The organism is Neptunomonas sp. (assembly GCF_016744175.1).
Classification (GTDB): Bacteria; Pseudomonadota; Gammaproteobacteria; order Pseudomonadales; family Balneatricaceae; genus Neptunomonas.
Genome location: NZ_JADGEV010000022.1, coordinates 1 through 57,671, shown reverse-complemented (window position 1 = coordinate 57,671; position 57,671 = coordinate 1). Strand labels below are relative to the sequence as shown.

Here is a 57,671-nt window from a genome sequence, read left to right as displayed (position 1 = left end):
TATAGAATGGTCATCAAGTTTTGATTCAGATAATAGCAATGAAGTAAGAGAGTTTTGCAATCCAATCTATGCAGGTCTTTTAGACTCTTTAAACGCTTATTTAACTTAGGCAACCAATATTTCAGTAAAGATTCAGCCACTCCACGCAACACTACCTCCACAATCAAGGAGGTTGTTATGAAAAAGTATATTGCGGAATCTTTTGGAACATTTTGGCTAGTATTGGGTGGTTGCGGCAGCGCGGTACTGGCTGCTGCTTTTCCTGATGTAGGTATAGGCCTACTTGGCGTGTCATTCGCTTTTGGTTTAACTGTGTTAACGATGGCTTTTGCTATCGGACATATTTCTGGCTGTCACCTTAATCCAGCGGTCTCTATAGGATTATGGGCAGGTGGGCGCTTTCCCGCAAATCAATTACTTCCCTATATCGTAGCTCAAGTCATTGGCGGTTTAATTGCCGGCGGGGTTTTATTCTTGATTGCTAGCGGACAAGCGGGATTTGATGTCAGCGCAGGGTTCGCCTCTAATGGCTACGCTGAACACTCACCCGGAGGTTACTCGTTATTGTCTGCTTTTATTACTGAAGTGGTAATGACGATGATGTTCTTACTCGTCATCATGGGAGCAACAGATGAACGCGCACCTAAAGGTTTAGCGCCTATCGCCATTGGGTTATGCCTAACATTAATCCACCTCATCAGTATTCCTGTCACCAATACGTCTGTAAACCCTGCACGTAGTACCGGTGTTGCTCTGTATGTTGGTGGCTGGGCTGTTTCTCAGTTATGGCTATTCTGGATAGCGCCAGTAATTGGTGCCATCCTAGGTGCGGGTATCTACCGCTACATCGGCAGCGAAGATAAGTAATGCCAATGACTTAGCAAGCGATGCTGGCCTTAAGGGTACAGACTATAAGTCTAGCCTGTACCTTTCATTTAGAACAGTTATTAAGTACTCATGACTCTGGTGGTAGCAACTGAGTAACAACCTGAAGATTATTGTGCAATGTTTTATGTACTGGGCACTTATCCGCTATCTCTAGCAAACGCTGCCTCTGCTCTTCTGTTAAGTCACCCACCAAGGTTAGTTTTCGTTCGATAACTTCCATCGACTGAGGCGTTACATCACACCCTTCACAATCACGGTGGTAATCACGACTATGGCTTAACTCCACACGCACATGCTGTAACGCTAGTTTTTTTCGGCTTGCATACATTCGAACTGTCATAGAGGTACAAGCACCTAACCCAGCTAACAAATGCTCATATGGATCAGGCCCCGTGTTTGCCCCACCCACCGCTATGGGCTCATCGGCTAACCAATAATGGCTATCACTGCTTACATGCTGAGTGAAAACATGATTTTTCTCTTCTACAATGACGTGTCCTTTTGTAACCGAAACCTTATGTTGCTCTACTTTAGGGATATATCGGCTAGCCCAGCCAGCAATTGTCTCGGCTACGTACTCTGAGTCTGCTCGCTTAGTCAGCAGATGATCAGCGCTGTCTAAACTAACAAAACTCTTTGGATGTTTGGCGTTACGATAAATTTTTTCAGCCTCCGAAATAGGTACCGTAGCATCCGTCGGCGAGTGCATCACTAACAAGGCCTTTTTTAGCTTACCTATATCATGATCAACATGTGAATCAATATCATCTAAAAATTGTTTCTTGATAAGAAATTTTCGAGAACCTAAACACACTTCTGCTTCACCATTTTCAATAATTTCATCAATGGAAGCTGAGAAATTATGCACGACATGTTTAGCATGATGTGGAGCACCAATAGTCACCACCGCTTGAACCTCTTTTACCTGTGCAGCCATAGCCAAAACAGCCGCACCTCCCAAACTATGTCCAATCAATATGGTTGGTGCTTGATACTCTTGGCGTAAAAAATCTGCAGCAGCCAGTAGATCTTGAATATTTGATGAGAAATGTGTGTTTGCAAAATCCCCATCACTATTTCCTAATCCCGTAAAATCGAATCGAAGTACAGCAATACCTTTTGCTATGAGCGCCCGCGCAATATGAGAAGCTGCCGCAATATCTTTCCCACATGTGAAGCAATGAGCAAACAGCGCATAACAACGAATGTCTGTTTCAGGCGTCTCAAGCATACCTGCCAGCATTTGCCCGCCACTCTCAAACTGAACCTTTGCGCGCATAAAACCCTCTCCTGATCATTTCAAATATCATGCTAATGCGGCCTAAAAACATGCCGAATAAAACTCATTTAAAGAGCCTTATGCGCTCCGTCACACATGGGGGAATTCGCTGTTTTCTTACAGCCACATAAATAAATTGTTTCTGTTTTTTCGGCGGTGAAGGACACCGGTTTAAAGTCAGTACCTTTGTGCGAGCCATCACATAAAGGCTGCCTGTTGCTCAGGCCACAAGCGCACCAACGATAACGTTCACCGGCCACTACATCAGTTGCATACGGTGCTTTTTGTGCAATAACAGCTTTATCACTCATGAGTTTTTTTCCTTATAATTAATGAAGACAGCTATTCGTTATCATTCATTAATACCATACGCATGTGTGTGCTGCTAATGTGTGGACCGCTAAAAAACACTATACATTCTATTTAGTAGACATAAAAAACCGAATCACATGGATTCGGCTTAGGTCTTTAGGAGAATCAAAAGTAGCTATCTACATCAAGATTTAAGAGAGCACCTGCGTCCCTTCTTTCAACATGCCTAAAGCATGTGTTAGCCCCTCCTGCTCAGCGCTGTCACCAAACCACGCTAACTGCTCTTGCAACGCAACAACTTCACCTACAATAATGAGTGCGGGTGCAACCAACTTAGCGCCCTCTTGCTTAGTAGCAATATCAGCTAGCGTTCCGGTAAGCACCTTCTGGTCAGGTGATGTTCCTTTAGACACAATAGCAACAGGTGTATCCGCTGGCTTCCCGTGTTCTATTAAGCCTTCGGCAAGGGCGGGCAAAGTATGTAAGCCCATATAAAACACAACTGTTTGATTTGGACACACTAGCTCAGCAAAATTCAGCTTATCTTTGCGGTTTTTAAGCTGGCCTGTTACAAATTTAACTGACTGAGCATAACCTCGATGTGTCAGTGGGATACCCGCATAGGTTGAACAAGCACTTGCTGCGGTTATTCCTGGGACTACTTGAAAGGGTATACCATGCGACTTCAATGTTTCGAGCTCTTCGCCGCCTCGACCAAAAATAAACGGATCTCCGCCTTTTAATCGAACAACACGTTTACCTTGTTCTGCATGTTGTACTAACAGGGCATTAATGCCTTCTTGAGGAACAGCATGATCGTCGCGCTTTTTACCGACATAGACAAGGTCTGCGTCACGTCGGCATAGATCCAACACTTCGGCTGATACCAAGTTGTCATAAAAGACAATATCCGCTTGCTGCATCAAGCGAAGCGCCTTAAATGTTAATAACTCAGGGTCACCGGGCCCGGCTCCTACCAAGTAAACTTCGCCTACCTGATGACCATTTTCGCTTTTTTCAATAGCTGCTTTTAATAATGCTTCAGCTTCATCATTACGACCTGAAAACACTTTTTCGGCAATCTGTCCTTCTAGTACACGCTCCCAAAAACGACGACGCTCATTAACCGAACCAAATGCCGCTTTTACCTGACTCCGAAAACGCCCTACTAACGCACCTAAGTGACTATAGCCATTAGGGATCAGCGTTTCTAAACGCGCTCTTAACAACCTAGCAAGAACCGGTGATTCACCACCTGAGGAGATACCAATAACAATAGGCGAGCGATCAACAATTGCGGGGAAAATAAATGTACATAAAGAAGGAGTATCAACAACATTCACAGGGATGTTTAATGCTACTGCATCATAGTGCACACGCTCGTGAAGACTCTTATCATCAGTAGCCGCTACCACCAGTGTTTTGTCTTCTAATAAAGCCGCATGGTACTCACCAATCACTATTTGATCGTTGGAGTTGACTAACAATGCTTTGAGTTCATCATCCACGGTATGAGATACCACCGTGAGATAAACTCCAGCACGTTTCAGTAAACGAGCTTTGCGTAAAGCGATATCACCGCCACCTATTAGCAATACATGGCGTGATTTAAGATTAAAGAAAAGAGGTAAAAAATTCACAATGAGCCCTCAGTTAGTTCGTGAGCCCAGATTAACATAAACTGGTCAAAAACCACTGATTAGATAAGGCCCATTGATTGATTTGAAGCAATCTATAGCTGCGTATGCAGCCCACACTCACGAGTTTCTAACGCTTTTGTTGGATCAAAATAGTCATGTTCATTTGGCAAACCATGCTCAACTAGATAAGCGTCAAGATCAACTTCACTCCAGTTAAACAACGGCGCCACCTTTATAATGCCATCTTTACTTGCAGATACAATTTCCAAGGACTGGCGAAACTCAGTTTGATCTTTACGAATAGCGTTCAACCATAGATCAGGACTCATTTGAGCCAATGCACGTTGAAACGGCTCTAATTTAACCTGACGTGTAAACTCGTCATGCAAAGGATCATCAATATCAGGAATACCTTTCATCAACACATTTCGACGAGCAGATGTCTGTTGAGGAATATAAGTTTCTACGTTGAGGTTGAAGTCCTGAATCATTTTTTCTGCAAATCGATAAGTAGCAGACGTGTTATAACCTGAATCAACCCATAAGACTTTAATGTCCGGCTTAGCTTGCACTGCCATATGTAAAATGACAGATTCGTAAGGACGAAAATTAGTCGTCACTAGAGGGTTTTCAGACTGAGCAATAGCCCATGCAATTATCTCCTGTGGTGACTTACCTTCTAGCGCCTTATTAGCTGCAACCAAATCAATACTCATCTTTTTTCTCTCTCCTTTGAAAGCTAAAACCCGCAGATTTTAGCTCCAACAATAGAATTAGCGGCGAAAAATAGGCCGGGGGTCAGCTGCCGTTCCCTGATAATTCACGCTCACTTCAGTAAACGCACTTAAATCTTCTTCAGAATAACGGTCTTCAGGGATTAAAAATGCATTAAAACCTGAACTTTGCATCAATGCTAAACGATCTCTTGCGACATCGCCTATCGCTCGAATTTCACCGTTAAAGCCCGTTCTCACGAGATGCTTAGCAATACTAAAACCACGCCCATCACGAAAGATTGGAAACTCAACAGCAACCAAAGCAATGTTATCCTGCTCAGCATACAAAGCCTGAAGATCATCATCTCCATTTACTTGTATACCTAACTGGCCGTCGCGGCTCTGAAGATCATCACGGTTCTCAAGGTAAAACGATAACGGCACGATGATATCGCCACTAGGAAGCGCCTGCTCTAAGTTTTCAGCATCAATCGATTGCCAGCTATCGTTAGCAATGATTTTTTTATTAATGAGCAAGGGCATAAACATTCTCCTTAAACGGGTCAATACCGATACGTTTGAATGTATCGCGGAACAATTCTTCTTCCTGACGAAGATCGACAAACACTTCTAAAATTTTCTCGAGTGTATTAGCAACATCATCAGCAGCAACAGACTTGCCTAATACTTTGCCTAACGCAGCATCTTCACGAGAAGAGCCACCCAAGGTTATTTGATACCAATCTTCACCTTTCTTATCGACACCTAAAATACCGATATCTGCAACATGATGATGGCCGCAAGCATTAATACAACCCGACATATTCAACTGAATATCACCCAAATCGTATAGATGATCTAGATCGTCAAAGCGCTCATTAATTTGATCCGCAATGTTCAGTGTTTTTGCATTTGCTAAGGCACAAAAATCAAAACCTGGACAAACAATCATATCAGCCAGTGTACCTATATTTGGGCGAGCAAGACCGCTAGCTTCCAGTCCTTGCCATACACTATATAAGTCCGATTTTTTCACATCAGCCAGTACCAAGTTCTGATCATGAGTGGAGCGAATTTCACCAAAGCTGTATTTTTCAGCCAGATCAGCCACAAGATCCATTTGTGCATCCGTGATATCGCCAGCCGGTTTTAGATGCGGCTTTAAAGATACAATCGCAATACGATACCCTTCAACACGATGGTCGACTGTATTACGCTCATACCAGGTTTTAAAGGCACGATCTTCAGCAAGTTTTTGATCAAACGACGTATCTGCGGCTGCATTCACATCATAATCAAACGGTGTAAAGAAACCTTTAGCACGTTCAATTTCAGCAGTGGTTAACGTTAGCTCACCGTCGCGAGAGTATTCCCACTCCTCTTCAACCAAACGGCTGAACTCTTCCACACCCAAAGCGTTAACTAAAATTTTGATACGCGCTTTGTATTTATTGTCTCGACGGCCGTTAAGGTTATAAACACGTAAGATCGCATCTAAATACGACAACAAATGCTCTTTAGGCAAGAAGTCACGAACCACCTTACCAATAACAGGTGTACGACCTAAACCACCGCCAACAAGTACTTCAAAACCAATCTCGCCGGCATCGTTCTGCACTAAATGCAAACCAATATCATGCACCTGAGATGCGGCACGGTCTTCAGTACTACCGGTTACTGCGATTTTGAATTTACGAGGTAAGTAAGCAAACTCAGGATGCAGTGTTGACCATTGACGGATGATTTCACAGTACGCACGCGGATCTTCTAATTCATTCGCATAGACACCGGAATATGGATCCGTTGTGGTGTTACGAATACAGTTACCCGACGTCTGAATAGCGTGCATTTGCACTTGAGCCAATTCAGCCAAAATATCAGGTACTTCTTCAAGCTTCGGCCAGTTAAACTGAAGGTTTGTACGGGTTGTAAAATGCCCATAGCCTTTATCATATGTACGAGCAATATGAGCTAATTTGCGCAACTGTTCCGATGACATCAAACCATAAGGAATCGCCACACGCAGCATCGGTGCAAACCGTTGAATATAAAGACCATTCATCAATCGCAATACAAGAAATTCATCCTCTGGCAGATCTCCTGCCAAGTAGCGACGTGTCTGATCACGGTATTGTTCGACGCGCTCGTCAACCAGGGTTTGGTCGACTTCATTATACTGATACATGTTTCACCCGTTTAGCAGCTCAACTGCTCTTTTACGATTCTAGAAAAATTAAAATTGTTCGTTAATAATTATTATTTCAGCCAGCTAATACAAAACGCACACCGATAACCAGTAGTATTGAACCCATTATCGGCTGCATCACTTTAGGTGACAGTTTTGCACCTATATGACTACCTATAAACACACCAGGTAGTGACCCCAACAGTAAATAAGCCAGTAAAGACAAATCAACACTGCCCATCCCATAATGCCCGGCTCCAGCAATCCCGGTTAGCACCACGGCATGCACAAGATCAGTACCAACGATCGATGGCATACTCATACGCGGATATAGCGTAATTAGCATTGCTGTACCTAGCGCACCCGCACCAACAGAGGACAGCGTGACTAAGCCGCCCAGTACAATACCGGTTAACAAGGTAACTGCAGGGCGAACTTTTTTTGCTTTCGCCACCCAAGCTCGTCCTTCTACTTTAAGGGCGAACTCACGAATTTTATTACGACCAAATACAGCTACCGAGGTCAATATCAATGAAATACCTAACGTCAGATTCATTAGATGTTCAATATCATCTAAAGCAGCGAGACCTTTGAGGTATTCCAACGTCAACAAGCTGCCGGGGATACTACCAGACAACAATAAAATAACGATTCGCCATTCAATCAATTTTTTACGTGCATACGCAAAAACTCCACCGAACTTGGTAACTGAGGCGTAAAGCAGATCAGTACTCACAGCTACAATTGGGGGGATACCAAAAACCACAATCAAAATCGGCGTCATTAATGCACCGCCACCAATGCCGGTCAGCCCTACAATAAACCCTACAACTAGCCCAGCGAAGCTGTAAGCAAATTCCATACAATTAGTACCCATCACCCTAAACGAATCAGAACGCCATCATACTCATTTTTTTATATAACAGAAAATAATAATTTATCACTTTCTTATTCTTTTTTGAAATATAGAGAAAATGCGGCTTATTCTTAAAAGTAATAACAGAATTTCTATTTATTACTTTTAATAACAAAAGCTCTCTGTAATAATGCACCGCAACATATGACAGATGGGCAAGCACAAGCTGCCTGTCTGCTTAACCAAGCTATAAATCGAGTAGGCATACACAGATGACATCTATACCAGAGCGCCGTCTTACCCATTTAAAACAGCTGGAAGCTGAAAGCATCCAGATAATTCGCGAAGTGGCTGCTGAGTTTGATAACCCAGTAATGCTTTATTCCATTGGGAAGGACTCCGCCGTGATGCTTCACCTGGCTCGTAAAGCTTTCTACCCGGGCAAACCGCCTTTCCCCTTGATGCATGTAGACACCACATGGAAGTTCAAGGAGATGATCTCTTTTCGTGACAAAATGGCAGAAGAAGCCGGCATGGACTTGATTGTACATGTCAACAAAGAAGGCGTAGACATGGGTGTTGGGCCATTTACACACGGCTCTTCCAAGCATACTGATGTAATGAAAACTCAGGGGCTTAAACAAGCCTTAAACAAATATAAATTTGATGCTGCTTTTGGTGGAGCACGTCGTGACGAAGAAAAATCACGTGCAAAAGAGCGCGTATTTTCGTTCCGTGACAAATTTCACCGTTGGGATCCAAAAAATCAACGCCCGGAGCTATGGAATATTTTTAATACCCGTGTTGATCAAGGCGAGAGTATTCGTGTATTTCCATTATCCAACTGGACTGAGTTAGATATCTGGCAGTACATCTATTTAGAAAGCATCCCAATTGTACCTCTATACCTAGCACAAGAGCGCCCAGTTGTTGAGCGTAATGGCATGATGATCATGGTTGACGATGAGCGTTTACCACTGGAAGAAGGCGAGCACCCTGTCATGCGTAAAGTTCGCTTTAGAACATTAGGCTGCTACCCGTTAACGGGAGCGGTGGAATCGGAAGCAAGCTCTTTACAGGAAATTATTCAGGAAATGTTGCTAACCACAACATCTGAGCGCCAGGGTCGAGCCATCGATCACGATTCTTCTGGCTCAATGGAGAAAAAGAAAATGGAAGGTTACTTCTAACATCTATTTTCTAACCATTTTCTGATACTGAATTGAGAGACTAATACCATGAGCCACCAATCTGAACTGATTTCGACCGACATTGAAGCGTACCTTCATCAGCATGAAAACAAAGAGCTACTACGTTTTTTGACGTGTGGCAGCGTTGATGACGGAAAGTCCACCCTGATCGGACGCTTACTGCACGATTCGAAAATGATATATGAAGATCAGCTTGCCGCTATTCAAAGTGAAAACGCACGCGTAGGTAACGCGGGTGAAGAACTCGACCTTGCATTGCTAGTTGATGGCTTACAAGCAGAACGCGAACAAGGTATTACCATTGATGTAGCTTACCGCTACTTCTCTACTGCTGAGCGTAAATTTATTATTGCTGATACCCCGGGGCATGAGCAGTACACACGAAACATGGCAACAGGTGCATCAACGTGTGATCTTGCGATCATCCTGATTGACGCTCGCCATGGCGTGCAAGTACAAACTAAACGACATAGCTTTATTGTGTCGTTATTAGGACTTAAGCACACGATTGTCGCCATCAATAAAATGGACTTGGTAGACTTCAGCGAAGAGCGTTATGAACAGATCAAAACTGATTACTTAACATTTACAGCAGACTTAAACCTGCCTGACATTCAGTTCGTACCATTGTCTGCACTGAAGGGTGACAATGTTGTAAACCCTTCTGAGCATATGCCTTGGTACACAGGCCTTCCTTTAATGGAGACGCTGAATACCGTTAAAATTGCACGCGACAAAAATTTCGACGAACTACGCTTCCCAGTGCAGTACGTCAACCGCCCTAATCTCGACTTTCGAGGATATTGCGGTACGCTAACATCTGGAATCGTCAGACCCGGCGATGCGGTTACGGTGTTACCTTCTGGTAAGTCTTCACGCGTTAAATCTATTGTCACTTTTGATGGCGAGCTTCAAGAGGCATTTCCTCCAATGTCCATCACACTGACATTGGAAGATGAGATTGATATTTCTCGTGGCGACATCATCGTTCATAGTAACAACATCCCCAAGGCAACCAACCGCTTTGATGCAACGCTGGTTTGGATGGATGAACAACCACTAACACAAGGTAAAACATACGACATTAAACTGTTAACAAGCCGTACTGCCGGATCTGTTACCGCCATTCGCCATCAAATTGATGTCAATACGCTTGAAAAATCAGATTCGACCACACTTGAACTCAATGAGATTGGCCAGTGCGAAATCACACTAGAACGCCCTATTCTTGCGGATAATTACACGGCATTTCGTGGCACAGGTTCGTTTATTGTTGTTGATCGCTTAAGCAATGCGACGGTTGCTGCCGGTATGATCATAGATACCGAAACAGATACCAGTCAAACGCTGTCCCACTCACCGCAAGTGAGCGCAGAACAAAAAGCACGCCGCTTTGGCCAACAACCTGCCATCGTTAAAGTGGAAGGTGCTGCTGACTCTGCTCAGACACTAATCTTTTCTCTAGAACAAGCACTGTTTAAAGCAGGGCGTAACGTAGCAACGCTCACAAAAAATGCGTTACCCGCCGCCTTACTACAAAACTCAAGCGCTGTTGCCGGGCTGTTAAAACAGAATGGTTTGTTGGTACTTACCGATACCGACCTTGAAACTGCTGACCTTACTATTCAAACGGATAAATTGCCGCAAGATAGCGAACAGATCTCTGTGGTAATGCAGCAATTGCAGGAACTGAAGCTAATATAATGCGAACCAACGAGAACGGTCGCTAAGACGCCCCTCTCATTGAGTTAAATCAAGCCTTAAACTGTGCCTAACATCGCAGTTTAAGGTACACTTCAGCTTTTGTTAATTTCGAAGATCTATCAGGGAAACCTAGATGGATTTTCGCATTTTGATACAGTGATTATGACAGATTTTCTTCTCATTTTAATTAGCACCGTGCTGGTGAATAACTTTGTACTGGTTCAGTTTCTTGGTCTTTGTCCGTTTATGGGCGTTTCCAACAAACTCGAAACAGCTATGGGCATGTCACTAGCGACTACTTTTGTACTGACTTTATCTTCAGTATGTAGCTATTTGGTTTACACCTACCTGCTCTTACCCTTTGAGCTGGGCTACTTAAGGACTATCTCATTTATCTTAGTGATTGCTGTTGTTGTACAGTTCACTGAAATGGTCGTTAAGAAAACGAGCCCCTTACTGCATAAAGTCTTAGGGATATTTCTTCCCCTTATCACTACAAATTGCGCGGTACTCGGTGTTGCTCTGTTAAATATCAAAAAACAGAACGGCTTTATGGAGTCAATTTTCTATGGTTTTGGTGGCGCTGTCGGATTCTCGTTGGCACTGATACTCTTTTCGGCCATCCGAGAACGTGTCGCTGTTGCTGATGTTCCAACACCCTTTCGTGGTGCTGCAATAGGCATGGTTACTGCTGGCCTTATGTCTCTCGCTTTTATGGGCTTCACTGGCCTGGTTAAATTTTGAGCAGGTTGTATTAATGAGCGCTGTATTAATTGCCATTCTAGTTCTTCTTAGCTTAGCCGTTGTTTTTGGTCTAGTGCTTGGTTTTGCTGCTGTAAAATTCAAAGTTGAAGGCAACCCCATTGTTGACCAAATAGATGACCTTTTACCACAGACACAGTGTGGCCAATGCGGCCACCCTGGTTGTCGCCCCTATGCAGAGGCCATTGCCAATGGAGAGCAGATCAATAAATGCCCTCCTGGTGGCCAAAGCACTATTGAAGCCCTTGCCGATCTTTTAGATGTTGAAGCGGTTCCGCTTGATGCTGAACATGGTGAAGAAAGCATTAAAACAGTGGCATATATCCGAGAAGATGAATGCATTGGTTGCACCAAATGCATTCAAGCTTGCCCGGTAGATGCCATTCTTGGTGCTGCAAAACAGATGCATACCGTCATTGTTTCTGAGTGCACCGGGTGTGATCTTTGTGTTGAACCCTGCCCCGTTGATTGTATAGATATGCTACCCATTGAAACCACATTGAATAACTGGAAGTGGACGCCACCTGTGCCTGGTGTAGAACTGATCGCTACCGATACTGGCCGCTCTGTTGCACACGCATCAAGCAAAGAAGGAGCGTCATCATGAGTAAAATTTTTGCTTTTCATGGTGGCATTCACCCACCTGAGAATAAAAAACAATCAACACGTGCACCTATTCGCCTAGCCCCCGTACCTGAACAGCTGACTATCCCTATTCAGCAGCATATTGGCGCGCCCGCCAAGCCATGCGTCCATGTAGGAGAACAGGTATTAAAAGGTCAAATGATTGCTGAAGCACAAGGTAGAATCAGTGTTTCTATACATGCATCAAGCTCAGGCACCATTACAGACATCAGCCCACAATCGGTACCTCACCCATCTGGTTTAGAAGCACCTTGTATCAGTATAAAAACTGACGGCCAAGATCAGTGGATACCACATCAAGGGCTGGCAGACTATCGCTCTCTTCCCCCATTGGAGTTGATCAACTACATTCGCAACCACGGTATTGCAGGTATGGGCGGTGCCGGCTTCCCTACAGATGTTAAGTTACACCTAGGCGATGACCATATTGTTAACACCTTGATTATCAATGCCGCAGAGTGCGAGCCCTACATTACAGCTGACGACATGCTCATTCGAGAACGTGCTGAGCAAATTGTAGGGGGTATTGAGGTTATCAACTACTTGCTCAACCCAACCCATATTTTAATTGGCATCGAAGACAACAAGGCGCATGCCATTCGTGTGCTTGAAGATGCATTACGCCACACAAAATTAAATATAGATATTGTAGTCGTACCCACTAAATACCCCTCAGGTGGTGAAAAGCAGCTGGTGCGCTTATTAACAGGCGTGGAAGTCCCCAGCGGTCGTATCCCTGCGGATGTCGGCATTGTGTGCCAAAACATTGGAACAGTAGCTGCTATTAACCAAGCAGTACATCACGGCACTCCTCTGATATCTCGTATCGTTACCGTCACAGGAGGCGCCGTCGGGAAACCACAAAATCTTGAAGCGCTTATTGGTACTCCAATTAACGACTTACTTGAAACGGCTCAAGTTAACCACAACACACTCAGTAGACTAGTTATGGGCGGCCCAATGATGGGCTTCACGATTGAAGATGATGCGATTCCTATCATCAAAACATCAAACTGCATTATTGCCGCTGTTAAAGAAGAAATGCCACCAGCGCCACCGTCACAAGCCTGCATCCGCTGCGGTTTATGCGAACAAGCATGCCCCGCAGAATTACTCCCTCAGCAACTTTTTTGGTTCTCTAAAAGTCGTGAGTTTGAAAAAGCAAAACATCACAACTTATTTGATTGCATCGAGTGCGGCGCATGCTCCTACGTGTGCCCCAGCAATATACCACTTGTTCAATACTATCGTTTTGCCAAAAATGAAATAAGAGATGAGGAAGCAGAGCAACGAAAATCAGATCAAGCTCGACAGCGTTTTGAGGCAAGACAAGCACGTTTAGAACAAGCGGTTCTTGATAAAGAAATACGTCGCAAAGAGCGTGCAGCGCAGGCAGCAAAAACTCAAGCAGCTAAGAAAGCAAGCAGTGAAACTGCAGCACAAACACCTGAAGATAATATAAAGCAACTGAAAACAGCAGCAGCAATTACACGCACAAAACTAAAAAAAGCACTATCAGCATTGGAAGCGGCTAAAGCAGACAGTAGCGATAATATTGCTCAGCTCGACCTTCAGTATAAACAGGCCGAACATGCAGCAGAAGAGGCGCAGAAAGCCCTTGAACTAGCGGAATCAGGCATACAAGCACCGGCAACCTCTGTCGCTCCAGATATCAAACAGCTAAAAACTCAAGCAGCTGTGGCCAGAACCAAATTAAAGAAAGCACAACAGGCATTAAAAATAGCCGAAGACAAAGGCCACGATGGCGCCGACACTTTACGCGCGACCGTGGCACAGCTAGAAGAGAAGTCTGTCGCAGCACAGCTGGTCTTTGCTAATGCAGAAACCGATGCTGCCAGTTCAAGTTCTAGCAACCCTCTTCCTGCCTTAAAAGAATCTACTGATAAAGCGCTAGGGACATTTAAAAAAGCTGAAGCTGCACTTGAAACTGCCATTGCTAATAGCAGCCCCGCCGCTGAAAAGATGAAAGCAGGTGTAGAAAAACTTAAAGCAAAATACACAGAAGCGCTTGCCGCTCAAGAAGCAGCTGAAACATTAAGCGCTCCTAAAGCAACGGAGGCTCCTGCACAAAGCTTCGAACCGCAGCCAACTGCACGTACACCCGCTGACTTAAAAGCACTGAAGCAAAATGTCTCAATCATGCGTACCAAGCTTAAAAAAACGGAAACCTTGCTCGCCTCAGCCGAAGCGGATTCAGAGCAAGCCGGTGAGCTACAGCAAGAAATAGTTCGACTGACGCAGCTTCATAAAGATGCAAAAGCACAATTAGATGCCGAAGAAGAAGGAAAAATTAAGGCGGCTGCAGCTCAAGGCATTGACCTTAAAAAATTAAAAATAGATGCAGCCCTCGCTCGCGCAGCAGTGACTAAGCTTGAACGTAGCATTAAAAAAGCCCAAGAAGCCGAACCTGCTGAACTTAATGCGTTACAGACCGAACTACTAGCTGCGCAACAGCAAGCAACCCAATTTAACAATACTCTTAGCCAATTTGAATAGGATATGCGATAGATTATGGCACTGATTCGCATCACATCGCCCCACGTACATAAGCCAACAAGCACTGCTGGCATTATGCGTCTGGTTATTTTAGCCACACTGCCCGGCATACTGGCGATGACCTTTTTCTTTGGCTGGGGGACCTTGATTAATATTGTTTGGGCGTCTGCTTTAGCCATTACTTTTGAAGCACTTTGTATCCGAGCACGTAACCGACCACTCTCTTTTTACTTGAGAGATAACAGCGCTATTTTGACAGCAGTTTTGATAGCTTTAGCACTTCCACCTTTTGCGCCCTGGTGGTTAACCGCCGTTGCCGTATTTGTTGCTATTGTTATCGCCAAACAACTCTATGGCGGCATTGGGCAAAATCCTTTCAACCCTGCCATGGTTGCTTATGCCTTGGTATTGATATCATTTCCAGTTGAAATGACCCGCTGGACAGCGCCTTTTATGCTGTATGGCGAAGGCTGGAATATATTAGCCTTCACTGACACATTCTCACTGATTTTTGGCAGTTGGGTAGAACATGCCGACGCTTTTACTTCCGCTACACCACTTGATGAAATGCGCCATCGCGGCGGACTGACAACTGAAGAAGCCTGGAGAGCATCAGATGTACTTGCCAATGTTGGCGCATGGCATGCTGTTAGTGCGGCCTATGCGATGGGCGGTGTTTTGCTACTTTACAAAAAGATTTTTTCCTGGCATACCCCTGCAGCTTTTTTATTATCTTTAGGCGGTATAGCGACCTTCTTTTATATCATCTCACCTGACACCTATGCTGACCCGTTCTTCCACTTAACTGTAGGCGGAACTATGCTTGGAGCATTCTTTATAGCAACTGACCCCGTATCCTCTGCTACAAGTAACAAAGGGAAAATATGGTTCGGCATTGGTATTGGCAGCTTAATCTATATTATTCGTACTTGGGGCAACTACCCAGACGCAGTAGCGTTTAGCATTTTGTTAATGAATCTTGCCGCACCTTTTATTGACCAATACACACAACCACGCGCTTATGGCCATAAAGCATCTAAACGTGGCATGAAGGAGAAGATTTAATGGAACTCCTGACTTCGCTACGGGAAAATACGGTAGGCATCTCTATCTTTGCCATTGTGACGGCAGGGCTTATTGCTATTACTCAAGTATCCACTAAGGATCAAATTATTGAGAACGAGCGAGCACAACAAGCAAAAGCATTATATGAAATAATTTCGCGCGACAGTATTGATAACGACCTTTTACAAGATGTTATCAGCATTGAAGCACCGGAGCTGGGATACCCGCTTGCTAAAATCTATCAAGCCAAACGTGACAACAAAGTGAAAGCCGTTATTGTTCCTGTAATGTCACCTGACGGCTATTCTGGCGATATATCATTAATTGTTGGCATTAATGCAGACAACTCCGTTGCCGGAGTTCGCGTGTTATCACATAAGGAAACACCGGGGTTAGGTGATAAAATCGATCTTAGAAAGTCTGATTGGATCATGAGTTTTAACGAAAAAAGCATGATAAGTTCAAACGATTCTAGCTGGGCGGTCAAAAAAGATGGTGGTCAATTTGATCAATTCACTGGAGCCACCATCACGCCACGTGCTGTCGTTAATGCTGTCGGCCAAGCACTACGCTTTTTCAAGAAAAACCGTGATCTACTGTTAAGCCCAAAGCCGATGAAGGAGGCTTCATGAGCATCGATTATCGTAAAATAACGCTAGATGGGCTTTGGCATAACAACCCTGCTTTAGTGCAATTGTTAGGTTTATGCCCTCTACTGGCGGTAACAGCGTCCGTTGTTAACTCAATCAGCTTAGGTATCGCCAGCACTTTAGTATTAATAGGCTCCAACCTAACTATTTCTACATTTAGGAAGTTTGTACCCGATGCAGTACGACTGCCTATTTTTGTAATGATCATTGCTTCTTTTGTTACTTGTATTGAGCTGCTAATGCAGGCTGTCACTTACGAGCTATATCAAATACTGGGTATATTCATTCCATTAATCGTAACTAATTGCGTCATCATGGGACGAGCCGATGCTTTTGCATCAAAAAACCCTGTTTCAGCATCTTTACTAGATGGCGCAATGATGGGCGTCGGTTTCACCATCGTGCTTGTGATTTTAGGAGGCCTACGCGAAGCTCTTGGTTCAGGAACTTTATTTGCTGATATGCATTTACTGTTTGGTCCAATGGCTAATAACTGGACTATCGTTCTTATAGACGACTACAAAGGGTTTCTATTCGCCATTTTACCCCCCGGAGCATTTGTTGGATTAGGGCTACTCATAGCACTGAAAAACATTATAGACAAACGTCTTAAAGACCGCCTGCTCGCGAACGCCCCCACACAAAGCGAGATCCCCATTAACAAGCGTGTCAGAGTTACGGGCCACATAAGTTAAACCAATCTAGATAAGGCATTGTATTTTTTGAAATAACTGGCAGAATTAAGGTTATATAAACCATACTAGGGCGACATATTGAACACCTCCTTCCCGGTGATTATTTGTGACGATTCAAGCCTTGCCAGAAAACAAATGGCCCGCGCCTTACAAGGCTGGAATGTAAGCATCACCTTTGCTGAGCATGGAGCAGAGGCACTTGATGCCATTCACCAAGGAAAAGGAGATTTACTTTTTCTTGATTTAAATATGCCTTTTATGGATGGCTACCAATTATTAGAGTGTATTAAGAGAGAAGATTTACCAACAATGGTAATCGTTGTTTCGGGTGACATCCAACCCGATGCCTATAAACGTGTTAAAAACATGGGGGCTCTCGACTTCATAAAAAAGCCAATCAATGCCAATCATGTTAATGATGTTTTACATCAATACGGTCTCGCAAGTGAAATTGGCGAAATAGAACTGGCCGAACAGTTACCCACTGATATGACCTCTGACCTACAAGGCTACTATCAGGAGCTGTCCAATGTTGCCATGGGGCAAGCTGCAGATCGCCTAGCCCGGCTTCTCAAAGTCTTTGTCAAACAACCTATCCCTCGTGTAGCCCTCATTAGCGCGAATGAGCTCAACATGATATTACTTAGTCATTCAAATGATGATAACGGCGCGATTGTTAGCCAAGGCTTTATAAGCTCTGGAATTGCCGGCGAAGTACTTCTAATGTTCAGTGAATCTTGCATTCACGACATGGCTAAACTTTTAAAGTATGAAGACGCCATTAACAATGAAGCCGAAAAGGAAATACTTGTTGATCTAGCAAATGTGCTCAGCGGTGCATTTCTTAACAGTTTTGCCAACCAACTAGATATAAATTTTAGCCAAAACGCACCTGCGATACTAAGCCTTTCTGAAGCAATGAATGAAGATAACGACACACAACAGCGCTGGGATAAAACATTGTCAATAGAGATTGGCTACCACATTGAAGAGTTTTCCATAAAGTGCGATCTCCTTTTGTTATTTACAGAAGATTCACTAGATGCGTTAAATGAACGGGCGCAGTATTTCGAATGAGCACACAAGAAACTGATCAAAGCATAGAAGATCTGCATCTGCAGCTAGGCTTATTACAAACGCTCGACGTAGGTTTGATTATTCTTGATAAATCCTACCGAATAACGCAGTGGAACACCTTTATGGAAAACCATTCAGGTGTCTTACATGCAGAACTATATAACAAGGTTCTCTTTGGAGCTTTTCCTGAACTGTCATCATCATGGCTTAAACACAAAATTGACTCAGTGTTTCTTCTTAACAATCGCTCATTTATTACTTGGGAACAAAAGCCTTACCTTTTGAAATTTAAAAGCTACCGGCCGTTAACCAGTGATGCTCCTTACATGTATCAGAATATCACTCTCATCCCGCTTTCTTCTCCCTCCGGAAAAATAGAGCACATAGGTATTCTGGTTTACGACGTTACTGATGCAGCAATGGGTCGACAAGCTCTTGAGGTGGCTAATACAAGGCTTAAGCAGCTAAGCCAAACAGATTTACTAACAGGCCTTTATAATCGAGGTTTTTGGGAAAACTGCTTACAAGAGGAATTTCAACGATTTACTCGCGTAGATTTAACATCCTCACTCCTAATGATTGACATTGATCACTTCAAAAAAGTAAATGATACCTATGGGCATCCTGCGGGTGATGAAGTTCTCCGTCAATTAGCTAAAACCCTTAAAGATGTTACACGCCTCACCGACAGAGTAGGACGCTATGGCGGTGAGGAGTTTGCAATACTACTGCTAGGCACTAACGCAACCAAAGCCACACACGTCGTTAAAAGGCTGCAAGAAAGAATAAACAGCCTCACTGTGACACATTACGAACATAACATTAATTTCACGCTCAGCATGGGGTTAACCGAAATTAGTAGTAAGTTCGAAAATCATGAGCAATGGATTCACATGGCAGACCAAGCACTCTATAAGTCCAAGCTAAATGGCCGAAATCAGGTAACTACTCTCAAAGCATAGAGACAACGCCACCTTCACATTAGCTAAGAATATGCGCTCTTTTATAACGAGGGATGATGCTATATGAATCAACAAATTCGACATGAAATATTTACTCGCTGGCGAGATAACAACCCCAACCCAACTACCGAGCTTGAATACAGCACCCCCTTCGAATTACTGATTGCTGTTCTACTATCAGCGCAATCAACGGATGTCGGTGTTAATAAAGCAACTCGCAAACTTTACCCAATAGCCAACACACCGCAAGCAATCCTTGATTTAGGGTTAGAGACTCTTAAAACCTACGTAAAAACTATTGGGCTGTACAATACCAAAGCCGCAAATATCATTAAAACCTGCCGCATTCTAGTTGAACAACATCAGTCAATCATCCCTGACAATAGAGAAGCATTAGAGGCATTACCTGGGGTAGGAAGAAAAACGGCGAATGTTGTCCTTAATACTGCTTTTGGCCAGCCAACTATGGCTGTAGACACACATATTTTTAGAGTGGGTAATCGCACAAAAATTGCCCCAGGAAAAAATGTTATCGACGTTGAAAAAAAGCTACTAAAAGTTATCCCGAAGGAGTTTTTAGTGGACTCTCATCACTGGATGATTCTTCATGGCAGATATGTATGTGTTGCACGTAAACCAAAGTGTGGAAGCTGTCTCATTGAGGATCTTTGTGAGTACAAAGATAAAACAGAAATTGATAGCTATTGACGACAAAAGCTACAACTTATCAGATGGAAAAGTTACCCACAGATTCTGTGGATAGTTCTGTGGAAATGTTTTGAGTAGATGCCTGCAACGCCCGCCATTAGTCACTCTTTGTTAAATTGTCCGAATTTCACACAGAAAGAAAATAGCTAATTAAATCAACATCTTAAATATTACAATAGGTAAATATCAATTTTGACTATTGTTTTTTCAATTAGTATTAGCTTAATAATTCACTTTGTGGATGACGCAAAAAATAACACTAATAATTTAATTATTTATAGGGCTCTTGGTGAAAAGCGATTGCGCAGTGAATAAAATCATGAAAGCCCCTCTCTTTAGCAAAAAAAGCATTTACAGAAAGAAAAAGGCATTTAAAAGATGGGAGCAGTGAGAATCTGTTAAGACTCTGGAATTTCTATCTCTATATGAGTTTTAGGCACACAACAACACGTCAGTATTTCACCCTCATCCATATCCAGTAGTGTTTCCTGGACATATTCAACTTCACCATCAATTAAGCGAACCTTACAACATCCACAATATCCACCACGACAATTATAGGGTGCTGGAATTTCTTGGACTTCCAGCGCATCGAGTAACGTCGATTCATACTGATAATAGAAAGTATGGTGGTGGTTCACTTTGATTCTAGGAATGGCCATCTTTTATTCCTTACAGGTCGAAATCATCAAAGTCAGACTCATCAACTTGGTTATCTATTTGACCAACCAGATAAGAACTAATTTCAGACTCCTGGGGTGCTACCTGAACGTTATCACTACTCAACCAAGCATTCATCCATGGTAATGGGTTTTGTGTCGCAGGAAACATGTCATCAAAGCCAAGAGCACGCATACGTACGTTGGTAATGTACTCTACATAATCACTTAGAATTTTTGCATTCAAACCAATCATTGAGCCATCACGGAATAAGTAAGTTGACCACTCTTTCTCTTGCTGTGCAGCTTCAGCAAAAATAGCAATAGCTTCATCTTTGCATTCAACGGCTATCTCTTTAAATTCAGGGTCATCAGCACCTGAAGCCAAAATATTCAAAATATGCTGTGTACCTGTCAGGTGTAATGCCTCATCACGCGCAATCAGCTTAATGATCTTGGCATTACCTTCCATAATTGCACGCTCAGCAAAGGCAAATGAGCAGGCAAAGCTAACATAGAAACGAATAGCTTCCAGCACATTGACTGAAACCATGGTTAAGTACAGCTTCTTCTTCAAATTGCGCATGCTGACATCATAGGCTTTTCCAGCAATGACGTGCTGTCCGACACCATGAACAGAGAAAACGCTTGTCAACTCGATCAACTCATCATACAAACGTGTAACCGATGCTGCTCTTTTTACAATTTCCTCATTTGTTACGATCTCATCAAACACTTCAGAAGGCTCAGTAATGATGTTTCTGATAATGTGAGTGTATGAGCGGCTATGAATGGTCTCACTAAAAGCCCAGGTTTCGAACCACGTCTCTAGCTCAGGTAAAGAGACAATTGGCAAGAAGGCAACATTAGGAGAGCGCCCTTGGACAGAGTCCAATAATGTTTGATATTTAAGATTGCTTAAAAAGATATGCTGCTCATGCTCAGGCATATTCATAAAATCTTTTCGATCAGTCGATAAATCAACTTCTTCTGGACGCCAAAAAAAAGACAACTGTTTTTCAATTAGCTTTTCAAAAATAGGATATTTCTGTTTGTCGTAACGCGCTACATTGACACTGCGGCCAAAAAACATAGGTTCCAGCGTCGCATCGTGGTCACTTGGATTAAAAGTAGAATAAGACATTCGTTAATAATCTGCTAATTCATTCAACAAGAGGTTCAGCAGATGCCAGTAGCTACAATACTCGACACCTGCACTCAGAGATCTATTTTATAATTTGCAGGCGCCGCTTTCGCAACCGTCATCGTCCTGCTGATCTTTAGCACCATCACGTGTATTGTGGTAATACAGTGTCTTCACACCATATTTATAAGCCGTGAGTAGGTCTTTTAACAATTGCTTCATTGGCACTTTATCACCTGGGTAATTACTCGGGTCATAATTGGTGTTCGCAGAAATAGACTGGTCGACAAACTTTTGCATGATGCCAACCAGTTGCAAATAACCTTCGTTATTGGGGATATCCCAAAGTAATTCATAGCTATCTTTAAGCTGAGTATAATCAGGCACCACCTGCTTCATAATACCGTCTTTACTTGCTTTAACTGACACATAGCCACGTGGGGGTTCTATACCATTCGTAGAATTCGTTATTTGTGATGATGTCTCACAAGGCATCAACGCGGTTAACGTACTATTTCGTAGTCCAAATTCACGAATGTCTTCACGCAATGTTTCCCAGAAGTAATGCAATGGCTCTTCGCAAAATTCATCAACTTCACGCTTATAAGTATCAATGGGTAAAATGCCTTTAGCATAAGTGGTCTCTTGAAACTTCAGGCAAGGCCCTTTCTCTTTTGCTAATTGATTTGAGGCTTTAAGCATATAATACTGAATAGCCTCAAATGTGCGATGCACTAAGCCATTAGCCGAACCATCAGAATAACGCGTCTGATTCTTAGCCAAATAGTAAGCAAAATTTGTTACACCAACGCCTAACGTGCGACGATTATCTGTCGCATTTTGCGCCGCTATAATCGGGTAGTCCTGATAATCCAATAAATTATCGAGAGCTCTGACGATTAAATCGGAGAGTTCTTCAAGCTCATCAATATCATTCAAAGCACCCAAGTTGAACGCAGATAATGTACAAAGAGCAATTTCACCTTCTTCATCCTTAATATCGTTCATTGCTTTAGTCGGTAGCGCAATCTCCAAACAAAGATTGGATTGCTTTATAGGAGCAACAGACGGGTCAAAAGGGCTATGCGTATTGCAGTGATCAACATTTTGTATGTAAATACGACCCGTTGAAGCACGCTCTGATGCTAAAAGCCCAAACAGTTCAACTGCCTTGATAGTTGTTTTACGAATAGCAGGGTCCTGCTCGTACATTTCATATAGACGTTCGAACTCGTCTTGATCCGCAAAGAATGCATCATATAAGCCAGGTACTTCGTGTGGACTGAACAATGTTATGTTCCCACCTTTAATAAGACGCTGGTACATCAGTTTGTTCAACTGAACACCATAATCCAAGTGTCTAACTCTGTTCTCTTCCACTCCACGGTTATTTTTCAATACCAGCAACGATTCAACTTCTAGGTGCCATATTGGATAAAATAACGTTGCTGCACCTCCTCTCACTCCACCTTGAGAGCATGACTTAACGGCTGTCTGGAAATGCTTATAAAAAGGAATACAACCTGTATGGAAAGCTTCACCATTGCGAATGGGGCTGCCAATTGCACGAATACGGCCCGCATTAATACCAATACCTGCACGCTGTGAGACATACTTAACAATAGAGCTAGCCGTGGCATTAATAGAATCAAGACTATCGCCACACTCAATGAGCACACACGAGCTAAACTGGCGCGTAGGCGTGCGTACACCCGCCATAATGGGTGTAGGCAAAGATAGCTTAAACAATGAGGTCGCATCATAGAAACGCTTCACATACCCCAGACGAGTCTCTGTCGGGTATGACGCAAATAAACAAGCGGCCACTAGCATGTACAAAATTTGAGGGCTTTCGTATATTTCGCCCGTGACACGGTTTTGTACTAAATACTTGCCTTCTAATTGCTTAACAGCTGCGTAACTGAAGTTCATATCACGCGAATGATCGATAGCATCATTCAACTGGTTAAGTTCTTCGCGACTATAATCATCGATTAAATGTCGATCATAACGCCCCATTTCGACCATGCTAGTAACATGATCAAATAAATGAGGCGCATCAAAACTATCGAAAGCACGCTTACGCAGATGAAAAATAGCTAGTCGAGCTGCCAAATACTGATAGTCAGGTGCATTTTCTGATATTAAATCAGCAGCAGACTTAATCAGCGTTTCATGTATATCAGAAGTTTTGATGCCGTCGTAAAATTGTATATGGGCTTTTAGCTCTACCTCAGAAGGCGAAACTTGGTCTAATCCGTTTGCTGCCCAAATCACAACCCTATGAATTTTTTCCAGATCAATTTTCTCACGACGCCCGTCACGTTTAGTGACCATCAAATCTTGCTGCATAAGAGGCTCTTTTGTTCCGACAGATATAATAATTATTAAAGACGAATTTTTTATAGCTTTTTGTACGTAACTAAATTAACAGTAGTCGCAAAAAACACACAACATCTTGTACATCATTTGCTAACTGACACTAAATATAGCCATATCAGTCTTTATTTCAAGCTTATTTCTGTCTTGATTTTCCTTACCTATTGTGCCGAGTTTTGTTATACCAGACGCAAATACAGGCCTCATGCGGCAGCGCTAAAAATCAACCCTCAAAAAAAATAATTTCAATAATATTTCAGAGATGAAATATATCTTCCATGTGAAAAAAACATGCCATTAAGTGGCATTTAATCGTTTACAAATTCTTTTTATAAGTCTATTATTCGCCTCCCTTCTGGTGAGGTTCCCGAGTGGCTAAAGGGATCAGACTGTAAATCTGACGCGCGAGCTTCGGTGGTTCGAATCCACCCCTCACCACCATTTTTATCTACTCTTATACACCTGAAAAAAACTGCAGCGGCTCTACGTTTACATCAGCCCAACCTCTCAGATTCAGCACTAAGAATTCTTGCATCACTCATATCACACTCAAAATAAGCATCATCCTTTATAAACACATGGGTTTTAGCTACACTTCTTTACATACTTAGTTTCCACGCACGCATATTTAGCCATTTTTTTGAGCATTTTTACTAAAGCTTAATTTAACAAGACTAACTGCCGCTGGTATCTTCTTATAAACTTAGCGCTTTCTACTCTTTCTTAGGAATCGTCAAGTAACGAAATTCTATTTTCAGATCATTTGAGGCGTCAATGTCCGACGATTCATTAGCAAATAAAGCAACATCGAATCTTGAAAAGATTACGCGTAATATTGATCAACTTCCCATGTTGCCTGGGGTTTTATTTCAGCTGATGAAGTTAAATTCTGATGATGACGAATTCTATGATCAGGTACATAGCCTTGCTAAAACAGATCCTCCTTTAGCAAGCTTTATACTTAGCTATGCGAATTCGGCAGCCTCCTCACCGAATAATGCAATCACCAGTCTACAAGCAGCGCTTACCCGTGTTGGCTCACAAACAATCGTTAACCTGATAACAACATTGTCTGTATCAAAAGTTTTTGTTCCATCACATCCTGAGCACAAGTTGATTTGGAAGCACTCAATAGAAACAGCGATGATAGCTTCGTTCATAAGTAAAATAACCCATCACCATGATGTAGACCCTGAAATGGCATATATGTGTGGTTTACTACATGACATCGGACGCTTTGTCTTATTCCAATTTGCACCGACAGCGCTTGACCAAACCGATGCTCAAGGATGGGGTTCAGCCAATGAATTACCCTTAGTTGAAAAACAGATTCTGGGTACATCTCACTCTGAGATTGGTTACATTGCCTGCCAGAAATTGCACCTTCCTAATATTGTTTCAAGTGTAGTCAGACACCATCACAACTATGATATTTGTGAAAACGACAAAGCACCTCAAGCCTTTCGGGAATTAGTGCTTATTATCCAATTCGCCGACTTTCTCAGCGTAATGACAAGTAAAACATCTGACTGGAAAGACTTCAGTACGAATGACCTTAAAGCACACATTCACGCCAACTGTATTATGAAAAACTGGGGGGATCATAATTTACCTGTCGATATGATCGCTGAAGCACTTCCTATGTTGATAAGCAAAAGTGAAACGTTAGCCGCTAGCTTAGGTGTATAACGAGTAGGCATTTCAACAGCATCACACCCAACAAAAAAACACCTTTCAGCTGATTCGGAAACTGTGGAAAAATTGCGTATAATACCGCGCAATTTCTTTTATAAACGTTGGTTTTTAATATGCGCCTAGCTGAAATCGAAGGCCTGATGCTAAATATCGGGATTATTGTTTTCTCATGCTTTATTTTCTTTATTATTTACGATTTAGCTAAACGCTCTAACGCAGGGAAATTTGGAACTTTTGTACTTTTTTTTGCATTAGGTTTAGGGCTAGCTGCTTTCATCATTAAAACGGTGGCTGTAGAAATGATCGAAGGCAACGTTTAACGCTTATTCTGCTATCCTTATTTTTTAGACTTGTAAGAGGCTTTACTTTAATGGAACCAGGTACTCTAATTTTTATCGCTGCCATAGTAGTTATTACTTTTTACGTAATTTCCCTTTATAACAATTTGGTTCGATTAAAGCACAATGTTGCACAAGCATGGTCAAACATCGATGTTCTACTTAAACAACGACATGATGAACTTCCCAAATTAGTTGAGACCTGTCGTGAGTACATGCAATATGAGCAAGAAACTTTAAACCAGGTTATTGAAGCTCGGTCTCAAGTATCAAATGCACGTGAAAAACAAGATTTAAAAGGGCTAGGCCAAGCAGAGTCGCAACTACGTTTAGGTTTAGGCAACTTATTTGCTTTAGCAGAAGATTATCCAGACCTGAAAGCCAGTGAATCATTTCAACACTTGCAAGGAAGAATCTCGGGGTTAGAAAACTCCATTGCTGATCGCCGAGAGTTCTACAATGCTTCCGTTAATATCTACAACGTTCGCATTGAGCAGTTCCCTGATCTAGTTATTGCCAGACAGATGAACTTTACTCTTCGTGACCTCCTTGAGTTTAAAGAGGAAGAAATAAGCGATGTAAATATTGGTCAGCTTTTTCAAAGAAATTAAAATCACACCCAATAATGATGACTAAAATAGCCTTAATCCTTCTCCTTTTAGTTGCCGCAATCGCGGCAACTCTATGGAAAGGTTTCGCATTTCTTAAGCACTACCGCTTAATCACAGGCACTCCTACTTCAAAAATACGCTCCGCACACCAAGGCTATGTTGAAATAAGTGCTCATATCTTAGAAAACGAAGATGGGCCACTAATAGCACCACTTTCAGGAAGGCAATGTGTTTGGTATCAATATAGTGTAGCTCGCCTAAAAAGCAGCGGAAAAACCAAAACCTGGCACATTGAAGACAGCGGAAGATCAACGGCTTGGTTCCAAGTCAATGACGGAACAGATACTGGCCTTATAGACCCAACAGGAGCGACTATTCGTACGCAGAACTCTCGTACGTGGTACGGAGACACTCCTCATCCAAATGGATCTGCTGCTGCTCCTTCAGGCTTTAAACTAACAACATTTCTCACACAAGATATAGGAGGTTCACGGTATAGGTATCAAGAAAGCTTGTTATTTTCTCATGAAAAAGTCTATGCATTGGGACAATTTCAAAGTGTTGGCGGAGGACGTCATCTACCTCCTCTGGAGCAAATATCAGGCGAAGTGATTCGTGAATGGAAGCAATCATATACTGAATTGTTAGCGCGCTTCGACACAGATAATAACCAAAAACTTGATATGCAGGAATGGACGAACGTACAAAATGCAGCTCACCAAGAGGCTATTAAACGCCGCACAGAAATGGCTGCAACCCCTACCATGCACGTTTTATCTTGCCCTTCTGAAAAAGAACACCCATATTTAATTTCTACATTTGATGAAGAAAAATTAGCCACACGTTATGGCTGGTACGCTCTTGGAGCACTAAGTTTATTTATCGGTGAAGGTTATTTCTTTTTTCAGCTAATACTCTCCTAAGGCTTAGCTAAGCTTTCAGCGCTTATATGAGCTACGGTATGTCTACATAAATCCACTTGATACGCTTTACCAAAGCCAGCTATGTACTTCGCCTTAGTAACCGTTAGCCTAAAAAGAATAAAATCAGGCAAAGACCTCAACAGGGCCACCGTATTTCCCAAGGTAATCTCCATTGCATCCAAAATGCTTTTTATTTCGGCGGGCTCTACAGTAGAGGCGACCACATCAGCAACAAAGCGCTCACGTGCAAACAGGTTTCGACTACCAGCCTCGTCTTTAATAACCATTACACTGGCATTGGTTGACTCTTTCAAACGCTGAGTATGACCAGCTAACTGACTAACAAATATAAAAAAATTTGTATCCTGTCGAATAAAAGGAGCATAACTTATATGTGGCAACCCGTTAGCATCCACAGTCGCTAACTGTAGCGTGTTATATGAGTGCAATAACTCCATGCAATCACCTAAACGCTTCCTGTCTTCTACATCCATAAAACACCCATTTCTCAGCTTAGATTTATTACATGCATATTTTATCAAAGCTTCACGTATAATATCTGTTTTGAGCTTTTATCAGGTTAAATATCATGGAACAGAAAGTCATTCAGGTAGGCACGCACCAAATAGCAAATGATAAACCAATGGTTTTATTCGGTGGTATGAATGTGCTGGAATCAAGGGATCTTGCATTAAAAATTGCGGAGCACTATGTAACTGTCACTGAAAAGTTAAATATCCCTTATGTATTTAAAGCCTCTTTTGATAAAGCCAATCGCTCATCATTAACATCCTTTCGAGGGCCGGGTTTAGATGAAGGTTTAAAAATTCTTGAAGAAATAAAAAACACCTTTAATGTCCCACTCATTACAGACGTGCACGAGCCTCATCAAGCAGCTCCAGCCGCTCAAGTATGTGACATTATCCAATTACCAGCATTCCTTTCACGCCAAACTGATCTTGTACAAGCCATGGCCGAAACCGGTGCTGTCATTAATATTAAAAAGGCCCAGTTCTTAGCTCCTCATGAAATGAAGCACATCCTTCATAAATGTCGTGAAGCAGGCAATGACCGTTTAATTCTGTGCGAACGAGGCTCTACATTTGGCTATAATAATTTAGTCGTTGACATGCTCGGGTTCTCCACCATGAAAGAATTTGGCTACCCTATTATGTTTGATGCTACACATGCACTACAAGTTCCGGGAGGGCGTTCTGATTCAGCTGATGGCCGTAGAGGGCTAGTAGCACAATTATCACGAGCCGGTATTTCCCAAGGAATCGCAGGTCTATTTCTTGAAGCTCACCCAAACCCATCAGAAGCTAAATGTGACGGCCCTTGTGCACTACCGCTGGACAAACTCGAACCCTATCTCGCTCAATTAAAAGCTGTTGATGAGCTGGTTAAAAGCTTCCCCCCTTTAGAGACTGATTAGATAAACCGCTGATTTTACTTAAAAGTTTGCCCATTGTTGTCTATTATAAATGCAGATATATAGGCAGGAATGGGCAATGGATAAACAATCACACAATAATGCGCTAAATGATGGACAAGTCATTGGCCCAGAACATCACAAATTCAAGCTTAAAGGAACCGCCACCGCTCATCCTCTTGGACAGTTCTGGCAAGCAGACGACATTAGTACCCCCAGCCCTACAGCAGTTTCAATCATTGTGCTTTCTGCAAGCCTTACAAAACACAAAGGCCTTTTGGCCGCATTCAAACAGCAAATAATTCAAGCGAAGAACTTACGCCATAAACATATCGTCTCTATTTATGGCTATTTCATAGAACGTGGCGGAATTTTGTTTTTTGCCTTCGAAGCGCTTGATGGGTTAACGCTTGACTCACTTATCAAAACAAAAAAAGTCAGTAAACTTAAGGAAAACCACTTACGGGGTTTACTACTACAAACAGCCGTTGCAGCTGATATCTTTGTAGCCAAAGTGCGCAAACCTCACAGTGCTTTAGCACCTGACCTTATTTATATTAACCGCCAAGGGGGTGTGAAACTATTACCTATTAGCCCGCGGTTATTACTACAAGAAACCAATTTCACCCTCAGTCCTGCTTTTCAGTACCCTGCTTACCAATCACCAGAGGCTTTTCATAATAATTTATTACCTAATGCTACTGATATTTATTCTATCGGCTGTATAGCTTATGCAGCGCTGTCAGGAAATCCCCCATTTTCCTTGTCAGATGATGAATCTCTGCATGTTCGCAAAGAGTTAAAACAGCCAACCAAAACAAGTAAAGGACAATGGAAAAACCTCCAACAAGCACTCTCTACTAATCCTGAAGAACGCCCAGCGAGTGCTATCGAGTTAATACAGTCAATATTCAATGTTGAAAAAATTCCAGAGACCCCATCGACAATAGAGAATTTAAGTGATGAAACAAGCGACGCTACTGACATACCAACGCCAGAGACTGGGCATAAAAAGCGTCCTACCCGCTGGCTCATTCTCATTGCCATATTCACAAGCGGCATCATTGTCGGTTTTTGCGCAAGCCTCTATTTAGCTCAGCAGCAACAAGCACTCACGAATAAACATATAGCAGCATGGAAAGAGCAAGCAGAAATATGGAAAGCAACCTCTGATAACAAAGAGAAAACCATACTTCGGTTAGAAGAAAAGCTCTCTTCACCAGACAAACCAGCGGTAAAACCTCTAGGTCAGACTCCTTTATCCAGAGAGAAAAGCCCTATAAAAGAAAACTTTGGCGTTTTTCAAGACGCCTTACAAGATGGGTCATTTGGCCCACAGATGATCAGTTTACCCGCTGGCCAATTTCAAATGGGTGACCTGAATAAATTGGGTGATGATAATGAAAAGCCGGTACAAACTATTGTACTACCCCACTCTTTTGCGCTTTCTCGTTTTGAGGTTTCCTTTGCCCAATACGACCATTTTGCAACGCTCACAAATAGAAAACTCCCTGAGGACGACGGCTGGGGGCGAGGTTCTCAGCCTGTTGTAAATGTTACATGGCAAGATGCAACTGCCTACGTAAAATGGCTCCGTGTAGAAACTGGGGAAAGCTATCGTCTTCCATCTGAAGCGGAGTGGGAGTATGCAGCGCGTAGTGGCTCCCAGTCAGCTTTTTGGTGGGGGAATGAGTTATTACCCAACCGGGCTATCTGTGATGAATGTGGCTCAAAGTGGGATGGTAAACAACCCGCACCGATAGGATCATTAGCAGCCAACCCTTGGGGGTTTCATGACCTAAACGGTAATGTCGATGAATGGGTGCAGGACTGTTATAGCGAAACCTATGTAGGCCAACCATTAAATGGATCAGCCCGAACACAGAGTAACTGCAAATTTCGAAGTATGCGGGGTGGCTCCTGGTTTGATATAGCACGTGTTACTCGTTCTGCTAGCCGGTACCGACACCCTCCTAGCGCTTCTCGTAACACGTGGGGGTTTAGGGTTGCATTAGATCTAAAATAAGATATATAAGATTAATTAATTCTCTTATTTCAATCATCTAGCTGTCATATGAGCCCCGTAGAATGCGCAAGCTAACGTGCCATTCTACGGAGAAAAATATGCCAATTCATTTATTTCGAAAATCTCTTCTTGCACTAACCATTACTGCAATGACCCCTGTTGTGCAAGCAGAATCATTCAATCGTATCGCCAGCTTTGGCACCATAAAAAACCTACCTACAGCAGTAGATATTCAGCAAGAGAGCTCTCCTGAGATTATTGCTGCCAGTAAAGACGGAAATACGCTGGTCTATTCAGATAGCCCATTTGGTGCGATTGGTTTCGTCGATATTAGTAATGCTAGAGCACCAAAAGCGTTAGGTATCGTTAAAACTGCTGGCGAGCCAACCTCGGTTGTTATTGCTGGAGATTATGTATTCGCTGCTGTGAATACATCAGAGAGTTTCCTAAAACCAAGCGGTTACTTGGCCACCATTAAATTAGATACTCAAGCATTGGAAAGCCGCTGCGAACTGGGTGGACAACCTGACGCTATTGCTATTTCCAAAGATGGAAAGTTTGCAGCCATTGCTATTGAAAACGAACGAGACGAAGACTTAAACGACGGTACCTTGCCACAATTACCTGCTGGCTGGCTTTCTATTGTAAAGATAATAGATGGTGTTCCTCTATGTAGCAGTCTGAAAAAAGTAGAGATGACAGGCCTAGCCAGCACAGGTACTGATGACCCTGAGCCTGAATTTGTCGATTTTAACGACCACAACGAAATAGTGGTTACATTACAAGAAAACAACCACTTAGTTATTGTTTCATCTGAGACAGGAAAAATACTTAACCACTTTTCTGCAGGAAGTGCTGATCTGAAAAATATTGATACAAAAAAAGATAAAGCCTTTAACTTTACTGACTCACAAACAAGACTCCGCGAGCCCGACACAGTCAAGTGGCTTGATAATGAGCGCTTCGTAACAGCGAACGAAGGCGATTACAAAGGTGGATCTCGTAGCTTTACGATTTTCCATAAAGATGGTCGTGTTCTTTATGAATCAGGAAGCTCCTTTGAAGAGCAGATCATCATGGCGGGGCACTACCCTGATAAGCGCTCAGGAAAAAAAGGTAATGAGCCTGAAGGAATTGCCATCGGACAATATGGCGATAATAAGTATATTTTTGTACTCTCAGAGAGAGCATCTGTCATTGGTGTTTACTTAGATACCGGTGGCGAACCAGAATTCCAACAACTATTGCCTTCGGGTATTGGTCCGGAATCTGCCGTAACGATTCCAGCTCGCAACTTACTCGTGAGTGCCAACGAAAAAGACCTCATTGCAGATAAAGGCCCTCGTGCACATATAATGATCTATGACTTGTCAGCATCAGCACCTGCTTACCCGCAAATCACGTCACGAGACGCCTCTAAAAACAATGAAACTTATCCACTTATTGGCTGGGGCGCGCTGTCTGGATTAACCGCTCATCCATCTAAGACAGGGAATCTGTACGCTGTAAACGATAGTTTTTACGCAAACCAACCAACAGTATTTAGTATTGATGCAAACCAAAAGCCTGCTGTCATAACTCACGCCCTACCTGTCACCCGTGATGGCAAACCCGCGAAAAATATTGATCTTGAAGGAATTACCAGCGACGGTGCAGACGGTTTTTGGTTAGCATCCGAAGGTAAAACTAAAAAAGAGATTCCTCATGCAATTTACCATATCAACGCTCTTGGCGAGATAGATCAAACAATCAACTTTCCAGACGCATTGTTAAAGCATGAAATACGCTTCGGAGCAGAAGGCATTACATTAATAGACGACACTCTCTGGATTGCCATTCAACGTCCTTGGAAAGATGATGCCAACAACCGTGTTAAGTTATTAGCCTATAATCTGATAACAACTACATGGGGTGCAGTACACTATCCATTAGAAAAAGCAACACAAGGCTGGGTAGGCTTATCAGAAATCACTTATTATAATGACTCGGTTTATATCATCGAACGTGATAATCAATTAGGTGATAACGCCACAATTAAGCGGTTGTACAAGGTAAGCCAAAATGAACTTAAGCCCGCTCCTCTAGGCAGTACATTACCTGTAGTCAGCAAAACGTTAGTACGAGATTTTTTACCGGACTTAAAATCTCTAAACGGCTACGTGCAGGATAAAATAGAAGGCTTTAGTATTGACGCTAGCGGCAACGGGTTCGCTGTAACAGATAACGACGGAGTGGATGATAGTTCAGGCGAAACCCTCTTCTTCAACATTGGTAAAATGTACCCTTGAATAGAGAAAACTAGTATTAATAATATATCGCTTTAAATGAGTAGCCGCACGCTGGTTGTGTGGCTACGCTTTCCTTCCCGAATATTTACCACCTTACTCTAAAGAACGTATTTTGATTAATAATACAATCCCGAACCATACCTCCTTAATTTTTTTAGCCCCAATTTCTTCAGCTTTTAATCACACATAATACTCAAAAAACACGCACAAAAAAGCCAGGATAAACCTGGCTCAAAAGTAATAGCGTACTAAATGCTTGAAGGGGACATTCAGTACACTCTTATTTGCTATCAGAATTTTAAACGCATACCCGCTAAGTAACCAATTTCAACATCATCTTCGTCCGTGTCTGCAATTTCAGCAAAAACACTAACATTCTTCTGGGATGGAAACTTATACGTTACGTTAGCATACCACTCAGTAACATCATCACCTGATTCTGGCTCAATACTTAACATACCAACTGCAATCTTTGTCGTTTTATCAACAGGCATAATAGCAGCGATGTTATACTGATCAGCAACATCTTCTGTTGTACTAAAATCAGCAGCTAACTTCGCAACACCAAAATCATATGCAGCACTAATACCCCAAGTATCTTTTGAATCTGAAATAGGGGTCGCTTCCATCGTTTGATAAGCTAAAGCCATTTTTATACCGGCAACTTTAGTTGATGCAAATACATCAAAAGATTGTCCATTTTCGCTGCTTTCACCTTCAGCTTCTATCTCGTAAGAAGCTGAGACATAAGCATTTTCTAACGTCATATCTACACGTATAGTATCATCACCATCTGTACCTTGTGCCTCAAAGCGATCAGCATCTGACCTGAGTTCATAAGCCGCTTCAACACCGAACTCATCAGTAGCAAAGTTTTGCTTACCAACTGATACTGCCACCGACCCAAAATCTAACCCAATGTAAGCCTCTTCTAGCTTACTACCATCTTTCTTGTCTTCAGCAGCATCTTTAAAACCAAAATCCAATTGGCCAAAAGCTTTCATTCCATTATTGAGGTCATAAACTACAGAGTTTTTAAGTTCCAGGTCATCAAACTCCACATCCAAGCTTTGATCTTTGCCTACATCTTGACGAAGCTGAACTTGAAAATCACCTTTAAGTTTGTACGTAAGGCCTTTTCCTTCGTAAACTGTTGCAGCGCTAGCAGAACTAGACGCAATCGCAGCAATAGAAGCAGCCAAAATAAGCTTTTTCATTTTTTTCTCCAAAGTATTTAATGAACAATTAAATTTTACTAATTAGCAGTAATTAATTTTTTATTGTTATAAAAAATTGATTACACATAGATGAGCATTACTATTTTAAGTACTGATGATTTGACCAGAAGATAAAGTCTTCCCTTACATTTTTACTAGCATTTATATACCAGTACCTGAGCATAACTTTTGATAATTGTGATTTATTGAAAGAACAGCAGCCCTCAATAGGAATAGTATTATTATCAGTGTCAGTAGATGGCTTTATGTCAATACTAGAGGCTAATTTCTTGCTATTAAAAACTGCCAGTTCTTTTTCATAATTACGGCCCAATTGAAAACCTTCTTTATTCAACTTATTTATAGTAATCTTCTTTACTACTCCATCAGAATTAATCATTCGCCATTCAGGATTTATCTTAAAAGCCTCAAAATCATGATGACTCTCCAGCACCGGAATCGACAAATGAACAATCTCATTATTCCCATTAAAATCAATAATATATGAAGACAAAATCTTTACTTCATCGTCACCAAATGGCTCTTTAATCTCTGCCGAATACTCAACAAGTATCTGATTGTAGCCGTTTTTAAGTATGATTTTTTTCTGATTACCAAACCAACTATCGCTACGGATAACTTTGCCATTTTTTGCAAGTAACGTTACTCCGTTAGCCAACTGCAACGATATATCCGCGAAAGATGAGAGACTATTTACTATTAGAATTGTGAACACAAAAAATCTAAACAACATCATGCTTAAGTCCGAAAATTAAACACAGGCAGCCGCTATTAACTATGCTGCTATTAATTTCAAATACAATATCGAGAGTAGATGACATTTTTGTTTCGAAAACATTAATAAATTAATATTTTTGGGGGGAGCTAGTAGAAAACTTCATATAATAGAAGTCGAAGAAGAATACATCTGCTAATTTAATTATTTATGATAGATGAGGACTTTACATTGAACTTATATTTGTACACATAGTCTTTAAACAAGACTCTATAGGAAACTTATTACGGTCAGAGGTAAAGTGAGCGTCTCACCGTAACGTTACTATATGAAAAGAGACTATTTTCCTTTCGGATAATACTGTTAAATTAAGGATTACCAACTATGCTCCAAAAACTACTTCCCATAACAATACTATCTGCATTACTTAATCCGATCACTGTCCAGGCAAGCTCTATCACTATTTCTGATAAGGAGCAGACTGACCTAGCCGTTACTCTCTACACTCATGACCTCGGCTTGATTCAAGATAGCCGTACCTTACCGATTTTGACACCTGATAATGTCGTAGTCATCAGCGATGTTAGTAAACAAATGCAAACTGAAACGTTACAAATAAGAGGAGCGGGAAGCATTAGAGAGCAAACACTTAACAATGCCTCACTCAATTATTATACATTGCTAGAGCACCACATCGGGAAAGATATAATACTGGCTCATAGCCAGCCCAATGGCCAAGAACTACAGAACACCGTACAGCTTCTCAGCATCGAAGGTAATACAGCACTAGTAGACAATGGAGGCCGTATTGAGTCAGTCCCCCTTTCATCTGAATGGCGCATTATTTTTCCCTCAAGGCCCCCAGAGCTGCTGCTAAAACCTAGCCTGACATTTAAAAGCAAAGGCACAAAGCAGGAAGGCACCGCTCAACTAAGCTACCTTACCCAAGGGCTTAGCTGGCAGATGGATTACGTGATGACATTATCAGAGGATAACAACTCTCTCGTTGTTGATGGCCTTGCTTCGTTAGTTAACAATACTGGCTCCTTACTAAAAAATGCTCGTGTACGCTTATTAGCAGGGGATATATACCAAGACAGAAACCCAAGACGCAGAGCTAAAACAGTAATGATGGCACAAGCAATGGCAGAAAGCACCGGAGCCCCTCCCCCTCAAGCTCTGAACGATTATCAACTTTATACTTTGAAATCCCCTGTAACACTACAGCATCAACAGCGAACCCAAGTTCCCTTATTACATGCTGACCAAGTTGCTGTTGATTCACTGCAGCGTTACCAGTTTTATATCAGCCCAAGAATAGATAGCCAAACGCTAAAAGCAAAACCAGAATCCTTTATCCGTTTCAAAAACAATGAAAAGCAAGGACTTGGAATGTCTTTACCGGCTGGCCAAGTGCGCTTTTTTTCACCGGATAATACTCAAGAGCTGCACTACGTCGGAAGTGCTCATTTAAATCAGACAGCCATTGATGAACAAGTCGAACTTGCGATGGGAAAAGCATTTGATGTGACAATTACACAACGCCAAACTGATTTTCAAAAAGCTTTTGATGGAAGTGTTGTCGCTTATGAATTACGTGTGAGAAATAGCGCATTAAAGAGCCGAGAAGTTGAAATAACTAGCCTGTTTTCTCAACCATGGTCGCTCATTAGTAGCACGCAGCAACCCATTGAAAAAAGCGCAGGGATGGCCAAATGGAAGGTAACTGTTCAAGGAAAGAGTGAATCACTTGTATCGGTACGAGTACGCCTTAAAAAACCATAGTCACTCATCAACAACTTAAAGCGTTGGCTGTAAAGATTGCCAGCGCTTTGTTTCAGCCAAGTCACACTTTAGGCCCAACTCTCCTTCCTGATAAACTTTAACCATGCGACTTACCGCTAACGTATGTCCATTCAATCCTGCCAGACGATAATAATGAAGTGATTTTTCATCGGAAACAGGGAAATAATTCTCATATCCTGATTCATAAATTTTACCCATCTGATATTGTGATTTCATATCCCCTTTATCTGCAGCACGCTGTATATAAATAGCTCCTTGGATTCGATTTTGTATATCCTCTCCGCGAAAATGCAGTAAATGCCCATATACAGACAAAGCTTTTCTACTATCATTATCCGCGGAAAAACGAAATGCCCGCATCACCCATCGATGCTTACGTTGAGATTTTTTCAGAAAGGAAGAACGGAATAAAAAAAATGCCACTGAAAAAAGACCAGGAGCTATAAATTTTATAAGAGCATTCATTATCAAAACACCTTAAAATTAGATAAACCTAATATAGCATTTACTGTGTGAGGAGTGAAACATCATCCTAAAGGTTTATTATTTTTCAATAGTGTATCAAATGCCTTACTATCGATAGGGCGAGAGAATAAAAACCCTTGAAACTCGTCGCACTGTTTTTCTAATAAAAACTTAGCTTGAGCTTCTGTTTCTATACCTTCAGCTACAACATGAAGTTTTAGTGAACGGGCCATTGCAATAATAGCGGATGTAAGAGACCTGTCACTACTATTTCCAGGAAGCTCACGGACAAAAGTCCTATCTACCTTTAATGTATCTAACGGAAAACTACGTAAATAACCCAACGAGGAATATCCAGTTCCAAAATCATCAACCGCGAGCTGCACGCCTATACCTTTCAAAACACTTAATGTTGCTTGAGTCTGAGCAACATCTTCCATAATAGCAGTCTCTGTTAGTTCAAACTCTAAATATTTAGGTGTTATACCTGTTCGAACAATGACTTCATTAATCTCTTGAGCCAAGCGGATATCACGAAATTGTACGGCACTCAAATTTACCGACATCACGAAGTCATTAAAACCGCTATCATGCCAAGCTTTCAATTGGCGGCATCCGGCTTCCATTACCCAGGCTCCCACCTCATGAATCAAACCCATTTCTTCTAAAACCGGAATAAATTCTACAGGAGATATTTCACCTAACTCAGGATGATGCCAACGTAATAATGCTTCAGCACCCACAATATGTTTTGTTATCGCACTAATTCTTGGTTGGTAATGCAACGTAAACTGATTTCTCGGTAAAGCTTTATGTAGCTCAACTTCAAGTGTTAGCCTGCGCTCAGAAACCTCAAGCATGCTCTCATCATAACAACGTACAACATTGCGACCTTGTGACTTCGCATGGCGTATCGCATTTTCAGCATTTCTGAGCAAAACCCCCAGATCAAGACCGGTGTCTTTAGCCCGAGCATAACCGATAGAAGATGTCAGAGACACTTCATGTCCGTTCACGCGAAGCGGTGCCGAGATGTACGTTAATAACCTAGCAAAAACATCATCAGAATAGTGTTGAGAAGATGAGTTACAAATAGCTAAGCTAAACTTATCACCTCCCCAGCGACATACTTCACTTCTTAACTCCCCTTCGTCCTGGCGAAGCTGTTCAACAAAGGCAACAATACGACGACTCACTTTCAATAAAACTTCATCGCCTGTTCGGTGTCCATAAATATCATTTATTCGTACAAATCGATCGATATCAATTAGCACCAAGGCAATTTCGCCATCCCTTCTAATACACTCATTTATCAAGCCATACATAACCCGTGTAAAAGATTCACGGTTTTGCAGCCCTGTTAACCGATCAAAACGAGATAAAAACTGAATCTGAGCTTCAGCTTCTTTTTTGTCTGTAATATCTTGTAAAGTCCCTTCTATCGCTACGATAACTCCTTGGCTATCAATCTCAAGTTCTGACTGTACTCGAAAGATTTCATGCTTACCTGTCCCATCAGCACCCTTTAAGGTAACTTCAAAATCTGTGGGTATAGATTTAGGGTCATTACTGCGTTGCAAAATTTGCGCTATACGTGGACGATCAATCTCAACCACCCGAGAAATTAACTGGTGAGCACTGATGTTTTTCACATTCAATTGGAAACGAGTGGCCAGTGTCTCCGAAATAATCATTTTTTCTTGAAGCAGGTCCCAACGCCAATAATCAAGCCGGGCTATTGACTGTGCTTTAGCTAGCCTTGCTTCGCTCTCAATAAGATTACTCATTGCAATTACAGCACGTAACATAAACTTCAATCGTTGCTGTAACAAAGTCCAATTGACCGGTTTCGCTATAAAATCTGTAGCGCCAGCGTCATATGCCTCTTCAATGGAATTATCGCCTTCAAGTCCTGTCATCATTAAGACGGGTACAGTTTTGCCGTCATGCATACGTCTCAGTTGTCGACAAGCAGAAAAACCATCCAGTACAGGCATATCCACATCAAGCAAAATCAAATCAGGGGATACTTCCTGAAATACATCAAGAAATACTGCCCCATTTTCTGCTAACGCAACAGCATAGCCTTGTTGTCGAAGGTGAGCCGCCGCAACCATTCTCGTTGTAGGGTCATCATCAACAATGAGTATCGTCTGCTTTTCAGCTTGCTCTATTAGCATCAGTCACTCCCTGACATCATGTAAAATCTTTTAGACTTTTTAGTGCTGCTGTATTGGCATCAATTAATGCTCGATAAAGCTCATTCAATTTATCTAACTGTGAAAATCTACACTGATGTTCAATTTCTCGGCTTAATTCATGTACTTTGTTCAGCCCCACAGTTCCACTAGAAGATTTCAATGCATGTGCCAAACGACGCCCTTCTTCTAAATTACGTTGTTCTATAGCTATAGCCAAGTCATCGATAATTTGACGGCTATTTTCAGTATAGATGGAAATCAACGTATTCAAGAGTGGAAGCCCATTTTCATCTACTAAATCATACATACTCTTTAGTTGTAGAGTATCGATATTGCTTAGTTCAGGAAGATCAAGAGCCTGCTTCTCTGTTCCTTTTAATGAGTCATGAGAACTTTCTTTTAACCAATGGTTTAACATCTGATGTAAACTATGGCGACTAAATGGCTTACTCAAATAATCGTCCATACCCTGACTTAAATACAGCTCCCTATCTCCATCCATTGCATTTGCCGTCACAGCCACTATGGGTGTCGCGGGCAATTCTTGGTGCTTTTCCTCATTTCTAATAGATGTTGTCGCCGTGATGCCATCCATTACAGGCATCTCAATATCCATCAAGATAAGGTCATAAGAGTGTGTACGCCATTTTTCTATTGCCTCAAGTCCATTTTGAGCAATGTCCATGGTACAACCCATTAGCCGAATAAGGCCTATTGCTACCTTCTGATTAACAATATTGTCTTCAACTAATAGGATATGGCCTTGGTACTTTGATAGCTGCTGCACGTCTTCATTAATAGCAGTGGAAGGAATAATATTTACTTTTTCTTCTACTGCCAAAATCTTACAAAGCTGATCCAAAAAACTGGAAGGCCTGATATACCCATCAACATCACGTATAACATGCACATATTCAGGTAAACGAATTACCGGTAAAGCAGTTGATGTCACCACCATAAACTTCGTTGCTAATTGTCCATATCGATAATTCAATGAATGAATAAATCTAGACAACTCTCTTCCATGTCCACAATGATCTAATATAATCAGATTAAAACTTTTTTGTAATGAAACAGCATCATGGATCTTATTTTCTGCATCAGATGCCGAAGTGGCTACGGTAAGCTCAGCCCCCCACTCTATGAGTAATTGAAAAAGATTGCTTTCAACGTTCTCACGCTCTTTAATTACCAATACCCTCGAGCCCTTCAGTAGTGTTTTACCACCCTCTACACTTTTATTTAAAGGCAGCTCAAACCAAAACACTGACCCTTTTCCTTCAACGCTTTGAACCCCTATTTCGCCACCCATCAAATCAATTAGTTGCTGACAAATAGCAAGCCCCAACCCAGTTCCTCCGTATTTTCGAGTAATCGAAGAGTCTTCCTGAGAGAATGATTCGAATATCTTTTCTTTAGCTTCTGGCGAAATGCCAGGACCACTGTCTTGTACTTCAATGCGTAAAAAGGGTGAATCTTGTAGAAGTAGTGCAGACGCTTTCACATTCACACGCCCCACTTGTGTAAATTTTAGAGCATTTCCTATCAAGTTCATCAGGATTTGTTTTATACGCAGAGGGTCTCCAGCCATCTGTCCACTAAAATCAGGGTCAAACTGGTGAGATATGGCTAACTTCTTACCACTGACAGTTTCACCTAGCAGGTGCATTACTTCTTCAATTTGTGTGTACAAATTAAACGGTATTGATTCTAGTTTCAGCTGCCCAGCTTCAATTTTTGAATAATCAAGAATGTCATTGATGATGCTTAACAAAGACCTACCTGAACGATGGATTGTTTCAGTATATACTCTTTGTTCATCGGTTAATTCTGAACTCAAAAGTAATTCCGACATCCCTAGAACACCATTCATAGGTGTTCTTATTTCATGGCTCATTGTCGCTAAAAAGCGAGACTTTGAATGATTAGCCTCTTGCGCTAAATCTCTGGCATACTTCAATGCCTCATCTCTCTCTTGAATTTGCCCGATCATGGTATTAAAGCCTTTGACCATTACACCAAACTCATCAGTAGAGTTATCCGCTAAGCGCCGTGAATAATCATTAACTTCTGCGACTGCTCGCATCGTATGAATAAGATTATCTATCGGCTTTAAAATAACTTTTTGCAAACGAGAAGAAATAAAATAGCCAACAAGAAGTAGTGCTGCCAGTACAAATAAACCAAACATCATCCATTGATTCATCATTTTTTTATAACTACCAAGACTTACTCGAATACTGAGGCTCCCGATAAAACGACCTTTCTCTTTAATTAATTGTTCTAATTCCAAATAATCATCAAAGAATTCATAACTCCATTCACCGTTTTCACTTTTAGTGGACAGCTCTGGAGCCAATCTATTTTGTGTGCTTTTAGTAACAACAACGGATGATGTACTTCTATATTCAGCAAATGGATCACCATTAATCTGACGTAATACTGCATACTCGATATTTTTATTAGCACTGAAGGTATTTAACAGCTCTTCTGCTGTTATCTCATCATCAAAAACAAGTGCTGCAGTTGTATTGATACTGACGGCTTTCATCAATGTGTGCGATGAAGTTACGAGCTGCTCTCTGCTATTCAACCAAAAATTCGTGATAAAGAAGACATAGGAAATGGTTAGTACCGTGGAGGCAGTAACCATGACGATTATTGTCATCTTATGTCGAACGGGTAAGTCCCAAAGGAATTGTTTCAAGTATAGACACCCATAAAAACAGAATTTTAACGCTATAGATCACGTTATATATTAGAACAAGCGTTCGAGAATAGCATTTTTGTCGCTAGCTAATTCTCGGCCGACGCCTTCTAATAATAATTAACAATAAACATATAACAAACGAATCTGTAAAAACCTAACCATCAACAGTACACTTTAATCCGGTCTCTCATTTAGGATAAGGTGAAGAAATGCAGGTTTTCGAAGACAACTCACTCTCTATTGGCAACACTCCACTAATTAAACTAGCTAGGCTTGCTCCAAATGCAACGATCTATGCAAAAGTGGAGTCACGTAACCCTGCAGGCTCTATTAAGTGCCGCATTGGAGCCAGCATGATTTGGGCCGCTGAACAATCAGGAAAGCTCAAACCAGGAATGACTCTTGTGGAACCAACCAGTGGTAATACTGGAATTGCTCTGGCATTTGTAGCCGCTTCTCGTGGCTATACCTTAAAGCTAACCATGCCGGCATCAATGAGTATAGAAAGACGAAAGCTAATGAAGGCATTGGGGGCTGAAATCATTCTCACGCCTGCTGAAAAAGGAATGAAGGGCGCTATAGATAAGGCCCAAGAAATTGTTGACACAGACCCAGATAATATTTTAATGCTGCAACAATTCCAAAACCCTGCTAACCCCAAAATTCATGAAGAAACAACAGGCCCAGAAATCTGGAGAGATACGGACGGAACGATTGATATGTTAGTGGCTGGAGTAGGCACAGGAGGAACCATCAGCGGTATCTCTCGTTATATTAAGAATACTCAAGGCAAAAATATTACCAGCGTTGCTGTTGAACCCACTGACTCACCGGTGATTACTCAAACACTCAGTAAAACCGAAATTAAACCTGCTCCACATAAAATCCAAGGAATAGGCGCTGGATTCATACCCGGCAACCTCGACCTTACCTTGGTAGATTTAGTCGAAAGAATTTCAAACGATGACGCTATTGCTACGGCACAAAGACTAATGAAGGAAGAAGGAATTCTTGCAGGAATTTCTTGCGGTGCTGCAACAGCTGCTGCATTACGCTTAAGTGAATTACCCGAAAACCAAGGTAAGGTTATTGTTGTTATTTTGCCTGATTCAGGCGAACGTTACTTATCAACGGTACTGTACGACGGGATGTTTAGCGAAAACGAACAAGTACAATAAAAAAGCTTTAGTTTAGTGGCCACTTGCGTTAAGTGGCCGCTATTAACGCACAATTCTTACAACCCTCAAAAGTTTCGAGCTTACCTTGAAGCCAGCATCTTGCAAACGGGTTAAGTTCATTGCTACACGCACTTTACGCCCCCTAGTTTCAAAACCAACCATCCCAAAACCTTCTGAGACAAAGTTCGGCGCATCTCCTATCAATAACACTTGAGAATGTTGAACCTCTTCAAGTACGTCAGCTTGAAGGTTCATATTCTCTTGAATAAAGAGTAAATGGCAGTCTGCCACCTGACTTTCTGCATTATAAGCTACCACTGATAATGGCAGCCCATTCATTGTTTCATTTTGAACCACCGCGCGTAATTTGCTGATTAAGGCGTGCTCAGCCACCATACACAATTGGTATTCAGTCATTGACTCTTGAGGTTCGGGCCATTGAATAAATGAAAGAAAGTTATAAATATATACAGATTTAATTTTATAAATCACATCATCTGCAGCGACGACCGTTGTCGCAATACACATGAGCCAGAGCCCCAAAAAAACAGGACGCATTATCAGCTTAGTTTTTAAGTAAAGTATTGCCATACTTAAAACCTAACCGTTAACTTAGCCGAGATACTTCTATTAATCTCAGTATTTTCTGGGTAACCGCCAACGTTCAGCGGTGAAGAATTAAATTCCTGATGTTTTTCATTTAGTAAGTTTTGACCAATAACACTTAACTCAACTTCTGGAGATATCTGCCATCCAACTCGAACATCTGTTCTTATGTATTCATCAACACCGTAATCTCCAAAAACTAAAAAATCTGACCCTGTAGGAAATAAAGCAGATACATAGTATACGCCTAGGTCCAGCTCTACATTTGAAGCAATATCCCAACTTGAGTGCATAGAGAACTGGTGCATCGGCGCTTTATTAGTGCTTAACATGGACTCAGTTAACAAGGGCAGCTGATTAAGTGTTTGATCCAACCAACTATAAGAAGCTTGTATATTCCATTTAGGGTTAACGAGCCACCTGACGGATAATTCAGCACCATAAGTATCCGCATCTGCTTCATTACCAATGCTTAACACGCCCACATCACTCGTACTAATAAAAGCATTAAATGGCCGCTCAATCTTAATTGTAGACAGGTCGCTATACCAATAGCGAAATGCTGTCACATCAAACGATAACGCACTCAATGGTGTATATCGAAACCCTAATTCCAGCGAGGTGAGCTTCTCTGAATCATGATCAGGGTTTCCTGTAAATTCATAAGCATTTTTAGCGCTTATATTTGAAGTCTCTACCCGAGTTGGAACCCTTGAAGAGTACGATATTGAGCTCCAGAACTGCATTTCAGAATTAGCTGACCAAATACCACGTATTGTAGGCTGCCACTGACTACCAGAAATAGTAGAGTATTCGTAACCAACACCCGTAAGTAGCTTGATGTCAGATAATAAGTTCACTTCATTTTGTATAAACACGTTAAATATATTATTACGCTGGGAAGCGGGCCCGAACGACAGTACTGATGTGGGAGATAAGTTAGCCTTAAGATCATCAGAAACACTCCGAACCCCTACCCCCCAAGCAAACTTACTTTTTCGGCTCTGCCAACCGCGCTCATAATCTAAATCAACCACTAAAGCTTGCTGGTCTAGTTGGTAGTCCTCACGCTGCGTGTAATCCAAATACGCTTGCATCGTTTGCCAATGATCATCGGTCACCTGTTTCCAGCGCGACAGTATATGCCCACCTTTATACTGTTGGTTATCTCTGATATCCATCATACAAAAAGTACACAGCCCAAACTCAGGGAACGCCAACGCTGCAAACACTTGTTCTTGTGATGCGCCATTTGCAATTAATTTATTAATTGCTGGTGCAACTACAGTGTTAAAATCGGGAGCCATAGGAACCCTCTCCGATGCAAATAACCGCTGGTCCGACTCCCCTTTAAAAAGCCCAACATCGACTAATAATGATTCGCCACTACCATAATCAGTATCGGTCCGTAATGACAACCGTGTATGTCGAGCATCATCGTTAGCAACAGCCCCTTGGCTGTTAAAACCAGAATAAGGTGTAGGTGAATTCTCTTCATTCAACAGGGATTTAAAACTAATACGGTAGCTGCTTCTGGCATTAACCTCACCACCGTATCGAAAACCAATTTCTTTATGCTGGTTACCCACAAGAGTAACGACTTCGCCTCCTTGAGTAGCATACGATGAACGTAGAATGATATTGATTACACCATTCATAGCATTAGCTCCCCATACAGCAGAGCCTGGTCCCCGAATCACTTCAATACGCTCAACATCGTCCATTCGGACATCTTGCATGTCCCAATAAACGCCACCGAACGTATTGTTGTATAAGCTGCGCCCATCCAATAGTACTAAGAATTTATTTGCGAACGTTTCATTAAACCCACGAGAATTAACCGCCCAAGAATTCCCGCTGACAGCTCCCACATTAATCCCAGGCACCATTCGCAACGCTTCAGGAACATTCCTTGATCCAGAGCGCCGAATGTCTTCTGCTGTCAACACAAAGACCGCTGCTGGCGTTTCATTAATACGACTAGGAATTTTGGAGGCGATGCCCACCTCTAATGAGGAGAGTTCGTCAATAGGAAGGGCTTTTAAATCATCTATTGTCAAATCATCTGAAGCAGAAACATAACTACTGAAGAGCAGAGCCCCAGCCAAGATAAACGTCCTGTATTTACATATTCTTGGCATAAACGCACCGAACTCTCTTGATACAAAATTTATCAACTAAAAACATAGTTATCTCTTATTCTAGTAGAAAAAGATAACTATGATTCTATCGGCCATTTCGTGAGAAATTAAAGTGCTATTTTCAATATCAACAAGAGCCTAAGCTTATTTTCAACGCAGTGCAGTGAACCAATTCAAAGGAGGAGCAAAAAAAGCGTTGCCTGTGACGGCTGTTGTATAGTCCAACAAGCGATCTGAGTGACCATGATCATCACCTTCTACCATGCTTTTAAGCATCAAAGTAAAGTTCTCTGGCGTTCGACAATAGCTGGCAAACAATAACCCTGCTTCTGACAAACTCCCATACGGCATACTATGACGTAATATCTCAATAGATTTACCTTGGTCATCTTTTACAGAAGCACGCTTAGTGTGTGCAGTTAATGCTTTCTCTTCAGATTGATACTCAATATTATCTTTTTTAGTTCGACCGTAAATATTTTCTTGATCCTTTAGTGGTTGGGTCTCCCACTTGCTCAAGTCATGTATGTAACGTTGAAGATGGATATACGAGCCTTGAGAAAAAGCTTCATCTTCATCTCCAACCAAAGCAACTTCTTTTTTATGATCACCTTGAGGATTTTCCGTACCATCAACAAAGCCGGTAAGATCACGAGCTTCTAAATAGCGAAAACAAGAAACTTCTTCATCTATTTCAACAGCATCAGACAACACCTTCAGCAATGCACGCGCAAGCTCATACGTAATATCACGCCGATTCGATCGTAGATGTAATAATAAATCAGCGGGAGTAGACGGCATATTAGCAACGCCATGAAACTGCGGAAAAGGCGTCAGTAATGCAGGCTTAGAAGCCTTCCCTCCAGAAAAATTTTGTCTGTCCCAGTATTCACTGCCAATCGCAACTACCGCATGTAAAGACTGGCCTGAAAACTGTTGCTGGTGCTTTACTATGATCTTTTGTAACTGCTTCAGCGCGTGTGTAATCTGAGTTTCATAGCCCTGCTTTACATTAAGAGTAATGAATAATGCATCGCTTGTTGCATCAGCAACAACACCCGATTGATAATTTGCTGGCATATCGGTTTCCTTTAATAAGATACCTTGATCATAGCGATGAAGGGTTCAGCTACACCAATGAAAATAATCAACTTAGATGATAGTCATTTTTTATCATTGTATTACAAGGTACTAACCGGCCTACGACTATCACGAATCCACTCACTCCAAGACCCAGCATATAATACTGAATTAGTCATACCTGCATGTGCCATCGCCAAAATATTATGACATGCGGTTACTCCCGAGCCACACATGTGCACTACTGCTTTATCTACGTCAACCAACGAGGACCACTCTTGAGCTAATTGATCAGCAGACTTAAAAACACCTGCAGCTGTCATATTCTCTGAAAAGGGCCGGTTCAAAGCCCCAGGAACATGCCCTGCAACAGGGTCAATCGGCTCAACGCTGCCTTTGAACCGAAGGGCCGCTCTAGCATCAACCAATTGAGTAATCGTCAAAGAACGAAACAGTTCCTCACTACTGATAAGAGGCATTCTTGGACGCTGCTTCCCTTCTTCTTCAAGCCCTTGATAAACGTCTTTTATAGGCAAGTACACATTAGTTGATATGCTCCCTCCCTGCTGTTTCCACACGGGAAAGCCACCATCTAAAACAGCAACCGCTTCATGACCTAAAGAACGCAACAGCCACCAAAGACGAGAAGCCATCGCACCACCACAATCGTCATAGGCGATAACCTGAGATCTAGCGGTAATACCTGCTTTGCCAAGTTTCTCTTTAAATTGCTGAACGTCAGGTAAAGGGTGTCGACCTGAGGTACTGTCGATAGGTGAAGATAAATCTTGTTCAAGATCCATAAATTGAGCATGTGGAATATGACCGTCACGGAACAGCTGATACCCTTGTGAAGGATCAGCTAAATCAAAACGACAATCAACGACCACCCAACCTTGGGATGAACTATTCTGCTGTAGCTCTTCAACACTTATTAACGTCTGATACATGCTCACACCCCCCAACTCATAACCTGTCTACCTAGATTAAAAATCTCTCTCAATATCACGAATATTGAGCTAACTCTTCAGCCAAAATATCTAATTCATTTTGCGCTTTTTGCTTCTGCTTTTTCTTTAGCTGCTCAACTTCACACGCTTTTTCAGTCAAAACCAATTTAGCCATTTCAGCTTTATCATCAGCAGCAGTCACTCGATCAAACAGTGGTTTAAGCTGCATGATAATAGCGCGTCGTCGTCCCTGCTCAACACGCGCAAGCTCTTCTGCACTTTTTTCTTTTTTCACAGGAGCATCAGTTAGTGATTGCGCTGGAACATAAGTCAAAGGGCGAATTCCTGCGGCTATACGCACTTTTTCCATGAAAGGAGCCGACTTTTCACGTGCCTTAATTGCTCCTTTTTGCAAAATATCTTCAACAGAACCTAGATCATTCATTAATTCATTATAACGAGCGCGTGGTGTGCTTAACTGACTGTCTAGGCATTCAAATAGTTCAGATTTCGCTTCACTCCAAGCAATCCCTTCTAAATATTTCTGATGCATCTCTGTGGTCTGCTCTGGAGTAGCAAAGCTACTATAGAGCTGGAATAAAGCACTCCCATCAGGATCCTTTGGCTCACCAGGTCCACGAGTGTCTGTCACTATCTGATTGACTAATTTACGTAGTTCATGAGCAGTACAAAAAAGAGGAATGGTATTATCGTAGCTTTTGGACATTTTACGGCCATCAAGGCCAGGTATTAACTGTGATGATTCATCAACTTGAGCGCTGGGGAGGGTGAACAAAGGCTCATAAGTATGATTAAAACGACCTGCAATATCGCGTGCCATTTCAATATGCTGAATCTGATCTTTCCCAACCGGAATAATATCAGCACTAAACATGAGAATGTCTGCTGCCATTAATATAGGATAGCCAAACAACCCCATCGTTACACCATCATCTACATCCTCTTTCCCTGCATCCCGGTTAGCATCTACAGATGCTTTATATGCATGAGAGCGATTCATTAATCCTTTTGAGGTCATGCAGGTTAGCAGCCATGTCAACTCTGTAATATCAGGAATATCCGTTTGGCGGTAGAACGTTGCTTTATCTGTGTCTAATCCCAATGCTAACCACGTTGCTGCGATTTCTTGAGATGAACGTGCAACGCGTGCAGGATCATGACATTTAATTAACGCATGGTAATCAGCCAGAAAAAAAAAGCTATTGTAACGAGCGTCTTCACTCGCCTGTATGGCTGGCTTGATCGCACCAAGATAGTTACCAATATGCGGTGTGCCGGATGTAGTTATTCCGGTGAGTACAGTCTTTTTCGACATTACAAATAAACCCTAAAACAAAACAGAGAAAAATCAGATTAATAATACACAAATTCAAGCGGTTATTCGCCCTCCACTTTTTAATCTATTCCTCCGTATGAACTTCTCATAATGGCTTCCCAGTATCATAAATGAGTGGTAAAAAGAGAGTATATTTCAGAGAACGTTTAAGAGCTTAATTATACACTCTCTCAACTTGCTAACTATTAACGTAACAACGGAACACTATGCTGACAGTCATATCTCCTGCCAAAACACTAGACTATGAAACACCGCCACATATAGACCTAGCTACACAGCCTCGTTTTTTATCGCACTCTGGCGACCTAATTACTGTTCTGGAGAGCTTATCTGTACAAGGTGTTGCAGAATTAATGAAGCTCAGCGACAAACTCGCTAGCCTTAACGTAGCAAGATACAACTCATGGCCGTCTAACCTTACAAGGGAAAATGCCAAACAAGCCATTTTGGCTTTTAAAGGTGATGTTTACACTGGACTAGATGCTGCTACATTATCTGAAGCCCAATTAAACTATGCACAACAGCATTTACGAATCCTATCCGGTCTTTATGGTGTATTAAGACCGTTAGATCTAATGTATCCATACCGTTTAGAAATGGGTACCAAATTAAAAACACCACAAGGTACTAACTTATACCAATTTTGGGGTGCTCAGTTAACAGACTCCCTCAATGAAGAGTTACTTCAAGATGATCACCCTACAATCATCAATCTAGCGTCCAACGAATACTTTAAAGCGATTCAACCTAAAACTCTTAACGCTCGAATTGTGACACCTGTATTCAAAGACTGGAAATCAGGGCAATACAAAATCATCAGCTTTTACGCAAAAAAAGCTCGTGGCCTAATGGCACGCTATATTCTCGAAAACCAAGTTAATGAGCCTCAAGCATTAAAGGATTTTGACTATGAAGGCTATCGCTTTTCAGAAACTATGTCCGAAGGGGATACATGGGTTTTCATTCGTGACCACGAAGAATAAGGTTTTATACTTAAAAAAATGGCGCTTTGAAAGCGCCATTTTTATCTCTACTAATTAGCATACCCTGACTAGGGTTGTTCAATACCGACAATATGCCAAGAAGCATTCTCTTCAGTCATGTTGCGTGTAAGGTGCCAAACTTCACTAAATTCACTTGCTTGTTGATCCCCCGACTCTTTAAGCCATCCATAAAAATGAATGCTAGCTACAACATGATCGTCATTATCAATAAAATTGATCAGCTCAGACATAACTGACATGACTACTGTCTGTTGTTGTGAAGGATATTTAGTACGCTCTTTTTTCAGCTGTTCTAACAGTTCTTGGGATGTATAAGTCGCAATTTCCGTCCAGTTTTGTATATCCCAAGCTGATTGTAAATACGTAAAATGCTCGCGCGCGCCATCGAGAAAAGTCACCTTATTAAACCAAACAGGCAATACTAAATTAGGCTCAGACAACTGAGTATTGGCAGCAGACATCGGTGTAAATTGATGCATATTGGCCGGCGACTGTGCGGGTTCCATCGAGCGATGCTGGGTACCGGCATAACTAGGTGCCATTTGACCTTTTCGTATTATCGTAAACAATTTAAAAGCAATAAATGTAAAAGCTACGATCATTACAATATCCATTGTTTGAATGCTATCAAACGCTCCCCCCATGAATAACGATGCCAGAAGACCACCGGCAAGTAGTCCACCTAACATACCACCCATGCCACCAAAACCTGATTTCTTAGCACCATTACTGGCTACATTTTGTGCAGGTGGCTTTTTTTGAGCAGGAGAAGAAGTGGCTTTTTTTGGTGATGAATAAGATTTTCCTAGACTAAAACCTCCACCTAATCGCTTAGCTTCTGCCTCTGGCACAATAATACCTACTGTAAAGCCCATCATAAAAACAGCTAATAGAATATTTCGCATTAACTACCTCAATTCTGTTTCGGAGTCCGTTTCATCACATTAGAGACTACGGCCAAATATATCCCTAAGAAGATTAATATCATACCAGCTAGGTGGTAAGTATGAATTTTTTCGCCCAAAAAAAATGTCGAAAGTAACATACCAAATAATGGCATAAGATGAATAAACAAGCCCGCTTTAGCTGCGCCTAATTCTGCAACACCTCTGTTCCAAAACAGATGAGCAAGAATAGAAGGGAAAATGGCCATATATAAAACAGAGCCTAATGCCTCTGGTTTTAACTCAAAAGGAGGAACACTGCTTAGCTCAAATAACGCAAACGGCAACAGTGCTATAACACCAATAACAACGGTTGTTCCAAAAAAAGTAAAGCCATCTAGTTCAGCAGGTCGCCAGCGTAATAAGATTGAATACCCCGACCAACACAATACTGCCGCTAATATCCAAAGGTCACCTTTATTAATATCTAGATTAAGCAACTGGCTCAGATCACCTAGTGATATTAGGGTAAGCACACCCACTAAGGAACACGCTACACCAGCCCACTGTCTCGCTGTTACTACCTCTTTAAGAAAAAGCCCCGTAATAAGCAGAATCAAAATAGGGATAGCCGACTGCATCAACGTTGCATTCGTAGCCTCCGTCATTGTTAAACCAACATATATTAAGGTATTGAAACTGCCGACACTTAAAATACCTAATGGCAATAACAACTTCCAGTGCTTCAATATTACCCGCCAATGTGCTTTTAGCTTAGGTAATAAAAATGGCAGGATAAGCAACAATGCTGACCCCCAACGCATTTCGGCCATCACGACCGGAGGTAAAACGTCGTTCATAGCACGCCCTAGAACAAAGTTCCCCGCCCAAAAAAGTGTCGTCAGTGTGAGTAGAAGATAAGCCATTACAACCCTTTATTAATCAGTATTAAACCAGCGAGACAAAAGCGTGTTATTTGCATCCTTACCTGTCAAAACATATTGCAACACATTGTAGTTATTTACAGTCCACTCAACCTGTGTGAAAGCTTTGCTCAATCCACAAAAGAGTATCTCATCTCCAAGCTGTAATTCTGTTAGCTCTCCTGGCAAGATTTTAATTTCACTTCCCCTACGCAACATTAAAGGAAAGCCTGGCAACATTTGGCTCCGATCACGAGGGTCTTTTAGGAAGATTTTCATCTTAATGACTGTCTCCTCTTCCAACGCCATTTTGATTGCCGGTGTGTCTTCTTCTTCTAAAACAAAAGCCCAACTATCTAACTCATCTTCTCCAACAACACTACTCATGCGATTCAACAATGTATGCGCCCAAACATCGTCATACCCATTCAGAGCATCAATAAATACAGGTAAAAGAGGCGTTTTAATTTGCGCCATAATCTGGTTGGCGATTATTCGTCCGGGCTCCATTACAAAGTCAGCACCAGAATGCCGAAAAACTAAACGGTTTGCATCCAGGTTCTGCCTTACAACAGTCACTAATTTTGGCTTAATACCCCTTGCCGTCATAATAATTGAGAGATTATCTGCATCATTGTCAGTACCAGCAACAATACCCACTGCATCATGAATGTTCGCTTCTTCAAGCGTTTTAGCTTCAGTTCCGATGCCCCAAATCTGCTGCTCTGTCTGATTTACATTTTGTTCTTTAGCATCTATAACCGTAATAAAAACATCATCAGCTTTAAATGCTTTATAAAGTGCGCGTCCGAATCTGCCAAAACCACAGATAATCCATCGCCCCTGCTTCTGCTGATAAACACTGGATAATGGCCGGTGATAGGGATTAACTAACCAGTCATACACTAAGTGCTTATAAGGTGTATGTATGGCCATAGATAAATAGCCTGCATAGGCTTGAAAAGGATCAACCACCTGGTCAGTACCAAATGAAAGTAAATTAGCCGTCGTTACTTCTGCTTCAGTACGGCTGATCACCATACGCTTTGGCATTAATAATTTACTGGCTATAGAAACGGCCAAGTTAGAGTTATCATCATCAGTGAGCGCTAGCACACCTATACAGTGTGGGTGCTGCAACCCTGCATCATCCAGCACGTCTGGCAATGCCGCATCTGCACATAGACCAGGGACTCGAATGGGTAAACTATCCATTTCTAAATCGTCAATACGGTCTTGATTCAAATCTATCACTACCGCTCGAATGTCTCTGTTTGCCAATTTACTGACAATAAGGCGCCCCGTTACTCCATACCCACAAATCAAATAAAAAGGCTCGGCAAAACCTGCAACCTCTTTGGTAAAAGAGCGGCGGCGTAACAAGCGACCAAACACGGGCTCTTGTAAAAGAGCTAACATCGAACCGATACCATACAACCATGCAACAACAGTTGCGTAGATCATCAATAAGGTCCACATCCTTTGTCCATCAGTGAACGCAAAAGGAATCTCACCAAACCCAATTGTTGTCCCCATGAAAGAGACAAAATAAACGGCATGAAAAAAGTCCATACGCCAAGCATTGCCAGCATCATCCTGCCCAGGAATGAGCACAAACCCCAAAATGGAAATGGCGTAGACCACAATCATCGTAATAAATGGAACGCGCAGCCGCCGTAAAAGCAGATAGAAGACGTTATTCATGATTTAACGACGAACAACAATCGTCTCAACCACGAGAAGTATCACAGAGATAACGTTTGCAAGTAACGCCCCACCAGAAAGTGATACAACACTCGACATCATTGAGCCTGACATACCACCACTAATTTGCTCCGCAAAACCCCAAAGAAAAGCCGCTATAACTAATTGCAAGTCGGCAACTAAACTCGTGGCCAACATCAATGCACCCAAATGAGTCCTATCTCCAAATTTCAGTACCGTACAAATCATACTGACAACCAATGCAGCAAACAGCTCAAAGACGTTATGATGAATTTCTTTATCAATTTCACCAAGAAAAAAACCGAAGTTCAGCGTTAGTGCTAATACGATAAAGAAAGCAAAAATCACTTTTTCACGATTCATCAGAACATTCCTTATTTCACTTAAAACATAGTCACGATGCATAATTTATCAGCAGATTGTATCGACTGTAGATAAATATGGCTATGCTGATTCACGGAACCAGCAAGATAAGTTAATGTCTATTGGCTGATTATCCCATATTGGGTTAGCTGTTTGATTTCATTCTGTGTTTTGAGGACTGTTTAATGCGTAGACGGCATTTTTCACTAGGAAAATTAGTTACTACATTCGTTGCTGTTGTTTGCACGCTTTCATATTCCTATGCCTCTGATATTACCAAAAGCCAGAATGACATTCGTAAATACCAGTCCATAACATTAGAAAACGGCTTAAAAGTATTACTCGTATCCGACCCTGACACGGATAAAGCGGCAGCTTCGCTTAATGTGAATATTGGCTCAGCAGCCAACCCAAAAAACCGTGCAGGATTAGCTCATTTCCTTGAACACATGTTATTTCTTGGCACAAAAAAATACCCGCAAGCGGGTGAATACCAAGCGTTCATTCAATCTCACGGTGGCTCACACAATGCGTTTACTGCGTTAAAGAACACCAATTATTTTTTTGATGTTAAAGCGAGCGACCTAGAACCAGCGCTTGATAGATTTTCCCAGTTTTTCATTGCACCTCTCTTTACTGAAGAGTATACCGACCGCGAAAGACATGCCGTCAACTCAGAATATAGCGCTAAAAAGAGAGACGATGGCCGTAGGGTTCATGCTGCCACTCAGCAAGTGATGAACAGTGCTCATCCGGCAAGCCGTTTTGCAGTAGGTAACCTTGAGACACTTCCCAACGATGAGAAAGGAAACTTGCGAAGCGATTTAATAAGTTTCTATCAACGTTACTACTCTGCCAACCAAATGGCTCTTGTCATTCTAGGAAAGCAACCTTTAGATCAGTTAGAATCAATTGCCAAACAATACTTTTCCACCATAAAGAACACTGGTTCACCTGCATTCGCAATTACAAAACCCAAATTTCAACCAAGTGACCTTCCTCTTGAACTGGCCATTAAAACACTCAAGGATACCCAGTCTCTGAGTTTAAGCTTTCCTACTAAAACCAATTTGCCGTATTGGAAAAGCAAACCACTTTACCTCCTCAGTAGCCTTATCGGTTATGAAGGCGAAGGTAGTCTTTTAGCTCTGCTAAAAGAAAAAGGCTGGGCAACCGGCTTAGGCGCATCTCCTGGACAAGATTTCGCTACGGAGTCTAGTTTTCATATGCAGGTAAGTTTGACACCTGACGGGCTTAAACATACCGACGAAATCATAAGCCTATTCTTCTCATTTATAAAAAGTCTAAAAGAAACCGGCGTAAGCCAAGCTATCTATAATGAAGAACGCCTTCTTAGCGCACAACAGTTCCGCTTTTTGGCCGAGCAAGAACCTATTCATTACGTCACGCAATTAACGCAAAGCATCCAAGATTACCCACAAGAAAATTGGTTAAATGCACCCTACATACTTGAGAAGTATGATGTTGATGCAATCAATCTTTTTATCCAAGATATTCGCCCTGATAACATGGTGCTTTCTATACAAGCCAAGAATTTAACCGTAAATACGACAGAGCAATACTATAATAGTGAGTATCGCACTAGCCGTATTAGTATTGACCGCATAAAACGCTGGCAACAAGCGGACCTGATTAACAACCTACACATCCGCCACCCAAACCCTTTCATTGCTGAGAACACAGGTTTACAACCGCCTTCAGAAAAACACCAACTCAATCCTATGCAATTGGATACAGGAAAGAACGGTGTTAGCTTATGGCAACTCCAAGATACAACATTTAATGTTCCTAAAGCCGATCTATATTTCACACTACTAACTCCCCTCGCAAGGGAGGGAGCCGAGGTTACAACAGGCCTTACTCTATACACTGATATGGTCAGCGAAGAATTAAACAAGTCTCTATACGATGCAAGCACGTCAGGATTAAGTGCTCGCATTTATGCCCATCAACGCGGTATTAGTGTGCGTATATCAGGCTTCAATGAGAAAATTGAAGTGTTAAGCAAGCTTATTGCCAAAACCCTAAGAAAACCTGACCTATCACCAGCTCGCTTTAAGCGAGTACTTCAAGCCCATCAAGAACAGCTGAAAAACTCAGACAAAGACAAACCATACAACCAGCTTTTTCGTGTAGGTTATGAAGTGTTAATGCATAATGCGAGCCTCACTGAATTACAAAAAACAGCCGAAGACTATTCATTAGATCAACTTTCATCGCTTATTGAACAGTTGTTTGCATCTTCAGAAGTGCGTGTACTGTCTCATGGAAATATGACAGCGCCTCAAGCAAAGAAGCTTACGACATCATTACTTGGATCACTACATCCCATAAAAACAGCTAAGGTCGCCCCACAAGTCGAGATATTGCGCCTCACACCGAGAAAAACAATCACCAAAACCTTAGATATTGAGCACAATGACTCAGCCACAATCCTGTACCTTCAGGGTAGCGATCAAACCATTGCATCAAGAGCATCAGCCGCTTTACTAAGTGAAATCCTATCCGCCCCATTTTATACACAACTTCGTACCGAGCAGCAGCTAGGTTACATCGTATTTGCCACACCTATGTCTCTTAGAAAAATTCCTGGAATCGCATTTGTTGTTCAATCTCCTAGCGCTTCTTCTGATGAAATTTTAAAAAGTATGAAAGACTTTTTAAAAAGTTTCAAAAACCAGCTAGGGAACATTTCAAAGGAGAAAATGACACAGTTTAAAAACAGTGTGACTGCTAGAATCAATACCCAAGAGCGTCAACTCCAAGAAAAAAGCAATCGATTCTGGCAAGAATTAGATCAAGGAAATACAAAGTTCGATACCCAGGAAAAAATGACACAAGCTATTGATATATTAAATATCGATGATTTAATTCGTTTTTATAACAATCTTTTATCTCGACAGCTAATATTGCAAAGCACGGGAACGGGTGCAGAAA

At 41.8% G+C, this 57,671-nt stretch carries 49 protein-coding genes and 1 tRNA gene (1 of these 50 running past the window's edge); 25 read left to right on the top strand and 25 right to left on the bottom strand.

The window, feature by feature from the left end:
• Together QZZ55_RS11605 and aqpZ are read left to right on the top strand one after the other, a co-directional pair.
• Window positions 1-109 carry the final stretch of an SRPBCC family protein gene (locus QZZ55_RS11605; protein ID WP_293267493.1) on the top strand. 320 nt of this gene lie to the left of the window's left edge, so only the last 109 of its 429 coding nucleotides appear in the window; the start codon falls outside the window, past its left edge; its stop codon occupies window positions 107-109.
• Between the two features lie 68 nt (window positions 110-177).
• A complete protein-coding gene (aqpZ, locus tag QZZ55_RS11600) occupies window positions 178-867 on the top strand; it encodes an aquaporin Z (RefSeq protein ID WP_293267492.1) in 690 nt (229 codons plus the stop codon).
• A gap of 88 nt (window positions 868-955) precedes the next feature.
• Here the strand turns inward: aqpZ and QZZ55_RS11595 are convergent, their stop codons facing one another.
• From QZZ55_RS11595 to QZZ55_RS11565, 7 genes are all read right to left on the bottom strand, one after another.
• Entirely contained in the window at window positions 956-2,167 is a 1,212-nt protein-coding gene (locus QZZ55_RS11595) for a bifunctional alpha/beta hydrolase/OsmC family protein (protein ID WP_293267491.1), read from the bottom strand.
• A gap of 68 nt (window positions 2,168-2,235) precedes the next feature.
• Window positions 2,236-2,478 carry a CDGSH iron-sulfur domain-containing protein gene (locus tag QZZ55_RS11590; protein WP_293267490.1) on the bottom strand — a complete coding sequence of 81 codons (243 nt, stop codon included), beginning with the start codon at window positions 2,476-2,478 and terminating at the stop codon, window positions 2,236-2,238.
• Window positions 2,479-2,670: 192 nt separating this feature from the next.
• Window positions 2,671-4,119 carry a siroheme synthase CysG gene (gene cysG, locus QZZ55_RS11585; RefSeq protein WP_293267489.1) on the bottom strand — a complete coding sequence of 483 codons (1,449 nt, stop codon included), beginning with the start codon at window positions 4,117-4,119 and terminating at the stop codon, window positions 2,671-2,673.
• Window positions 4,120-4,211: 92 nt separating this feature from the next.
• Window positions 4,212-4,835 carry a phosphoadenosine phosphosulfate reductase family protein gene (locus QZZ55_RS11580; RefSeq protein ID WP_293267488.1) on the bottom strand — a complete coding sequence of 208 codons (624 nt, stop codon included), beginning with the start codon at window positions 4,833-4,835 and terminating at the stop codon, window positions 4,212-4,214.
• 57 nt (window positions 4,836-4,892) lie between these two features.
• Window positions 4,893-5,378 (bottom strand): DUF934 domain-containing protein, encoded by a 486-nt coding sequence (locus tag QZZ55_RS11575; protein WP_293267487.1) that lies wholly within the window; start codon window positions 5,376-5,378, stop codon window positions 4,893-4,895.
• The gene (locus QZZ55_RS11570; RefSeq protein ID WP_293267486.1) at window positions 5,362-7,020 is read right to left on the bottom strand and encodes a nitrite/sulfite reductase; all 1,659 of its coding nucleotides are present in this window, start codon (window positions 7,018-7,020) and stop codon (window positions 5,362-5,364) included. The genes QZZ55_RS11575 and QZZ55_RS11570 overlap by 17 nt, the downstream gene beginning before the upstream one ends.
• A 76-nt stretch (window positions 7,021-7,096) precedes the next feature.
• A complete protein-coding gene (locus QZZ55_RS11565; RefSeq protein WP_293267485.1) occupies window positions 7,097-7,882 on the bottom strand; it encodes a sulfite exporter TauE/SafE family protein in 786 nt (261 codons plus the stop codon).
• A gap of 266 nt (window positions 7,883-8,148) precedes the next feature.
• Here QZZ55_RS11565 and cysD point away from each other — a divergent pair, with 266 nt between their 5' ends.
• The 11 genes from cysD to nth all read left to right on the top strand — a co-directional run bounded on the left by cysD (window position 8,149) and on the right by nth (window position 19,872).
• A complete protein-coding gene (gene cysD, locus QZZ55_RS11560; RefSeq protein ID WP_293267484.1) occupies window positions 8,149-9,066 on the top strand; it encodes a sulfate adenylyltransferase subunit CysD in 918 nt (305 codons plus the stop codon).
• A gap of 48 nt (window positions 9,067-9,114) precedes the next feature.
• Window positions 9,115-10,791, top strand: a complete 1,677-nt coding sequence (gene cysN / locus QZZ55_RS11555; RefSeq protein WP_293267483.1) for a sulfate adenylyltransferase subunit CysN — start codon at window positions 9,115-9,117, stop codon at window positions 10,789-10,791.
• A 162-nt stretch (window positions 10,792-10,953) separates the two neighbouring features.
• A complete protein-coding gene (rsxA, locus tag QZZ55_RS11550; protein ID WP_028469374.1) occupies window positions 10,954-11,535 on the top strand; it encodes an electron transport complex subunit RsxA in 582 nt (193 codons plus the stop codon).
• Between the two features lie 13 nt (window positions 11,536-11,548).
• On the top strand, window positions 11,549-12,160 hold the full coding sequence (gene rsxB, locus QZZ55_RS11545; protein ID WP_293267482.1) for an electron transport complex subunit RsxB: 612 nt from the start codon (window positions 11,549-11,551) through the stop codon (window positions 12,158-12,160).
• On the top strand, window positions 12,157-14,715 hold the full coding sequence (gene rsxC, locus QZZ55_RS11540; protein ID WP_293267481.1) for an electron transport complex subunit RsxC: 2,559 nt from the start codon (window positions 12,157-12,159) through the stop codon (window positions 14,713-14,715). The genes rsxB and rsxC overlap by 4 nt, the downstream gene beginning before the upstream one ends.
• Window positions 14,716-14,730: 15 nt before the next feature.
• Window positions 14,731-15,780, top strand: a complete 1,050-nt coding sequence (locus QZZ55_RS11535) for an RnfABCDGE type electron transport complex subunit D (protein WP_293267480.1) — start codon at window positions 14,731-14,733, stop codon at window positions 15,778-15,780.
• A complete protein-coding gene (rsxG, locus tag QZZ55_RS11530) occupies window positions 15,780-16,412 on the top strand; it encodes an electron transport complex subunit RsxG (RefSeq protein WP_293267479.1) in 633 nt (210 codons plus the stop codon). Before QZZ55_RS11535 ends, rsxG begins: the two co-directional genes overlap by 1 nt.
• Complete coding sequence (locus QZZ55_RS11525) at window positions 16,409-17,125, top strand: electron transport complex subunit E (protein WP_293267478.1); 717 nt, start codon at window positions 16,409-16,411, stop codon at window positions 17,123-17,125. The genes rsxG and QZZ55_RS11525 overlap by 4 nt, the downstream gene beginning before the upstream one ends.
• 78 nt (window positions 17,126-17,203) lie before the next feature.
• A complete protein-coding gene (locus QZZ55_RS11520; RefSeq protein WP_293267477.1) occupies window positions 17,204-18,202 on the top strand; it encodes a response regulator in 999 nt (332 codons plus the stop codon).
• A complete protein-coding gene (locus tag QZZ55_RS11515) occupies window positions 18,199-19,164 on the top strand; it encodes a sensor domain-containing diguanylate cyclase (RefSeq protein ID WP_293267476.1) in 966 nt (321 codons plus the stop codon). Before QZZ55_RS11520 ends, QZZ55_RS11515 begins: the two co-directional genes overlap by 4 nt.
• A 63-nt stretch (window positions 19,165-19,227) precedes the next feature.
• Window positions 19,228-19,872: an endonuclease III gene (gene nth, locus QZZ55_RS11510; protein ID WP_293267475.1), complete on the top strand. Its 645-nt coding sequence runs from the start codon at window positions 19,228-19,230 to the stop codon at window positions 19,870-19,872.
• 398 nt (window positions 19,873-20,270) lie between these two features.
• Here nth and yfaE read toward each other — a convergent pair whose 3' ends face one another.
• From yfaE to nrdA, 3 genes are all read right to left on the bottom strand, one after another.
• Window positions 20,271-20,534, bottom strand: a complete 264-nt coding sequence (yfaE, locus tag QZZ55_RS11505) for a class I ribonucleotide reductase maintenance protein YfaE (RefSeq protein WP_293267474.1) — start codon at window positions 20,532-20,534, stop codon at window positions 20,271-20,273.
• A gap of 10 nt (window positions 20,535-20,544) precedes the next feature.
• Entirely contained in the window at window positions 20,545-21,675 is a 1,131-nt protein-coding gene (gene nrdB / locus QZZ55_RS11500; RefSeq protein WP_293267473.1) for a class Ia ribonucleoside-diphosphate reductase subunit beta, read from the bottom strand.
• An 87-nt stretch (window positions 21,676-21,762) separates the two neighbouring features.
• On the bottom strand, window positions 21,763-24,027 hold the full coding sequence (gene nrdA / locus QZZ55_RS11495; RefSeq protein ID WP_293267472.1) for a class 1a ribonucleoside-diphosphate reductase subunit alpha: 2,265 nt from the start codon (window positions 24,025-24,027) through the stop codon (window positions 21,763-21,765).
• A gap of 384 nt (window positions 24,028-24,411) precedes the next feature.
• Between nrdA and QZZ55_RS11490 the strand changes: the two genes are divergently transcribed.
• The 5 genes from QZZ55_RS11490 to QZZ55_RS11470 all read left to right on the top strand — a co-directional run bounded on the left by QZZ55_RS11490 (window position 24,412) and on the right by QZZ55_RS11470 (window position 27,621).
• Window positions 24,412-24,495, top strand: a tRNA-Tyr gene (locus QZZ55_RS11490).
• Between the two features lie 333 nt (window positions 24,496-24,828).
• Complete coding sequence (locus QZZ55_RS11485; protein ID WP_293267471.1) at window positions 24,829-25,743, top strand: HDOD domain-containing protein; 915 nt, start codon at window positions 24,829-24,831, stop codon at window positions 25,741-25,743.
• Window positions 25,744-25,862: 119 nt separating this feature from the next.
• Window positions 25,863-26,069, top strand: a complete 207-nt coding sequence (locus QZZ55_RS11480; RefSeq protein WP_293267470.1) for a DUF2788 domain-containing protein — start codon at window positions 25,863-25,865, stop codon at window positions 26,067-26,069.
• 50 nt (window positions 26,070-26,119) lie between these two features.
• Window positions 26,120-26,698 (top strand): LemA family protein, encoded by a 579-nt coding sequence (locus tag QZZ55_RS11475; RefSeq protein WP_293267469.1) that lies wholly within the window; start codon window positions 26,120-26,122, stop codon window positions 26,696-26,698.
• 14 nt (window positions 26,699-26,712) lie between these two features.
• Window positions 26,713-27,621, top strand: coding sequence for a GIDE domain-containing protein (locus QZZ55_RS11470; protein ID WP_293267468.1), 909 nt, complete (start codon window positions 26,713-26,715; stop codon window positions 27,619-27,621).
• Here QZZ55_RS11470 and QZZ55_RS11465 read toward each other — a convergent pair.
• On the bottom strand, window positions 27,618-28,115 hold the full coding sequence (locus tag QZZ55_RS11465) for a pyridoxamine 5'-phosphate oxidase family protein (RefSeq protein WP_293267467.1): 498 nt from the start codon (window positions 28,113-28,115) through the stop codon (window positions 27,618-27,620). The genes QZZ55_RS11470 and QZZ55_RS11465 overlap by 4 nt on opposite strands.
• Window positions 28,116-28,210: 95 nt before the next feature.
• Here QZZ55_RS11465 and kdsA point away from each other — a divergent pair, with 95 nt between their 5' ends.
• The 3 genes from kdsA (at window position 28,211) to QZZ55_RS11450 (ending at window position 33,367) form a co-directional block, all read left to right on the top strand.
• Entirely contained in the window at window positions 28,211-29,056 is an 846-nt protein-coding gene (kdsA, locus tag QZZ55_RS11460) for a 3-deoxy-8-phosphooctulonate synthase (RefSeq protein WP_293267466.1), read from the top strand.
• A gap of 76 nt (window positions 29,057-29,132) precedes the next feature.
• Window positions 29,133-31,079, top strand: coding sequence for an SUMF1/EgtB/PvdO family nonheme iron enzyme (locus QZZ55_RS11455; protein WP_293267465.1), 1,947 nt, complete (start codon window positions 29,133-29,135; stop codon window positions 31,077-31,079).
• 98 nt (window positions 31,080-31,177) lie between these two features.
• Window positions 31,178-33,367, top strand: coding sequence for an esterase-like activity of phytase family protein (locus QZZ55_RS11450; protein WP_293267464.1), 2,190 nt, complete (start codon window positions 31,178-31,180; stop codon window positions 33,365-33,367).
• Between the two features lie 290 nt (window positions 33,368-33,657).
• Here the strand turns inward: QZZ55_RS11450 and QZZ55_RS11445 are convergent, their stop codons facing one another.
• Both QZZ55_RS11445 and QZZ55_RS11440 read right to left on the bottom strand, forming a co-directional pair.
• The gene (locus tag QZZ55_RS11445) at window positions 33,658-34,584 is read right to left on the bottom strand and encodes a porin (RefSeq protein WP_293267463.1); all 927 of its coding nucleotides are present in this window, start codon (window positions 34,582-34,584) and stop codon (window positions 33,658-33,660) included.
• A 100-nt stretch (window positions 34,585-34,684) separates the two neighbouring features.
• The gene (locus QZZ55_RS11440; RefSeq protein WP_293267462.1) at window positions 34,685-35,269 is read right to left on the bottom strand and encodes a DUF2057 domain-containing protein; all 585 of its coding nucleotides are present in this window, start codon (window positions 35,267-35,269) and stop codon (window positions 34,685-34,687) included.
• 435 nt (window positions 35,270-35,704) lie between these two features.
• Between QZZ55_RS11440 and QZZ55_RS11435 the strand changes: the two genes are divergently transcribed.
• Window positions 35,705-37,105 (top strand): hypothetical protein, encoded by a 1,401-nt coding sequence (locus QZZ55_RS11435; protein WP_293267461.1) that lies wholly within the window; start codon window positions 35,705-35,707, stop codon window positions 37,103-37,105.
• A 15-nt stretch (window positions 37,106-37,120) separates the two neighbouring features.
• Here QZZ55_RS11435 and QZZ55_RS11430 read toward each other — a convergent pair whose 3' ends face one another.
• The 3 genes from QZZ55_RS11430 to QZZ55_RS11420 all read right to left on the bottom strand — a co-directional run bounded on the left by QZZ55_RS11430 (window position 37,121) and on the right by QZZ55_RS11420 (window position 42,499).
• The gene (locus QZZ55_RS11430; RefSeq protein ID WP_293267460.1) at window positions 37,121-37,591 is read right to left on the bottom strand and encodes a sel1 repeat family protein; all 471 of its coding nucleotides are present in this window, start codon (window positions 37,589-37,591) and stop codon (window positions 37,121-37,123) included.
• A gap of 62 nt (window positions 37,592-37,653) precedes the next feature.
• Window positions 37,654-39,771, bottom strand: a complete 2,118-nt coding sequence (locus tag QZZ55_RS11425; RefSeq protein WP_293267459.1) for an EAL domain-containing protein — start codon at window positions 39,769-39,771, stop codon at window positions 37,654-37,656.
• A gap of 16 nt (window positions 39,772-39,787) precedes the next feature.
• Window positions 39,788-42,499 (bottom strand): ATP-binding protein, encoded by a 2,712-nt coding sequence (locus tag QZZ55_RS11420; RefSeq protein ID WP_293267458.1) that lies wholly within the window; start codon window positions 42,497-42,499, stop codon window positions 39,788-39,790.
• Between the two features lie 212 nt (window positions 42,500-42,711).
• On the opposite strand from QZZ55_RS11420, the gene cysK reads away from it, so the two are divergent.
• On the top strand, window positions 42,712-43,680 hold the full coding sequence (cysK, locus tag QZZ55_RS11415) for a cysteine synthase A (protein ID WP_293267457.1): 969 nt from the start codon (window positions 42,712-42,714) through the stop codon (window positions 43,678-43,680).
• Window positions 43,681-43,722: 42 nt separating this feature from the next.
• Here cysK and QZZ55_RS11410 read toward each other — a convergent pair whose 3' ends face one another.
• The 5 genes from QZZ55_RS11410 to trpS form a co-directional block, all read right to left on the bottom strand.
• Entirely contained in the window at window positions 43,723-44,271 is a 549-nt protein-coding gene (locus QZZ55_RS11410) for a YfiR family protein (RefSeq protein ID WP_293267456.1), read from the bottom strand.
• A gap of 2 nt (window positions 44,272-44,273) precedes the next feature.
• On the bottom strand, window positions 44,274-46,394 hold the full coding sequence (locus QZZ55_RS11405) for a TonB-dependent receptor (protein WP_293267455.1): 2,121 nt from the start codon (window positions 46,392-46,394) through the stop codon (window positions 44,274-44,276).
• Window positions 46,395-46,577: 183 nt separating this feature from the next.
• On the bottom strand, window positions 46,578-47,507 hold the full coding sequence (locus QZZ55_RS11400) for a Dyp-type peroxidase (protein WP_293267454.1): 930 nt from the start codon (window positions 47,505-47,507) through the stop codon (window positions 46,578-46,580).
• A 101-nt stretch (window positions 47,508-47,608) separates the two neighbouring features.
• Window positions 47,609-48,457, bottom strand: coding sequence for a sulfurtransferase (locus tag QZZ55_RS11395; RefSeq protein ID WP_293267453.1), 849 nt, complete (start codon window positions 48,455-48,457; stop codon window positions 47,609-47,611).
• Window positions 48,458-48,512: 55 nt separating this feature from the next.
• Window positions 48,513-49,793 (bottom strand): tryptophan--tRNA ligase, encoded by a 1,281-nt coding sequence (trpS, locus tag QZZ55_RS11390; protein WP_293267452.1) that lies wholly within the window; start codon window positions 49,791-49,793, stop codon window positions 48,513-48,515.
• Window positions 49,794-50,020: 227 nt separating this feature from the next.
• On the opposite strand from trpS, the gene yaaA reads away from it, so the two are divergent.
• Window positions 50,021-50,797, top strand: a complete 777-nt coding sequence (gene yaaA / locus QZZ55_RS11385; RefSeq protein WP_293267451.1) for a peroxide stress protein YaaA — start codon at window positions 50,021-50,023, stop codon at window positions 50,795-50,797.
• A 68-nt stretch (window positions 50,798-50,865) separates the two neighbouring features.
• Here yaaA and QZZ55_RS11380 read toward each other — a convergent pair whose 3' ends face one another.
• From QZZ55_RS11380 to QZZ55_RS11365, 4 genes are read right to left on the bottom strand one after another with little or no spacing between them, the layout of a single operon-like run.
• On the bottom strand, window positions 50,866-51,723 hold the full coding sequence (locus QZZ55_RS11380; RefSeq protein ID WP_293267450.1) for a TIM44-like domain-containing protein: 858 nt from the start codon (window positions 51,721-51,723) through the stop codon (window positions 50,866-50,868).
• An 8-nt stretch (window positions 51,724-51,731) separates the two neighbouring features.
• Window positions 51,732-52,628, bottom strand: coding sequence for a DMT family transporter (locus tag QZZ55_RS11375; RefSeq protein WP_293267449.1), 897 nt, complete (start codon window positions 52,626-52,628; stop codon window positions 51,732-51,734).
• 12 nt (window positions 52,629-52,640) lie between these two features.
• The gene (locus tag QZZ55_RS11370; protein ID WP_293267448.1) at window positions 52,641-54,329 is read right to left on the bottom strand and encodes a potassium channel protein; all 1,689 of its coding nucleotides are present in this window, start codon (window positions 54,327-54,329) and stop codon (window positions 52,641-52,643) included.
• Between the two features lie 3 nt (window positions 54,330-54,332).
• On the bottom strand, window positions 54,333-54,713 hold the full coding sequence (locus QZZ55_RS11365; protein ID WP_293267447.1) for a DUF6394 family protein: 381 nt from the start codon (window positions 54,711-54,713) through the stop codon (window positions 54,333-54,335).
• 185 nt (window positions 54,714-54,898) lie between these two features.
• On the opposite strand from QZZ55_RS11365, the gene QZZ55_RS11360 reads away from it, so the two are divergent.
• On the top strand, window positions 54,899-57,671 hold a 2,773-nt coding region (locus QZZ55_RS11360), incomplete at its 3' end, for an insulinase family protein (protein WP_293267446.1).

What these genes read in the sequence shown, in the direction of transcription:
- aqpZ (WP_293267492.1), top strand. Translation starts at nt 178, where the DNA reads ATGAAAAAGTATATTGCGGAATCTTTTGGAACATTTTGGCTAGTATTG.
- QZZ55_RS11485 (WP_293267471.1), top strand. Translation starts at nt 24,829, where the DNA reads ATGTCCGACGATTCATTAGCAAATAAAGCAACATCGAATCTTGAAAAG.
- QZZ55_RS11425 (WP_293267459.1), bottom strand. Translation starts at nt 39,771, where the DNA reads ATGCTAATAGAGCAAGCTGAAAAGCAGACGATACTCATTGTTGATGAT.
- QZZ55_RS11475 (WP_293267469.1), top strand. Translation starts at nt 26,120, where the DNA reads ATGGAACCAGGTACTCTAATTTTTATCGCTGCCATAGTAGTTATTACT.
- kdsA (WP_293267466.1), top strand. Translation starts at nt 28,211, where the DNA reads ATGGAACAGAAAGTCATTCAGGTAGGCACGCACCAAATAGCAAATGAT.
- cysN (WP_293267483.1), top strand. Translation starts at nt 9,115, where the DNA reads ATGAGCCACCAATCTGAACTGATTTCGACCGACATTGAAGCGTACCTT.
- rsxG (WP_293267479.1), top strand. Translation starts at nt 15,780, where the DNA reads ATGGAACTCCTGACTTCGCTACGGGAAAATACGGTAGGCATCTCTATC.
- nrdA (WP_293267472.1), bottom strand. Translation starts at nt 24,027, where the DNA reads ATGCAGCAAGATTTGATGGTCACTAAACGTGACGGGCGTCGTGAGAAA.
- QZZ55_RS11470 (WP_293267468.1), top strand. Translation starts at nt 26,713, where the DNA reads ATGATGACTAAAATAGCCTTAATCCTTCTCCTTTTAGTTGCCGCAATC.
- QZZ55_RS11365 (WP_293267447.1), bottom strand. Translation starts at nt 54,713, where the DNA reads ATGAATCGTGAAAAAGTGATTTTTGCTTTCTTTATCGTATTAGCACTA.
- QZZ55_RS11400 (WP_293267454.1), bottom strand. Translation starts at nt 47,507, where the DNA reads ATGCCAGCAAATTATCAATCGGGTGTTGTTGCTGATGCAACAAGCGAT.
- QZZ55_RS11395 (WP_293267453.1), bottom strand. Translation starts at nt 48,457, where the DNA reads ATGTATCAGACGTTAATAAGTGTTGAAGAGCTACAGCAGAATAGTTCA.
- QZZ55_RS11595 (WP_293267491.1), bottom strand. Translation starts at nt 2,167, where the DNA reads ATGCGCGCAAAGGTTCAGTTTGAGAGTGGCGGGCAAATGCTGGCAGGT.
- QZZ55_RS11535 (WP_293267480.1), top strand. Translation starts at nt 14,731, where the DNA reads ATGGCACTGATTCGCATCACATCGCCCCACGTACATAAGCCAACAAGC.
- rsxA (WP_028469374.1), top strand. Translation starts at nt 10,954, where the DNA reads ATGACAGATTTTCTTCTCATTTTAATTAGCACCGTGCTGGTGAATAAC.
- QZZ55_RS11480 (WP_293267470.1), top strand. Translation starts at nt 25,863, where the DNA reads ATGCGCCTAGCTGAAATCGAAGGCCTGATGCTAAATATCGGGATTATT.
- QZZ55_RS11515 (WP_293267476.1), top strand. Translation starts at nt 18,199, where the DNA reads ATGAGCACACAAGAAACTGATCAAAGCATAGAAGATCTGCATCTGCAG.
- QZZ55_RS11565 (WP_293267485.1), bottom strand. Translation starts at nt 7,882, where the DNA reads ATGGAATTTGCTTACAGCTTCGCTGGGCTAGTTGTAGGGTTTATTGTA.
- QZZ55_RS11455 (WP_293267465.1), top strand. Translation starts at nt 29,133, where the DNA reads ATGGATAAACAATCACACAATAATGCGCTAAATGATGGACAAGTCATT.
- QZZ55_RS11380 (WP_293267450.1), bottom strand. Translation starts at nt 51,723, where the DNA reads ATGCGAAATATTCTATTAGCTGTTTTTATGATGGGCTTTACAGTAGGT.
- nth (WP_293267475.1), top strand. Translation starts at nt 19,228, where the DNA reads ATGAATCAACAAATTCGACATGAAATATTTACTCGCTGGCGAGATAAC.
- QZZ55_RS11435 (WP_293267461.1), top strand. Translation starts at nt 35,705, where the DNA reads ATGCTCCAAAAACTACTTCCCATAACAATACTATCTGCATTACTTAAT.
- QZZ55_RS11450 (WP_293267464.1), top strand. Translation starts at nt 31,178, where the DNA reads ATGCCAATTCATTTATTTCGAAAATCTCTTCTTGCACTAACCATTACT.
- QZZ55_RS11430 (WP_293267460.1), bottom strand. Translation starts at nt 37,591, where the DNA reads ATGAATGCTCTTATAAAATTTATAGCTCCTGGTCTTTTTTCAGTGGCA.
- QZZ55_RS11465 (WP_293267467.1), bottom strand. Translation starts at nt 28,115, where the DNA reads ATGGATGTAGAAGACAGGAAGCGTTTAGGTGATTGCATGGAGTTATTG.
- QZZ55_RS11570 (WP_293267486.1), bottom strand. Translation starts at nt 7,020, where the DNA reads ATGTATCAGTATAATGAAGTCGACCAAACCCTGGTTGACGAGCGCGTC.
- yfaE (WP_293267474.1), bottom strand. Translation starts at nt 20,534, where the DNA reads ATGGCCATTCCTAGAATCAAAGTGAACCACCACCATACTTTCTATTAT.
- QZZ55_RS11575 (WP_293267487.1), bottom strand. Translation starts at nt 5,378, where the DNA reads ATGCCCTTGCTCATTAATAAAAAAATCATTGCTAACGATAGCTGGCAA.
- QZZ55_RS11410 (WP_293267456.1), bottom strand. Translation starts at nt 44,271, where the DNA reads ATGGCAATACTTTACTTAAAAACTAAGCTGATAATGCGTCCTGTTTTT.
- QZZ55_RS11375 (WP_293267449.1), bottom strand. Translation starts at nt 52,628, where the DNA reads ATGGCTTATCTTCTACTCACACTGACGACACTTTTTTGGGCGGGGAAC.
- rsxC (WP_293267481.1), top strand. Translation starts at nt 12,157, where the DNA reads ATGAGTAAAATTTTTGCTTTTCATGGTGGCATTCACCCACCTGAGAAT.
- QZZ55_RS11370 (WP_293267448.1), bottom strand. Translation starts at nt 54,329, where the DNA reads ATGAATAACGTCTTCTATCTGCTTTTACGGCGGCTGCGCGTTCCATTT.
- trpS (WP_293267452.1), bottom strand. Translation starts at nt 49,793, where the DNA reads ATGTCGAAAAAGACTGTACTCACCGGAATAACTACATCCGGCACACCG.
- QZZ55_RS11525 (WP_293267478.1), top strand. Translation starts at nt 16,409, where the DNA reads ATGAGCATCGATTATCGTAAAATAACGCTAGATGGGCTTTGGCATAAC.
- QZZ55_RS11580 (WP_293267488.1), bottom strand. Translation starts at nt 4,835, where the DNA reads ATGAGTATTGATTTGGTTGCAGCTAATAAGGCGCTAGAAGGTAAGTCA.
- rsxB (WP_293267482.1), top strand. Translation starts at nt 11,549, where the DNA reads ATGAGCGCTGTATTAATTGCCATTCTAGTTCTTCTTAGCTTAGCCGTT.
- QZZ55_RS11590 (WP_293267490.1), bottom strand. Translation starts at nt 2,478, where the DNA reads ATGAGTGATAAAGCTGTTATTGCACAAAAAGCACCGTATGCAACTGAT.
- cysD (WP_293267484.1), top strand. Translation starts at nt 8,149, where the DNA reads ATGACATCTATACCAGAGCGCCGTCTTACCCATTTAAAACAGCTGGAA.
- QZZ55_RS11445 (WP_293267463.1), bottom strand. Translation starts at nt 34,584, where the DNA reads ATGAAAAAGCTTATTTTGGCTGCTTCTATTGCTGCGATTGCGTCTAGT.
- nrdB (WP_293267473.1), bottom strand. Translation starts at nt 21,675, where the DNA reads ATGTCTTATTCTACTTTTAATCCAAGTGACCACGATGCGACGCTGGAA.
- yaaA (WP_293267451.1), top strand. Translation starts at nt 50,021, where the DNA reads ATGCTGACAGTCATATCTCCTGCCAAAACACTAGACTATGAAACACCG.
- cysK (WP_293267457.1), top strand. Translation starts at nt 42,712, where the DNA reads ATGCAGGTTTTCGAAGACAACTCACTCTCTATTGGCAACACTCCACTA.